This window comes from Mesorhizobium sp. M0590, assembly GCF_040320905.1.
In the GTDB taxonomy this organism is placed as follows: domain Bacteria; phylum Pseudomonadota; class Alphaproteobacteria; order Rhizobiales; family Rhizobiaceae; genus Mesorhizobium.
In genome coordinates, this window is the sequence record NZ_JAMYQN010000009.1 from 112177 (window position 1) to 168318 (window position 56142).

Here is a 56142-nt window from a genome sequence, read left to right on the forward strand (position 1 = left end):
ATGCGACCACTCCGTATTCCCGGGTGCGTTCGTTGTACATCCTGTGCGGCTCGCGCTTGAATGCGCCCTCGCAAAAGGCTGCCGAGGATATGGCGATGAAATCCTGCCAGGTCACCCGCGACCGTTACAGGGTCACGACCGGGGGAGCTTGCGAAATCGCGGCCTCAAAGTAGGCAGGCCTCGCTTGCCTACCCTTTGACCGCCAGACTACAAAGCAGGGCATTGCCGCAGTTCGCGTGACGAGAATTCGCGCCGTTGGCGGCAGCTCTGCCTGTGGAGGCCCGATGTTCGCCAAGATCCTGATCGCCAACCGTGGCGAGATCGCCTGCCGGGTGATCCGCACGGCACGCAGGATGGGTGTGCGCAGCGTCGCCGTCTATTCCGACGCCGACGATCGCGCCTTGCATGTCGAAATGGCCGACGAAGCGGTGCATATCGGCGCCTCTCCCGCCAACGAAAGCTATCTGCGCGGCGACAAGATCATTGCGGCGGCCTTGGCCACAGGTGCCGAGGCCATCCATCCGGGCTACGGCTTTCTTTCGGAAAACCCCGAATTCGTCGACCAGGTCGCGGCGGCTGGGCTGATCTTCATTGGCCCGTCGGCGGCCTCGATCCGCGCCATGGGACTGAAGGACGCGGCCAAGCGGCTGATGGAAAAGGCCGGCGTGCCTGTCGTTCCGGGCTACCATGGCGAAGCGCAGGAGATCGTGTTGCTCGCCTCCAAGGCGCGCGAGATAGGCTACCCCGTACTGATCAAGGCGCGCGCCGGCGGCGGCGGCAAAGGCATGCGGCGCGTCGAGCATCCCGATGATTTTTCGGAAGCACTGTCGGGCGCGCGGCGCGAGGCGAAAGCCGCGTTCGGTGACGACCGCGTCTTGGTGGAAAAATATGTCGACAAGCCGCGCCACATCGAAGTGCAGGTGTTTGGTGACAATTTCGGCAACGCCGTGCATCTTCACGAACGCGACTGCTCGGCACAGCGCCGCCACCAGAAGGTGATCGAGGAGGCGCCTGCCCCGGGCATGACGCCGGCACTGCGCAAGGCGATGACCGAGGCGGCGGTGAAAGCCGCCAAGGCAATCCACTATTCCGGCGCCGGCACGATCGAGTTCATCGTCGATGCCTCGCAAGGGCTGAAGGCCGACCGTTTCTGGTTCATGGAAATGAACACCCGCCTGCAGGTCGAGCACCCCGTCACCGAAATGGTCACCGGCATCGACCTGGTCGAGTGGCAGTTGCGGGTAGCCTCCGGCGAAAAACTGCCGAAGACGCAGAGCGAGATCGCGCTCTCCGGCCACGCCTTCGAGGCGCGCATCTATGCCGAGGACGCGGCAAGAGGGTTTTTGCCGGCGACCGGCACCTTGCACCATTTGAAATTTCCGCAGCCGGCACCGGAGGGTGCGACCATGCGCATCGAAACCGGTGTGCGCGCCGGCGATGCGATTTCGCCGTTTTACGACCCGATGATCGCCAAGCTGATCATCCACGGCAAGGACAGACGGGCAGCGCTCACAGCGCTTGGCGCGGCGCTGTCGCAGACAGAAATCGCCGGCTCGACGGTCAACACTGCCTTCCTTGCCGCCCTAGTCGCTGATGCAGATTTTGCGGCGGGCGATGTCGATACCGGCCTGATCGCTAGGCATCTGCAGGCGTTGACGGCGGTTCCGCCGCCGAGCGGTGAGACGATTGCCGCCGCGGCACTTGCCGCGTCCGGTGCGGGCGACTTGCCGTCCTCGGACGATCCCTGGTCGTCACTGGCCGGCTATGCGCATTTCCACACTGTAGCGCGGCGCATGCTGCTGAAGTTTGGCGAGCAGGAGATCGTCACGCGCGTGTCGGTGCGGCCGGACGGACGGTTCGAGGTGGCGCTGGATGCGCCCTATGACAGCGTCAATTCGCATGATCTTCGCGCCGCGCCTCGCCTCGCCCGCTGGCCGGGCCACGTCACGGTCTTCGATGGTGCAATAGGCTACGGTTTTGCCGTGCCGGATCCGCTGGCGCGAGCCGACGAAGCCGCCGCCGCTTCCGGCAGCCTGCGCGCGCCAATGCCCGGCCTAGTCAAATTGGTGCGTGCAGCCAGAGGCGAGTCCGTGATCAAGGGCCAGCCGCTGCTGATCCTGGAGGCGATGAAGATGGAGCACACCATTGCCGCGCCCCATGACGGGGTTATCGCCGAGATTGCTGCCGAAGGCGCGCAGGTAACCGACGGCACCGTGCTGGTTCGCTTTGCCGAGGAACCTCAGTTGACTGCTGTTTCCCTATCCACGAAGTGATCTCGAACGCGTGACAAAGGCGTCGCCAAAAACAACATGGCCGGGTTTGACCCCGGCCATGTTCAATTACAGCAGCGCGTCTTGCGGCGCCGCGGCCATCACGGCTGGATCGGCGCGTATTTGCCGTCGTGCCACTGGTTGATGTCGTAGCTGGCGTTTTTGAGGTCGCCCTTCTCGTCGAAGGTGACCGAGCCGACAACCGTGCTGATCGGCTGGCCGTTCTTTAACGCTTCAGCGACTTTTGCCGGATCGTCGCTGCCGGCGCGTTTGATGCCTTCGGCGAAGGCCTGGATCACCGCATAGGAAAACAGCGTGAAGCCCTCCGGCACGAAGCCGCCGGCCTTGATCTTGGCGATGGCTTCCTTGGCTTCGGGCTTCGCCTGCGGGTCCGATGGGAAGACGAACATGGTGCCTTCGCCGGCCGGACCGGCAACCTGCCAGAATTCCGGGGAAGCGATCGAGTCCGGCATGATCAACTGGAACTTGAGGTTCTGCTCCGCCGACTGGCGCAGGATCAGGCCGGCTTCGGGGTGATAGCCGCCGAAATAGACGACGTCGGCTTTCAGCTCCTTGAGCTTGGTAACAAGCGCGGAATAGTCCTTCTCGCCGGCGTTGATGCCCTCGTAGAGGATCTCTTTGAGACCGTTCTGGTTCATCGTTGCCTTGACGGCATCGGCCACGCCCTGCCCATAGGCGCTCTTGTCGTGCATGATGACGACGTTCTTGCCGGCATATTTCTTGGCGATCCATGGACCGATGAAAGCGCCCTGCGCATCGTCGCGCGTATAGAGGCGCATGATCGTCGGCCAGCCGGCCTTCGCCGCTGCGTCGGTTAGTACCGGGTTCGAGGAAGCCGGACTCATCATCAGCGCACCGGCTTCGGCGTAGACGGCGGAGGCCGGGATGCTGGAGCCCGAGCAGGCGTGGCCATCGATGAACTTGACACCATTGGCGATGATGCGGTTGGCGACCGAAACCGCCTGCTTCGGATCGCACTGGTCGTCCTCGATGTCGAGCTTGATCTGGCGGCCGTCGACGCCGCCCGCCGCGTTGATCGCGTCGGCGGCGGCTTGCGCGCCCTGCTTGAACTGATCGCCGATGGTGGCAAGCTGACCGGTCATCGGTCCGACCACCGAAAAGGTGATGTCGTCGGCGAAGGCTACCGGCGCGGTCATCATTAGGCCAAATATGGCGGCGCTCAAAATACTGAATTTCTTCATGGTGACACAACTCCTCCACTCTCGCGCGACCATCCCGGCCGCGCCTCTTCCAGAGTGGCGGGAGAATTTCACCCTTCACCGGGGCTGTCTAGACGCATCGTCGGCACTCGATTGGGCCTGCAACACGCAGTCCCAAAGACAAAGCCGCGCCAGCCTTGTTCCGGCCGGTCGCGGCTTTTGCCATGAGCTTCCCATCGGCGCCAGGACCCGCTCGCCTTCCCTGTCTATTGCACAGCTTGCCGCCGTGTTCTTGATCTTGTTGGCTCAGCCGTCTTGCGCGGCCTTGATTTTTCGGGCCCGGCCCTCTGCGCGGCCTTGACCCGAAGCATCCCTGTTGTGAGGTCAGTACCCTTGTGAAGTCGATGCCGGCGAATTCAGTGCATCGTCATCCATTCGCGAGCTTCGCGCAGCGCCTTGGCGATCTCGACCTTCGACATGGCGGCAGACAATTCGGAGCGCAGTTCAGCGGCGCGGGCCGAACCCTTGATCGCGGCGATGTTGAACCATTTGTGGGCGGCGACGACATCGGTCTCGCAATCGCGGCCAGTCGCATACATCATGCCCAACTCGAAGAGAATATCGGCCTGGGCAGTTGCCCCCATGGCGCCGAAGCCGGCTTCAAGCATTTCAAAACGTGCCATTTCAAATCCCCTGTTCTGGCTCCCGAGAGCTGTCTCCGTCTGTCCCTCGGTGTCCTTGATTACCGTCGGGGGCGGCCGCTCTTTCGATGCTTTCGAGAATGCCCCGGAGGCTTGAATCCGTCGTTAAATGGCGTGCTTAATTTGAGGAAAACAAAGCTAAAACAAGAGGTAAACGCGAAAATTCGTTAAGGATACAAAGCCAGCAATCGCGCCGGTTTGCACAAGATTTGAAGAAAACTTGCGAGGCGCGGATCAAGACTCCGCTAACCACAGAAGACAAAGACGTGTGCGGCCCGTTTCATTTTTCGCCGGCGCGGCCGTTCGGGAGCGGGCAAAAACCCGCAACCCTTCCGTCGCGGCACCGCTTTTGTTTTTCCGGGAGCTGGACTAGCTTACGTTTGCGTAAGGGGCAGACACCCGGGACGGAGCCCGATTGGACTTACCTGAGGGAGGAAAGACATGTTTCGACAAGTGAGCCTGGCCCTCGCGGCCGCAATAATGATGACCGGCGCGGCATGGGCCGATCCGATCGAAGGCAATTGGAAAACGCAAGCCGGATCGACTGCCGCCATTTCGGGTGGCGGCGGGGCATTTTCGATTACGCTCAAATCCGGCAAATTTGCCGGCAAGAACATCGGTTCACTGAAGGTTGCCGGCGACAACAAATATGCCGGCACCATAACCGACCCGGAAACCGACAAGACCTATTCGGGCAAAGCATCGCTTTCCGGCAGTTCGCTCAAGATGAGCGGCTGCGTGCTCGGCGGGCTGATCTGCAAGAGCCAGACCTGGCATAAGCTCTGATCGTGCCATTCCTGCCAGGGGTGAGCGGGGCCAGTCGGCCCCGTTTTCATGTTATCGGTCTCGCAGCCGCGGCGTCGCCATAGGTCGCTGCTTTCAAGGCGGCACGCCCAGAGATCATCAACCATTTTGAACCCCAGATGAACGGAGCCATCAGAGCCGGTTCAGCCGGGGCAAGGCATTGTCATGCGTATTGAAGGAGACACCGCGCAATGCTTGCCCGCCGCTTCACCATCGTCTGCCTGCTGATGAGCCTGTTCGGCATGTTGTTCGCCGTCCTTGTCGCCGAAGCCGGCCGGCCGTCCCGCTCCTGGGACGTCGCCAGTTCCTGCCGACTCGGTTGCTTGAACCATCTTCACCACTGAAACGACAAAGAGCTGAACCTTTAGAGAAAAGCAAAACGCCGATGAACCGCCTCGCCGCCAACACCCTCAAGACGCTTCGGCTGCTGCCGCGCGCGGCGCGCATCCTGACTGTTCTTTCGGTCCCGGTACTGGCCGTGCCGACGATGCGCACCAATGCTGGCTCGACGATCGAGGCGCCTGCGTTGAGGAAGTCAGGCCTCGGCTTTGTGCTGCTGGTTAGCCTGCAGCGCGGTTAGCAGACCGAAAAACGCCGACAGCGCGTATTGAGGCCGCCTTACCCCCTCCCAACCGCGCGTCCAACTCTCTATATTGAGTCATGGAAAAGCGAATCTATCCCCAAGCCATTGAATCGGTCGTCACGCCGGAGCCGTTTGGCCGACAGAGCTTCAACGATGCCAAGAAGGCGGTCGCGGCCCTGCAGGTGCTTTACGACCGCAACACCAAGTTCCTGCGCGATTCATTTGCCGCGCTCGCCGCGGGCGGCGACAACAACAAACGCTACCGGGCCTTCTATCCGGAGATCGGCGTCACCACGAGTTCGTTCACCCAAATCGACTCAAGGCAGGCCTATGGCCACATGCCGACGCCGGGGCATTTCTCAACCACCGTCACCCAGCCTGCTCTTTTCGAAAGCTACCTCACCGAACAGCTTCGGCTGATCATGCGCAACCACGGCGTTCCGGTCACGGTTTCGGAATCGACCACTCCCATCCCGCTGCATTTCGCTTTTCTCGAAGGCACGCATGTCGACGGCGCCGCTGCGGAGCGCATCAAACGGCCGATCCGTGACCTGTTCGACGTGCCGGATCTCGACGGCACCGACGACCAGATCGCCAACGGTACCTTTGAAGTGGGATTGGGCGAGGCACGGCCGCTGGCGCCGTTCACCGCACAACGGATCGACTATTCGCTGCATCGGATGTCGCACTATACGGCGACCAGTCCCCAGCATTTCCAGAACTTCGTGCTGTTCACCAACTACCAGTTCTACATCGACGAATTCGTCGCCCGTGCACGCGAATTGATGGCCAATGGCGGTAACGGATATGTAGAGTTCGTCGAGCCGGGCAATATCGTGACCAAAGTGGGCGACAGCGCGCCTGGTGAGGGTGCTGCGCCCCCTCGCCTGCCGCAGATGCCGGCCTATCATTTGAAGAAGCCGAACCATGGCGGCATCACCATGGTCAATATCGGCGTTGGCCCTTCCAATGCCAAGACCATCACCGACCATATTGCGGTGCTCCGGCCGCATGCCTGGGTGATGCTCGGCCATTGCGCCGGCCTGCGCAACACGCAGGCGCTGGGCGATTATGTGCTGGCACACGCTTATGTTCGGGAAGACCATGTCCTCGACGACGATCTTCCGGTCTGGGTGCCGATCCCGCCGCTGGCTGAAATCCAAGTGGCGCTGCAGGAAGCGGTCGCCGAGGTCACCGGGCTTTCCGGCTACGACCTCAAGCGCATCATGCGCACCGGCACCGTCGCCACCATCGACAACCGCAACTGGGAGCTGCGCGACCAGCGCGGGCCGGTGCAGCGGCTGTCGCAGTCGCGGGCGATCGCTCTCGACATGGAATCGGCGACGATCGCCGCCAACGGCTTCCGCTTCAGGGTGCCCTATGGCACGCTGCTTTGCGTATCCGACAAGCCGCTGCATGGCGAATTGAAGTTGCCGGGCATGGCGACCGAGTTCTACAAGCGGCAAGTAGCGCAGCATCTGACCATCGGCATCAGGGCGATGGAGAAGCTGGCTGAAATGCCGATGGAGCGGCTGCATTCGCGCAAACTCAGGAGCTTTTCGGAAACTGCCTTCCAGTAAATGCCGAATCGCATGTGTCGGTCCAGGTCAGGACATTTCGTCATCTTGATTGAGCCGCACTTCTGCCGATAGACAAAGCGATGGCACGTGTTTGGGACATGACGGTTGCGCTGGCATTCGTCGCAATGCTTGCACTCTCGGCCGCGCTGGTGGCCGGGTTCTTCGGATCGCTGCATCCGGCCCTCGATTCCTTTGCTCATTTCCGCGTCCATTTTTCGGTGCTGATGGCGCTTTGCGCGCTGCCGCTGCTCGCCACCTCGTTTCGCCTGCAGGCCGCGGTCGCATTGCTGTTTGCGATAGCCTCCTTTGCCACCACGCCGAATGCCTTGCCGCTTTCGCGGCTATGGCAGGTGCAGGCCGCCTACGAAGCCAAACCCGGTGACGAGCCAGTCTACCGCCTGCTGCAGATGAACCTCAGGTTCAACAATCCAACGCCTGAGAAGGTGCTGTCGCTGATCGGCCGGACCCAGCCTGATGTTATCACCCTCGACGAGGTGTCCGAAACGTGGAAGGCAAAGCTTGGGCTGCTATCCGGCGGCTATCCCTACCGGATCCTCTGCCCATATCCCAATGGCGTGTTCGGCGTTGCGCTGCTGTCCAGACGACCGTTTGGCATAGGCACGGAGCCGCACTGCGACAGCCGCGGCGCGATGGCGATCGCCACGGTCGATTTCGGCGGAACCGACGTCGATGTCGCCGCCATCCACCTCACCTGGCCATGGCCGCACAACCAATCACGGCAGATTGGAGGGTTGTCTGACGAAATCGCCTCGCTTGGCGAGACGTCGATCCTGGCAGGCGACTGCAACGCAGCGCCATGGAGCGCCGCCGTCCGGCGCGTCGCATCGCTTGGCAAGCTGACTGTAATGCCGTCGGTCGGGCCGACCTGGCTCTACAGAAGGCTGCCGGATTTCCTGCGCTTCGCCGGACTGCCGATCGACCAGGTCTTCAGCAAGGGCGCCATTGTTATCCATTCGGCGTCGACCCTTGAGGACACCGGCTCAGACCATCTGCCGGTGCTGGTGGAGTTTTCGCTTCGGTCGGATGAACAAAAGCCGCTCGACGAGCACCAGACGGCGACCGCGCTTGCGGCGCTGCCTGGCGGGACGCGAAGCTGAAAATCCGCAGTCCAATCTCGACCTGGCTTATTACTGGCCCACAAAAGCGCGGATGAGGTGCTCGACAGGGCCGCCGTCGCGATGCTCGTGCGCATCGAAGGCGATCTGCTTTGCCTCGTATTCGGCATAGATGGCATTGATCCGGCGCTTTGCCTCGCGACGTGCCTCGAAACAGTGCGGGTCATCACCGACTGTCAGCCCTCGAACCGACTTTTCGGTGGCCCGCATCATCTGTCTGGCGATGCGGCCATGGGTCTCTTCATGGGCGCGAACGCCAGCGAAGAACCGCTTCCAGCGCTTCTGCAGCGCAGGCGACGTGGCTGAGACTAGTTTGGGATAGGTATAGAAGAGATTGAGCGTCCCGTTGGCCTGGCGCAGGCGGCAGACGCCGTTTTCCCGTTGGGCGTCGAAGGTCCAATCATCGACGCTGTAGCCGGTCTGCGCGATGGCGTGGGTCATGAAGCCGTGCTTCGGCCCACTGCGATCCATGGCCTCGATCAGGGCCGCGCCGGTGGTTCCGGCAATGTTGTAAGTTCGTGTCTTGACCAGCACCTTAGTGCCGGCCAAGGCTGCAGGGGCGCACAATGCCCCGATCGCCACAACGCTCGTCAGAACTGCCAGGCGCATTTTTCCTTCCTCCCTGTCGCCGCAGAAAGGAAACACAGGCAGGCGGTTTATTCAACAATCCTACGGTTGCGCTGCTCCTCATCTTGTTTAGTCCGGAGCAAACCTTGTGACTTACATGTTCTGGTAGACCGGGCCCTCGCCGCCCTGTGGCGGCACCCAATTTATGTTCTGGTTCGGGTCCTTGATATCGCAAGTCTTGCAGTGCACGCAGTTCTGCGCGTTGATGACGAAACGCACATCCTTGGCCGCAGGATCGGCGGCGGCATTGCCATCCTTGTCGACCCATTCGTAGACGCTGGCCGGGCAGTAACGCGTCGAGGGTCCCGCATAGACGTCATGCTCAGAGCGCTTCTGCAGGTCCATGTCGGCGACGAGCAGATGCACCGGCTCGTTCTCCTCGTGGTTGGTGTTGGACAGGAACACCGACGACAGCCGGTCGAAGGTCAGCACCCCGTCCGGCTTCGGGTAGGCGATCTTCTGGTGCGCGGCGGCCGGTTCCAGCGTCGCATAGTCGGCCCTGCCGTGCTTCATCGTGCCGAAGGGCGAGAAGCCGAACAGCGTGTTCAGCCACATGTCGAGGCCGCCAAGGCCGACGCCGACAATGGTGCCGAAGCGCGACCATAGCGGCTTGACGTTGCGCACTTTCTTCAGGTCCTTGCCGATATCGGTGGCGCGCCAGGCGGCCTCGTAGGAGGCCAACTCGTCATTGGTGCGGCCGGCGGCTATCGCATCACAGACATGCTCGGCCGCCAGCATTCCGGAGAGCACGGCATTGTGCGAGCCCTTGATGCGCGGCACGTTGACGAAGCCGGCCGCGCAGCCGATCAGCGCACCGCCGGGGAAGGACAGTTTCGGCACCGACTGCCAGCCGCCTTCGGTGATGGCGCGGGCACCATAGCCCAGCCGCTTGGCACCCTCGAAGGTGCCGCGGATCGCCGGATGTGTCTTGAAGCGCTGGAACTCGTCAAAGGGCGACAGATAGGGGTTCTTGTAGTTCAGGTGAACGACGAAGCCGACTGCCACCTGGTTGTCCTCGAGATGGTAGAGGAAGGAGCCGCCGCCGGTCTTCAAATCGAGCGGCCAGCCGAAGGAATGCTGGACAAGGCCCGGCCGGTGGTTTTCCGGTTTGATCTGCCAGAGTTCCTTGAGGCCGATGCCGTATTTTCCGGGCTCGCGGCCGTCGGAAAGGTGGTGTTTGGCGATCAGTTGCTTGGCCAGCGAGCCACGCGCGCCCTCGCCGATCAAGACATATTTGCCCATCAGCGCCATGCCCGGCGCAAAGCCCGGACCGTGCGTGCCGTCCTTCTCGACGCCCATGTCGCCGGTGACGACGCCGGTGACCGCACCGGCCTCGTTGTAGAGCAGGCCGACCGCGGCAAAGCCCGGATAGATCTCGACGCCCAGCGCCTCGGCCTTGGTCGCCAGCCAGCGGCAGACATTGCCGAGCGAGACGATATAGTTGCCGTGATTGTTCATCAGCGGCGGCATCAGGATATTGGGCAGACGGAACGAACCGGCGGGGCCGAGAACCAGGAAATGGTCATCGGTGACCGGTGTCCTGAAGGGATGACCCTCCTCTTCGCGCCAGCCGGGCAGCAGCCGGTCGATGCCGATCGGATCGACGACGGCGCCGGACAGGATGTGCGCGCCGACTTCGCCGCCCTTTTCCAGCACGACGACGGAAAGCTCGGGATTGACCTGCTTGAGACGGATCGCGGCGGCGAGGCCGGCCGGGCCGGCGCCGACGATGACCACGTCGAATTCCATGCTTTCGCGTTCGATATCGCTCATCGATCCCTCACTGGCTCGCTATTCCCGGCATCTTGCTGGCTCACGCGCTGCATAGCGCATCAAATAGCGACGGGAAACCGGCGCGGACGTGACAATACCGATTTCGTCAAAAAGTCGCGTCCTGCCGCACAGATTCGCGGTGACGAGCATCAATCTTCAATCCTATTCCGTTTGCACAGATATGTCGCACTGATGTTTTTAATTGTTCGACGGCTTGCTTATCGGCCATACTTCCCGCCATGCGCATATTCGGGCCGGCTGGCTTTTCATCGACGCGCTTTTTTTTCACGCCCGGCCGGTTTTGCCGTGCGGCGCTCTTGGCGCTTCTGCCACTGACGGCCCTCGATGCCCGTGCCGAGCAGCAACTGGTCTGGGCGACCGGCGCCTATTCCTTTTCCGACGAGCGCGGCGGTTTCCGCATCACCGGGGCTTCCGGCATCGGCACGAAAGAGGATCCGCTGGTCATCACCGAAGAGCTGAATTCAGCGACGCCGGTAACGCTGGCCATTCGCACGACAAGGCCGATCCAGCCGTTCGGCAAGGCGGGAGACTTCGCCAATGGTCTGATGTATATGCGCATCGACGTGCTCAACAATAGCGGCCAAGCCTGGGTCGAGTTCCAGTTCGAACTCCAGGAGATCCTCGACCAGCCGAGCGTGTTCGGCGACGGCCTGTCGTTCGACCAGCGCAACAAAACGCCCGAAAATATCTGGTCGAGCAGCTACGCCGATTTCGACCGCAATTTCGAACCGTATGACCGCCTGCTGTTCAAGAACGGCAAGATCGACCCGCTGAAGACCGCCAGCTTCTATTTCCTGATCACCGACTACACGCCGCGCTGGACGTTCTATCTCGTGCAGGATCCGCGCATACCGTCGAGCTGAACTTGCAAATTCAAGCTCCGCGGCCGAATGTGAAACCATGACTGCCGCCCCCCACACTAGCCGAGCCGATCTCGCCGAGCTGCTGGCCTTCTACGCCAGCGCCGGCGTCGACGAGGCACTTGAAGAACAGCCGGTAAACAGGTTTGCAGAAGCCAGGCCGCCCGAGCGGGTGCCTGCGGCGGCCGCTCTGCCGGCCGGTGAAAATGCATCGCCTCATCGCTCGACGAGCGTGTCGCGCGGCGAAATGGGCGAGAGACCGAATACGGCACCGGCAGTGCGAACGTCCCCGGCCATGTCAACGGTGCCCGACGAGGCGCAGGCGGCATTGGCGCGGCAACTGGCGAGATCGGCGGCAAACCTCGACGAGCTTCGCCAGCACATGGCGGCATTCAACGGCTGCAATCTTAAATTCACCGCCAAGAACCTGGTGTTCGCCGACGGCAATCCGACTGCCGCGGTGATGCTGGTCGGCGAAGCACCGGGCCGCGACGAGGACATAGAGGGCTTGCCGTTCGTCGGCCGCTCGGGCCGGCTGCTCGACCGCATGCTGGCCGCGATCGGTCTTGACCGGACATCTGCCTACATCGCCAACGTGATTCCCTGGCGGCCGCCGGGCAACCGCACGCCGACGCCGCACGAGACCGAGATCTGCCGGCCGTTCATCGAGCGGCAGATCGAACTGGTCAATCCGAAGGTGCTGGTCAATCTCGGCGGCCCGTCGGCAAAGACCCTGCTCAACACCTCCGAAGGCATATTGCGGCTGCGCGGCAACTGGCGCGTCCACACGACCCCGTCTGGCGTCGCCATTCCCGCCATGCCGACCCTGCATCCGGCCTATTTGTTGAGAACGCCGGCGCACAAGAAGCTGGCGTGGCGGGATTTCCTCGAAGTGAAGGCGAAGTTGCGGGCACTTGGGTAACGGTGCAGAACGCGTCTTCCGTCCTCCCCTTGCGAGGAAGGAAGGGCGGCACCATGACCTCGCAGGTAATTGAAATGCGCCCACTGCCGGCCTAGTCATCTCGTTATGACAGCAGCCCAGATTTCCGCCGGCAGTCTCATTCGCGAATGGCGTACACGCCGGCGCATGAGCCAGCTCGACCTCGCCATGGAGGCCGAGATCTCGCAGCGGCATCTGAGTTTCGTTGAAAGCGGCCGCGCCGCACCCTCGCGTGACATGGTGCTGCATCTGGCGGAGCAGCTTTCGATCCCGCTCAGGCAGCGCAACCAGCTGCTGCTGGCCGCCGGCTTTGCCCCGAGCTTCAGCGAACGACCACTTGACGATGCCTCGATGGCACCGGCGATGGCGGCGGTCGAGACCGTGCTCAAGGCGCACGAGCCGTTCCCGGCGCTTGCCGTCGACCGGCATTGGAACCTGGTGTCGGCGAACGCCGCCATCGGCCCGTTCCTCGCCAATGTCGCCGACGCCTCACTGCTGAAGCCGCCGGTCAACGTTTTGCGCCTCAGCCTGCATCCCGGCGGCATCGCGCCGCGCATCGTCAACCTTGCGGAATGGCGGACGCATCTTCTGGAGCGGCTGAAGCGGCAGAACGACGCTGCCGCCGATCCGGTTCTGGTCGAGCTCGAGCGCGAGCTTCGGGCCTATCCGTCCGGCCTTAAAAGCAGCCGGCCGGCGCCGGTCGAGCCGAACGCGATTGTCCATCCGCTCAAGCTTGCCCATGGCGACGCGGTGCTGTCGTTCATCAGCACCATCACCGTGTTCGGCACGCCGCTCGACGTGACGCTGGCGGAGCTGGCGATCGAATCTTTTTTCCCCGCCGACGAGCAGACGCGGGCGGTGCTGATGCGGCTGGCGAAAGAGCGGACCGACGCAGCGGGCTGATCACCCTTCCGGCGCGACGGCCTTGCGGGTGCGGGTGCGTTCGAGACCCAGCTGGCGCTCGCGCCAGATGATGAAAATCCCCGCCGCAACCACGATCATGCCGCCGACCAGCATGTTGATCGTGGCGATATCGCCAAAGACCAGATAGCCGACGACGACGCCGAGGATCATCGAAGTGTATTCGAACGGTGCCACGACGGAAGCCTCGGCATGGCGATAGGCCGAGGTCATCAGAATCTGGCCAAGCCCGCCGCAAAAACCCGCGGCAATCAGAAGCCCCGCCTGTGCTGGCGTCAGCGCCTGCCAGCCGAATGGCAGCGAAAGCAGCGCCATGACGCTCGCGGTTACCGAAAACCACAGCACGATGGTCGCCGTCCGCTCGCTCTGGACGAGGTTGCGAACCAGGAGCATGGCGATGGCCGAGATCGCCGCGGCTATCAGGGCGGCGATGACGCCAAGCACCTCCTGATCGCCAAGGGCAGCGCCCGAACTGAGCAGCGTCAGTTCCGGCCACGAGATGATCAGCACCCCGACCAGGCCGACGGCAACCGCACTCCAGCGATAGATGCGGATGGCTTCGCCGAGGAAGATCGAACTGAACACCACGACCAGCAGCGGCTGCGCGTAGTTCAGTGTGATCGCCTCCGGCAGCGGCAGCCGCGTCAGCGCGAAGAAGCCGAGCCCCATGGCACAGACACCGACGACGCCGCGCGCAATGTGGTTGAGCGGGCGCTTTGTCGAAAAGGCGGTTCCGAGTTTTCCCTGGAAGGCGAGGAAGGCGATGATCGGAAAAATGGCAAAGAAGGAGCGGAAGAAGACGATCTGGCCCGCCGGGACGGTGCCTGCCGCCTTGATGCAGGACGACATGCCGACGAAGACCGCCACCGATACGATCTTGAGCAAGATCCCGGTCAGCGTGCTGTGCTCGCCGGCAAGGTCGCCAACTGCAAGCACTGGCAAATCCGGTCTGGCTGTCACGCCCCTTTTGCTTCCTCGATCGCCGCCCAGATGCACGCCGGCGTTGCCGGCATGTCGATATGCCTGATGCCGTAGGTGCGGTAGTGCGCGTCGGTCACCGCATTGAGCGCGGCAGGCATCGACCCGATCGTACCCGCCTCCCGCGCGCCCTTGATGAAGGCCACATCCTCGCGACGCAACACAGAGGCGCTCGTTCCGAATTTCGGCGTGACGACGGTCATGGAAGCCTCGCGATGATGCTTGGGAAATGATCGCCTGAAATAGACGTCGCTGCAGTTTTGTCGAGGGAGCGTTTCGTGTAAAGAGCGCAGACTTCAAATTATTTGGACCAGCGGACCCGCCCGCCGCACCCGATCGACAGGAAAAATCAAGGAATGCGCACAGATACCGGCCAGGTCTTCAAGCTCGAAGACTATCGCCCCAGTGATTATCTCATTCCGGAAACCAGCCTGACTTTCCGCCTTTCGCCTGAAGCAACGCATGTGACCGCCGTGCTGACGGTCGAACGCCGCGACGGGATTGCGGCGTCGGTGCCACTGGTGCTGGATGGCGACGGGCTGACGCTCCGCGGCATCGCCATCGACGGCCAGGAGCCGAGCCCTGCGGATTTTCTCGTCACGCCCGATCAACTGACAATCATCAGCCCCCCTGCGACAAGGCGCTTCCAGCTGAGAATTGAAACCGTGTTGGCGCCGGCGCAGAACGAAGCGCTGATGGGCCTCTATCGCTCGAGCGACGTCTATTGCACGCAATGCGAGGCCGAAGGCTTTCGCCGCATCATTTATTTCCTCGACCGTCCCGACATCCTGTCGGTCTATACGGTGCGTATCGAAGCTGAGCGCAATGAGGCGCCGCTGCTTTTGTCCAACGGCAACCCGGCCGGCAGCGGCGAGCTTGCCGGCGGCTGGCACTATGCGGTCTGGCACGACCCCTTCCCCAAGCCGTCCTATTTGTTTGCGCTGGTGGCGGGCGACCTCGGCAAGATCTCGGACAGTTTTGTCACCCTGTCTGGCCGCAGGGTCGAGCTCGGAATCTATGTCGAACCGGGCAAGGAGAGGCTCGCCGGCTACGCCATGGACGCTTTGAAACGGTCGATGAAATGGGACGAGGAGGCATTCGGCCGCGAATACGACCTCGATGTCTTCAACATCGTCGCCGTGTCCGACTTCAATATGGGCGCAATGGAGAACAAGGGTCTCAACATCTTCAACGACAAATATGTGCTGGCCGACCAGGAAACCGCGACCGACGCCGATTTCGCCAATATCGAGGCCATCATTGCCCATGAGTATTTCCACAATTGGACAGGTAACAGAATCACTTGCCGCGACTGGTTCCAGCTTTGCCTGAAGGAAGGCCTGACGGTTTTCCGCGACCACGAATTCTCCGCCGATCAGCGCTCGCGCGCCGTCAAGCGCATCGCCGAGGTTCGTACGCTGCGCGCCCATCAGTTTCCCGAGGACCAAGGGCCGCTGGCGCATCCGGTCCGGCCTCGCCGCTACCGCGAGATCAACAATTTCTACACGGCGACGGTCTACGAAAAAGGCTCGGAAGTCGTGCGCATGATCCATACCATCCTCGGCGCCGAGACGTTCCGCGCCGGCATGGACCTCTACTTCGAACGTCACGACGGCCAGGCGGCGACGATCGAAGACTTCATCAAAGTGTTCGAAGACGTCTCGGGTCGCGACCTGTCGCAGTTTTCGCTGTGGTATCATCAGGCCGGTACGCCGAACCTGACCGTCAGTTCGGCGTATAATCCGGCAGCGCGGGAATTCACGCTCGAAATCGAGCAGTCGGTGCCGCCAACGCCGTCGGAAAGCCGCAAGCGGCTGATGCACATTCCGCTTGCCTTCGGCCTGGTTGGCGCCGGTGGCGAGGCGATAGCCCACAGCGGCGCCGAAGGGGCGAACGTCGAGGACGGTGTCATCCATATCCGCAAACGCCGCCATGTCGTCAGGTTTTCCGGGATTGGCGAGCGTCCAGCCATGTCGCTCAACCGCGGCTTTTCGGCGCCGGTGACACTTTCGGTCGAGCAGCGGCCCGACGACCAGTTTTTTCTGGCTGGGCACGACAGCGACGCCTTCTCGCGCTGGCAGTCGTTCAACACGCTTTTGACCGATGCGCTGATTGCAGCCTTCCGCCAGATCCTGGACCACAGGCAACCCGAGTTCAGCGCCCGGCTGACCGGGCTTGCCGGCAAAATAGCCGGCGACGAAGCGCTCGAACCCGCCTATCGGGCACTGGCGCTGGCGCTGCCCGGCGAGGCCGATATCGCCCGCGACATCGGCAAGAACATCGACCCCGACGCCATTTTCGCGGCGCGCGAGGCGCTGGCGGTTGCGATCGCCGAGGCCAACCGCGAGATATTCTCCAAACTTTACGATCGGCTCGCCGACACTGGTCCGTTCAGCCCGGACGCGGCCAGTGCCGGGCGGCGGGCGCTGCGCAATGTCCTGCTGGACTATCTCTCCTTGCTGCCGGGAGGTGCGGAACTCGCTGCCGGGCACTTCCAATCGGCGACCAACATGACCGACCGGGCCGCGGCGTTGACCGTGCTTGCGCACCGTCACCATGGCTCACCGGAGGCGACCAAGGCGCTGGCGGATTTCGAGGCGAAATATGCAACCGATCCGCTGGTCATGGACAAATGGTTCCAGATCCAGGCCAGCGTGCCCGGCCCGCAAACCGTCGACGCGGTGCGCGCCTTGACAGGCCACCCTGCGTTCTCGATGGCCAACCCGAACCGGGTACGGGCACTCATCGGCACGTTTTCCAGCGCCAACCAGACCGGCTTCCATCGCACCGACGGCCAAGGCTACCGGCTTTTCGTCGAAACGGTGCTGCAGGTCGAAAAACGCAACCCGCAGGTGGCCGCCAGGCTGGCGACGGCGCTCAGGTCGTGGCGCTCGCTCGAACCGGTGCGGCAGGCCAAGGCAAGGGAGGCGTTGCTTTCGATCGCCAATACCGAGAAGCTGTCGGCCGATTTGCGAGACATCGTCGAGCGCACCCTGGCGTAAGCGACCTCCGTTGTCCCCTTGTGGGAAAAAGGGAAGACCCCCCGAAAACCCAGTTATTTTAGTCGATTTTTAATCTTTTTTCGCCGCGCCTCTGGACAAGGCGAATCACCTTTGATTCTTTAGTGACGATTCGGAAGTGCGGCGTTGCCGGATCGTCAAGCGGGACAGAAAATCGGGGAGTGCCATTTATGGCGAAGGCGGACGCGTGGGGCGCGCCCGGTGGGACGGCTTTTGGGCGGCGCGAGGCGCGAAGCGACGGTCTCGCGGGCAATACGCGGCTCATCGCCGAACCTGCCTACCGACGGCTGCTGGCAGCCGAGCCGCTGTTGCGGCGATCGATACCGGCCCTCATTATCATGTTTCTGTTGATCATCGCAGTACTGCGCTTTCTGTCACTGATGAACGAGCGCGACGAGATCGAGCGCGACGCCAAGGCGATCCTTGCGCTGGCCGCCGGCCAACTGGCCAGTTCGATCGCTGCCGATGCGACCATGGGTTCCACGCCCGGCGCGATCCAGGACCTGCTGGAGAGCACCGGTCGTCAGGGCGCGATGGGCCGAAGCCACGTACTGGCGATCACCGATAGCGCCTTCAAGATCATTGCCGTATCGCCGCAGTCGATGCACTGGGAGGGCCGGTCGCTCGATGGCGTCGTACAGGGCGGGCAGCCGCTGTTCATGTTCGGCGACCGCGCCGGGGTGATGGAGGTCAGCATCGGCGGACAGGACTGGTACGCGGCAGTGAGCCTGGCGAACGGCCGAAAGGGTGCCGCGGCAGCGTTCGTGCCGCGGGAGACAGTTTTTGACGCCTGGCGCAAAACGGTGTCACTCAATGTCACGCTGTTCGTGCTGACGGCCGGTGTGCTGATCATCATCCTCTACGCCTATTTCGGCCAGGCGGCGCGCGCCCAGGCCGCCGATCGCATCTATCTCGAAGCCCACCAGCGCATCGACATGGCGCTGGTACGCGGCCGCTGCGGCCTGTGGGATTGGGACATGGTGCGCGGCAAGATGTACTGGTCGCGCTCGATGTACGACATGCTGGGCTACGAGCCTTGTGACACGATGCTGTCGTTCGGCGAAGTCGATGAAATCATTCATCCCGAGGACGGCGATTTGTTCGAACTCGCCAACAGGATCGTCGCACGCGAGATCGACCATATCGATCAGGTGTTCCGGATGCGCCATGCCGACGGGCAATGGGTTTGGATGCGCGCAAGAGCACACGTTATCGACCCGGAAGCGCCGGAGATCCAGCTGATCGGCATCGCCGTCGACGTCACCGAGCAGCGGCATCTGGCGCTGCGCTCCGAAGCGGCGGACCTGCGCCTGAGGACAGCCATCGAAAACATCAACGAATCTTTCGTGCTGTGGGATTCGTCCGAGCGCCTGATCATGTGCAATTCCAAATACCAGCAGGACAACGGCCTGTTGGATCGCGACGTGATGCCGGGCGCTCCGCGCGCCGTTCTGGAGGAACGCATGCTGGCCTTCGCCTCGGAGCGGCGGCTTGCCAACACCAACGGACCGCAGGGAGGCGTGACCTTCGAGCGCCAGCTTGCCGACGGCCGCTGGCTGCAGGTGAACGAGTTGCGGACAAGGGACGGCGGTACCGTCTCTGTCGGCTCCGACATCACCCAGATCAAGCTGCACCAGGAGAAGCTGGTCGACAGCGAGCGCCGGCTGATGGCGACAATCCATGACCTCAGCCTTGCCCGCCGCGCGGAAGAAGAACGGGCTCGTGAGCTCGTCGAACTCAATCGCAAATACATGAAGGAAACCGAGCGCGCCGAAGCGGCAAACCGGGCCAAATCCGAATTCCTGGCCAACATGTCGCACGAGTTGCGGACCCCGCTCAACGCGATCATCGGCTTCTCGGAACTGATGGAACGGCGGCTGTTCGGGCCGCTCGGTTCGCCGCGCTACGAAGAGTATGCCACCGACATCAACGGCAGCGGCAAATATCTTCTCGGTGTGATCAATGACATCCTCGACATGTCGAAGATCGAGGCCGGCCAGTTCGCCCTGGATCAGGAAGAAATCGATCTCTGCCCGCTCATCAGGGAGACTGTTCGCGTCGTTTCTCTGCAGGCGGCGGAAAAGTCGATCACCGTCGAAACCCGCATCGCCGATTCGCTGACGCTGTTCGCCGACCGCAGGGCGATCAAGCAGATCCTCATCAACCTTCTGTCCAATGCGGTGAAGTTCACCGGGCAAGGCGGCCACATCTCGGTCAGAGCCCGCAGCATTTCCGCCGCGCTGATCCTGACGATCGAGGACAATGGCTGCGGCATCCCGAAGGCGGCGCTGAGCAAGCTCGGGCGGCCATTCGAACAGGTGCAAAACCAGTTCTCCAAGAGCCATGCCGGCTCCGGCCTCGGCCTCGCCATCTCGCGCTCGCTGGCCGAGCTTCAGGGCGGCGCGTTGAAGATCCGCTCGACCGAAAGCGTCGGCACGATCGTCTCGGTACGCATCCCGATCAAGAAAGCCGCGCAGGCGGTCAGGGCCGCTGCCTGAATGACAAAATAAGTCTCCGGCGGCTCGCACCGCCGGAGCGTTATCAATTCTCACTGCATGCCGTCAGTGCCATCATTGCCCTCGCCGTCCCATTGGCGGTGACCGCCGGGACCCTTCGGCAGTTCGTTCTTCTCGATTTTCCCGTCATTGTCACGGTCGAGCATGGCGAAGACCTTCTTCTGGCGGGTTGTGATGTCATCGGCGGTCAGCGTGCCGTCGCCCTTGGTGTCGTAACGGGCGATGATGCGCCTGGCCATCTGCTCGAAGCGTGCTTTCTCCAGCGCGTCGGCGAGCTGTGCCACGGTCAGCTTGCCGCCATTGTCGGCGACCATCTTCTTCAGCCGCGCGTTCATGGCGTCGGAGAACTGGTCGAAGGTGATGGTGCCGTCATTGTCCTTTATGACCTTGCCGAGGCGCATCATCATTCCGTCGCGCGGCCCGGCCCCGGAGTGCTCGTCTGCATAGGCAGCGGTGCCGACGGCGCCGGCCAGGGCTGCGAAAACGAGTGCAAGTCTGGTTGTCTTTCTCATGGTCTTCTCCTGTTGCATCGTCACCCCCGATGCTAGAGCGGCGGACCTTCAATCCCCCGCTCTATCTCTTTGATTGAACATCGGAACCTCCCAAAGCAGGTCGCAATTTTGGGCCCGATGCTCTCGCCCGTACGGCTGGTTGCCGTCACGGTTGTTTCGCACGAAGCAGAAGGTCGAAATCCTTTCTGACCTTCTGCGACGTCTCCCCGACATGCGCTTCAAGCACCCCGAAATCCGGCAGGTCGGTGACGGCCAGAAGCAGATCCGAAAGCCCTGGCGGAACGTCGTCGCGTTCGAACGCGCCGGTGAGGCAAAGCCGTATCATCTGGGTCAGCGCCAGATAGAGCGAATAGGCATCCACCAGTTCCTGCCTGACCTGGGCGCTGGCGAAATCCGGCGCCAGGCGCGACAGGACCTCAGCCGTGCCGGTGGCCCTGCGGCCGGCTTCGATCTTTCCGGTGATCAGCGCAATCTGGGCAATGAATTCGAGATCGATGAGGCCGCCCGGGATCAGCTTGATGTCCCAGGGATCGCGCGGCGGCTTCTCCTTGTCGACCATGGCGCGCATCTCGGATGCCTCGGCCATCACCTTGGCTGGATCGCGCGGCAGAGCGAGCACTGCGGCAACCTCTCCCTCGACCTCGCGGCAGAGCTTGGCATCGCCGCCGATCGTGCGGGCGCGCGCCAGCGCCATGTGCTCCCATGTCCAGGCGTCCTGGCGCTGATATTTCTTGAAGGCGTCGACATGGGTGGCCACCGGCCCCTTGTTGCCGGACGGCCGCAGGCGAAGGTCGAGCTCGTAGAGCACGCCCTCGGCGGTCGGCGCGGAAACGGCGGCGATCAGCCGCTGTGTCAGCCGGCTGTAGTAATGCGAGGGGGCAAGCGGCTTGTCGCCGTCGGACTCCTCCGCATCGGCGTCGTGATCGTAGAGCAGGATGAGGTCGACGTCGGAGCCCGCCGTCAGTTCGCGGCTGCCGAGCTTGCCCATGCCGAGCAGCGCGACCCGGCCGCCGGCAATATAGCCATGACGCAAAGCGAATTCCGCCATCACCGCCTGCAATGCCGCCTCGATGGTCAGGTCGGCGAGATCGGAAAAAGCGCGGCCGGCGCGCGGCGGGTCGATCGACCCGGCAAGCAGCCTGACGCCGATCAGGAATTTTTGCTCCGAAGCAAAGATGCGCAGCCGGTCGAGCACGTCTTCATAGGCTCTGTCGCCTTCGAGGAAGGCGGCAAGGCGCGCCGACAGATAGGCGCGGTTTGGCAGTTCGCTCAGCAGCGCCGGATCGAGCAGCCCATCGAAGACATGCGGCCGGCGCGTGATGATGGCGGCCAGCCGCGGTGCCGCGCCCATGATAGTCGCCATCAGCTTCAGCAAAGCCGGATTCGACTGCAGCAGCGAAAACAGCTGGATGCCGGCAGGCAGGCCGGCAAGGAATTCGTCGAAGCGGATCACTGCCTCGTCCGCCCGCCGCGTCTGGCCGAAGGCTTGCAGCAGCGCCGGCGTCAGTTCGGTCAGCCGCTCGCGCGCTTCCGCCGACCTGGTGACGCGGTAGCGGCCGAAGTGCCAGCCGCGGATAACCCGGCAGATGTCGCTCGGCCGCTGGAAGCCGAGCCGCTGCAAGGTCTGCAAGGTATCGGGATCGTCGACGTCGCCGGTAAAGACCAGATTGCCGATGCCGGCCGAAAGCTCCGGCGCGGTTTCGAACAGCGCTGCATAGTGGCGCTCGACCTGGTGCAGCGCCGCGCGGAACGTTTCGGCAAAGCCTGCCGCATCGGCAAAGCCCAGCATGCGGGCGACGCGCTCCAGCCCCTCTTCGTCCTCCGGCAGGATATGCGTCTGCTGGTCGGCAACCATCTGGATGGCATGTTCGACGCGGCGCAGGAACCAGTATTGCCTGGTGAGCGCATCGCGCGCGTCGACGGTGATCCAGCCGCGCGCGGCGAGCTCGCCGAGCATCGGCACGGTCTCGCGGCCGCGCAGTTCGGGAAAGCGGCCGCCGGCGATGAGTTGCTGGGTCTGGACGAAGAACTCGATCTCGCGGATGCCGCCGCGGCCGAGCTTGACGTTGTGGCCTTTGACCGCGACCTCGCCATGGCCCTTGTGGGCGTGGATCTGGCGCTTGATCGAATGGACGTCGGCAATCGCCGCGTAGTCCATGTATTTGCGCCAGATATAGGGCTGCAGTTCCTTCAGGAACACGGCGCCGGCAGCAACATCGCCGGCCACCGGGCGCGCCTTGATCATGGCGGCGCGCTCCCAGTTCTGGCCGCGCGCCTCATAGTAGCGCAGCGCCGCCTCGACCGGGATCGCCAGCGGCGTCGAGCCGGGGTCGGGACGAAGCCTGAGATCGGTGCGGAAGACATAACCATGCTCGCTGCGGTCCTGGAGAATGCGGACCAGCCGGCGGGTCAGGCGCGAAAACAGCTCGGTTGCATCGAGCGGATCGACGACAGCTGGCGCATCGGGGTCGAAGAAGACGACGAGGTCGATGTCGGAGGAAAAGTTCAACTCATGCGCGCCGAGCTTGCCCATGCCGAGCAGGATCCAGCCCGAGCGTCGCGCCGGATTTTTGGCATCCGGCAATCGGAGCTTGCCTTGCTCATGCGCGTCGCGGAGCAGGAAATCGACGGCCGCACGCGTGCAGGCGTCGGCAAGGTCGCTCAGTCGCCGCACCGTCAGGGAGGTCTCGGCTTCGCCGGCGAGATCGGCCAAGGCGATCAGGAAATGCGCCTCCGCCTTACATTGGCGCAGCTCCATCATCAGGCTGCTTTCGGAGACGGCCTGTACGCGTGCTGCCTTGTCGACCGCGGCGCCGATCGATGACAGCCGCGCCTCGACGCTCCCGTCGAAAAGCGCATCGAGTATCCGCGGCCGGCGGCGCGCGGTATCGCGCAGGAACGGCGACAGGTCGAACACGGCGGCGAGGAAATCCTGGACGACCCCCTTGCCTGCCAAGAATTTCGCCAGTCGCGGCAGTTCTTTTTGCCGCGCGGCGTCGGCGATCTCCGACAATTCCTGCCTGGCGCGGCTTGCATCCAGCGGAACGAGCTTTATCGCCGGCTTCAACAGCCAGTCCGTTTCGAGGCGTCGCACTGCCATCCTCGCCACCATCAGCGATCCTCCCGCCCGGGAAAACTCATGACGACCGACAATCCGGGATTGCCGGGCAGAAGCTCAAGCCGTCCATTGTGGAACGTCACGATCGCCTTGGCGAGGCTCAAGCCAAGGCCGGAACCCGGTTGCGAGCGGCTCTTTTCCAGCCGCACGAAACGCTCGGTCACCCTGGCGCGGTCGACATCATCGGGAATGCCCTGGCCGTTGTCGGAGACGGCGAGTCTGATCTCGCTACCGACACGCTCCAGCGTCACGCGAACCGTAGGCCTGGAGGTCGAGTCGGTCGAATATTTGATCGCGTTGTCGACGATGTTGGACAGCGCCTGGCCAATCAGCTCGCGATTGCCGTTGACGGCGAAGGAACCTTGCACCGAAGTTTCGAGCGTCACGCCCGCCTCCTCCGCTACCGGCTCGTAGAGTTCGACGACGTCGTGCACGGCAGCGGCCAGATCAACCCTGGTGGTGCTTTCCGAGGAATAGCCGGCTTCCAGTCGCGAGATCATCAGGATGGCGTTGAAGGTCTTTATCAGCTGATCGGATTCGGCGATCGTTCCTTCCAGCGCCTGCCGGTAGTCGCTGGTGTTGTGCTTGCCGGAAAGCGTCGCCTCGGCGCGATTGCGCAGCCTGGTCAGCGGCGTCTTCAGGTCGTGGGCGATATTGTCGGAGACCTGCTTCAGGCCCTCGTTCAGCGTGGCGATCCTGGCCAGCATGGAATTGAGGTTTTCCGACAGCCGGTCGAACTCGTCGCCGGCGCCGGTGACCGGCAGCCGGCCGGAAAGATCGCCGCCCATGATACGGCGGCTCGCCTCCGACACGCTGTCGATGCGCTTCAGCGCCGCGCGCCCGACGAAGAACCAGATCAGCAGCCCGCCGACGCCCATCATGCCGAGCGCCAGCATCAAGGCGCGGCGAATGACGGCGCGGAAGCGCTCCGGCTCGCCGAGGTCGCGGCCGACCAGCATGATCATCTGGTTGGGCAGGCGCAGCACCAGGGCAATGGCGTTGTGGCCTTTCTCGCCTTCGGCCTGGACTTCGCTCTGGGCGGGCTCGTTCGGGTCGGAGACCGGGTTGCGCTGCCGCTCGAGCTCGCCCTCGCCGAAGCGGCGGTATGAGAACGGTTCGGTGGTCCAGCCCTCGGCCTCGATCACCCCCGGCTCCAGGCTCTGCACGTTGCCGGTCAGGATCTGGCCGTTGGCATCGGCGATCAGATAGAGATTGGCGCCGGGCTGGCGGGAGCGCTGCTCGACGACACGGACCAGCAGCGGCAAGCCGCCGCGCTGATAGGCGCGGGCGAGGCCGAGCACCTCCTCGTTGATCGTGTCCTGGGTCTGGCCGGTCAGCATGCGCGCCGACAGCGAGGTCATGTAGAACACGAGCAGCACCGCGCAGATGGCGAACAGCAGGAGGTAGAGCGCCGAAAGCCGCGCTGCCGTCGTCTTCATGATGGCCGGCACGGAAAGAGTCATGGGGTTCTAGCCGCTTTTCAGCATGTAGCCGGCGCCGCGAACCGTGTGCAGGATCGGCTTGTCGAAGCCCTTCTCGATCTTGCCCCGCAGCCGCGAGATATGAACGTCGATGACGTTGGTCTGCGGATCGAAATGGTAGTCCCAGACATTCTCGAGCAGCATGGTGCGCGTCACCACCTGGCCGGCATGGCGCATCAGATATTCGAGCAGGCGGAACTCGCGCGGCTGCAGCGTTATCTCGCGCCCGGCGCGGCGCACCGAGTGCGACAGCCGGTCGAGTTCGAGATCACCCACCCGGTAGACGGTTTCGGCTTCCCTGGCGCTAGCGCGGCGGTTCAGCACCTCGACGCGGGCGAGCAGTTCGGAAAAGGCGTAGGGTTTGGTCAGATAGTCGTCGCCGCCGGCGCGCAGACCGGTGACCCGGTCGTCGACTTCGCCGAGCGCCGACAGGATCAACACGGGCGTCGTATTGCCTCTGGACCTGAGCCCGGCAATGACCGACAGGCCGTCGCGGCGCGGCATCATGCGGTCAATGACCATGACGTCATAGTCGCCGGAATCGGCGAGCGCGAAGCCGGTTTCGCCGTCGCCGGCGACATGGGCGGTATGGCCGGCCTCGGCGAACGCCTTCTGCAGGTAGTCGGCTGCCTCGCGATCGTCTTCTATGACGAGAATCTTCATAGAACCGTTATACGCGATTTCGCTGGAAGATTGAGTGGCCGGCATATGCATCGTGGCCTTCTCCATGGCGTATCGCGAACAAAGTGATTCAGGGATACGCGGTAAGTCTTTGTTTTAGCATGTCGTAGCCTAAAACTGCTTCACGCCTTGAGCGGCATGTTCGAGCGGCAGCGGGCGATGGGAAGCCCGCTGCCGCTGGGGCGGAACACGATGACTGACTAGCGTATTCAGGCCCTTGCTTTCCCGTGCGGCGGCTCGGGGGTGTTGAAAACCGCCGCACCGGAAAAGTCGACCACTAGAGCGCCGCGCGTCCTCTTGGACGCGCAAAGGACGCTCTAGCACCTTGAATCGGCGCATGAGCCTTTCCGAAAACGGAATACGTGTTCGGGGTCATGCGCTCAGCCCTTGGCGACAGGCAGTGCGACGAAGCGGTTGCTGTCGTCGCGGGTGATCTGCATCAGCACCGCCTTGCGGCCGGACTTCACCGCGTCGGCCATCGCCTTGTCGACGTCGCCGGTGCCGTTCACTTCCGCCGAATTGACGGAGGTGATGACGTCGCCGGGCTGGATGCCGCGATCGGCGGCATCGCTGTCGGGGTCGACATCGGTCACCACAAGGCCCTTGCCATCGTCAGACTTGGTGACGGTCAGGCCGAGATCGGCGAGCGTGTCGGTCTTCGGCGCGGGGGCAGGCTGCTGGTCGGCCGAGGCCTGCTTGTCGCTCGACGGCAGCTTGCCGAGATCGACCTTAACCGCCTCGCTCTTGCCGTTGCGCCACACCGTGACATCGACAGATTTGCCGGGCGGGTAAGCACCGATCAGACGGGCGAGTTCCTTCGGCGAAGCAACGTCCTTGCCGTCCACCTGGGTGATCACCTCACCGGCGGTGATGCCGGCCTTCTTGCCGGGACCGTTGTCCTGCGCGCTGGCAACGAGCGCGCCCTTGCCGGACCCAAGGCCAAGCGACTCGGCGATTTCGGGCGTGACCGGCTGGATTTCGACGCCGAGCCAGCCGCGCTGGACTGTACCGTTCTTCATCAGATCCTGCACGACCTGCTTGGCGGTCGAAGCGGGAATGTCGAAGGCAATGCCGACGCTGCCGCCCGAGGGCGAGAAGATCGCGGTGTTGATGCCGACGACCTGGCCGTTGAGGTTGAAGGTCGGGCCGCCCGAATTGCCGCGATTCACCGAGGCGTCGATCTGGATGAAGTCGTCATAGGGGCCGGCGCCGATATCGCGGCCGCGGGCCGAAACGATGCCTGCGGTAACCGTGCCGCCGAGGCCGAACGGATTGCCGACAGCCACCACCCAGTCGCCGACGCGAACCTTGGAATCATCGGCGAAGTCGACATAGGTGAACTTGCTGCCGTCATCGACCTTGAGCACGGCAAGATCGGTGCGCGGATCGGTGCCGATCAGCTTGGCGTCGAGTTCCTTGCCGTCATTGGTCACCACGGTGAAGGCGGTGCCCTCCTCGACGACATGGTTGTTGGTGACGAGATAGCCGTCATCGGAGATGAAGAAACCGGACCCTTGCGCCACCGGCCGCGGCTGGTCGTTGTTGCGGTCACGGTGTCCAAAACGGCGCATTCCGTTCGGGCCCTGATCGCCGCCTTGATCGCCAAAGCCGCGGAATTCGCGGAAGAACCGGCGCAGCTGCGGGTTGTCGGGAAGATTGCCTAAGCCGTCCTCGTCGTCCATCTGGCCGGAACCGTCATCGGCCGTCGACTGGATCTTGGCCTTGACGCGCACGCTGACGACCGCCGGCGAAACGCGCTCGACCACATCGGCGAAGCTCGGGACCTGCGGTGCCTCGACACGCACGGCGTCGGCCAGCACCGGGGCTGTCCCGGTGGCAACAGCACCAAAGCCGATCGCGCCGGCAATGGCCAGGGATGCGGCTGCGGCCAGAAGGCGTTTGCGGGTGCGTAGATATGAATTGGGGGCAACATTCATGGTTCTCGTATCCTCTTTTCAAGGGACGCCCCTTGATTGGCATCCTCGACAAAGGAAATAGAGGGCCGCACATTACGGCGCCATTTCCGGTACATGAAACTTTCGTAATGTATCGATCAATCGCGGCGGAGCATCTTGTCCAGCGCCGCCTGTTCCTCGGCAGTTAATGCAGCGGTCACCGTCGAACGGCGCGAACGGGCGGCCAGCAGGATGAATGTCCCGCCAACGAGCAGCAGAAGAACTGGCGTCCCCCAGAGCAAAACATTGCGCAGATTGAAGCGTGGCTTCAGCAGCACGAATTCGCCGTAGCGCGAAACGACATAGTCCATCACCTGCCGGTCGGTATCGCCGGCGACCAGGCGCTGGCGCACAAGGATGCGCAGGTCGCGGGCGAGGTCGGCATCGGACTCGTCGATCGACTGGTTCTGGCAGACCATGCAGCGCAGGCCTTCCGACAAAGCGCGCGCCCTCGCCTCGAGTGCCGGGTCGGCGAGCACCTCGTCGGGCTTGACCGCCTGCGCGGCGCCGGCGAACAACAGCGCCAGCAGCAGGACCAGCGAGGCCAGCGTGACCCTTTTCATTGCGGGCTCGCCGATGGCACGCCGGCCGCAGCCTTGCGGCGCGACGGTGCGCCGACGCGCAGGCGGCGGTCGAGCAGCGACATCGCCGCGCCCGCCATCATCACCAGTCCGCCGCCCCAGATCAGCGTCACCAGCGGCTTCCACCACAGACGAACGACCACAGAGCCATCGCTGCCCTCGTCGCCAAGCGAAAGATAGAGCTGGCTGAAGCCGATCGTCCTGATGCCGGATTCGGTTGTGGTCATCTGGCGCACCGGATATGAGCGCTTGGCCGAGGTGATCTCGCCTGCGACGCTGCCGTCGGCGCCTAGCAGGGCGAAGCGGCCGCGATCCTCACTGTAGTTAGGCCCCTGGGCCGGATAGAGCCCCTCGAAGCGCAGCTTGTGGCCGGACAGTTCGACGGTCTCGCCGGCATGCATCGCCAAGATTTTTTCGGTGCCGAAGCAAAGCGTGCCGACAATGCCGAGCGTTGTCAGCCCGAGGCCGAGATGCGCAAGCGCTGTGCCGAAGACCGAGCGCGGCAGGCCGGCGAAGCGCCTGAGCATGGTGGCGGGCACGACGGTGCCGAAGCCGGATTTGACGGCGAGATCGGTGAGCGCGCCGCAGATCAGCCAGAAGGCAAGGCCGACACCGAGTGCCGCCAACACCGAAGCGCCATCGATGAACAGGGCCGTCACCAGCACGGCGAGCAGCGCCGCCGCGAAAGCCGCCATCAGGCGCTGGGCGACGGCGAAAATGTCGCCGCGCTTCCAGGCGAGGAGCGGCCCGAACGGCACGACGACCAGCAACGGCACCATCAGCGGGCCGAATGTCAGGTTGAAGAACGGCGCGCCGACCGAAATCTTGTCGGCAGACAGGGCTTCGACGACGAGCGGGTAGAGCGTGCCGACCAGCACGGTGGCGGTGGCGGTGGTCAGGAACAGATTGTTCAGGACCAGCGCGCCTTCGCGCGAGATCGGGTGAAACAGGCCGCCGGCCGTCAGCCGGGAGGCGCGCAAGGCAAACAGCGCCAGCGAGCCGCCGATGAACAGCGTCAGGATGCAGAGGATGAACACGCCACGCGTCGGATCGGTGGCGAATGCGTGCACCGAGGTCAGCACGCCGGAACGCACCAGGAAGGTGCCGAGCAGCGACAGTGAGAAGGTCAGGATCGCCAGAAGCAGCGTCCAGATCTTCAGCGCCGAGCGCTTTTCCATGACGATCGCCGAATGCAGCAGCGCCGTGCCCGCCAGCCACGGCATGAAGGATGCGTTCTCGACCGGATCCCAGAACCAGAAGCCGCCCCAGCCGAGCTCGTAATAGGCCCAGTAGGAGCCCATGGCGATGCCGCCGGTGAGGAACATCCAGGCAACCAATGTCCACGGCCTTACCCAGCGCGCCCACGAAGCGTCAATGCGGCCCTCGATGAGGGCAGCGACAGAGAAGGAAAAGCAGATCGAGAAACCGACATAGCCGAGATAAAGCAGCGGCGGATGGATGGCGAGGCCGAGGTCCTGCAGGATCGGGTTGAGATCGCGGCCCTCGATAGGCGCCGGATTGAGCCTGACGAACGGGTTCGACGTCGTCAGGATGAACAGGAAGAAAGTGGCGCCGATCGCTCCCTGCACGGCAAGCACATTGGCCCGGAGCGTCGCCGGAAGATTGCCGCCGAAGACGGCGACGAGCGCGCCGAAGAACGTCAGGATCAGCACCCAGAGCAGCATCGAACCTTCGTGATTGCCCCAGGTTCCGGTGATCTTGTAGATCAGCGGCTGCAGCGAATGCGAGTTCTCCCAGACGCTCTCAACCGAGAAGTCGGAGCCGGCGTAGGCGGTTGTCAGCGCCACGAAAGACAGCGCCGTCAAGGCAAAGCCGGTCAGCGCGGCCGGTGCGCCGACGGCCATCATCTTGTGGTTGCCGGTGCGCGCACCGAACAACGGCACCATCGTCTGCACCAGGGCCAGCGCAAACGCCAGGATCAGGGCGAAATGTCCGGTTTCAACCATTGTCACCGCACCCGCTAGTCACTCTTGCTCTCCTGCCATACGCCCTTGGCCTTGAGGCCGTCGGCCACTTCCTTGGGCATATAGGTCTCGTCATGCTTGGCCAGCACGCTGTCGGCGACAAAGATTCCGTCAGGGCCAAACGAGCCTTCGGTGATCACGCCCTGTCCTTCCCGGAAGAGGTCGGGAAGAATGCCGGTATAGGTGACCTTGACGTCCTTCTGGTTGTCGGTCACCGAAAAGGCGACGGTGGCGCCTTGGCTACGCTCGACCGTACCTTTTTCGACGAGACCGCCGAGCCTGATGCGCTGGCCCGGCTGAAGGCTGGCGGTGGCCAGATCGGCCGGCATGTAGAAATAGGAGGCCTTCTGGCCAAGCGCATAGAAGGTCAGCCCTGTGGCAACACCGAGAAACCCCAACCCCGCTGCGATCACCGACAGTCGTTTCTGCTTGCGCGTCATCGTCTACTCCGTCGCCGTCACGCCAAGCGAGGCGGCAAAGGCGGTGAATTTCCTGGCCTGGTCGCTGTCCGCGCCAAAGACGGCGATACCGCGATTGAGCGCGTCACGCGCCTGATCGGTCTTGCCCAGTACGGCATAGGAACGAACGAGCTGCATCCACCCTTCCTCGTCGCGCGGATTTTGCCGAAGCCTTTCGTCGAGGCCGGCAACCATGGTGCTGATCATGGCTTGCCGGTCCTGCGGCGACATCGAGGAGGCAGCATCGATATCCTCGGCGGTCGGCCCTTTCGCGGGCGCCTCCGAAGCGACGCTGCGGGCGGCGGATTCGGCCAGCGCCTGCTCGACGGCGCCGCGCCACCGCGAGCCCTGCGGCAAGGCGGCAAGCATCTTTTGCCAGGTCGCCGTGGCTTCAGCTATGCGGCCTTCCTGTGCCATGCCCATGGCGAGATAGAACGAGGCCTTCGGATTGGCCGGATCGAGCTTCAACGCCGCCTCGAAAGCCGCCTGCGCTTCGGCGGAGACAATGCCGCCGGCCGCATTGGCGATCGCCTCGCCAAGACCCGCCTGGCGGGCGGCGCTGTCGCCGTCGAGGCGGATGGCGTTGCGATAGGCGGTCACCGCATCGGCGTATCGCTGCATGCGCAGATAGACCGGCGCCAGCACGTCCCAGCCGCGGCCATCGGATGGGTTGGCCGCCAGGTGCGCCTCGGCGCGGGCTATCAGCTCGTCGACCGAGCTGTCGGCGGGGTTCTTGGCCAGGCGTTCGCTGAGCGGCTGCGACGGCAGGTCGGGTGAGCCGAGCTGGCCATAGAGGCCCCAGCTGACCAGCGGAACCAGCAGCACGGCCGCGGTCGCCACCAGCCTTGTCGACCGCGACGGCTGCGTCGCCGTGTCGTCGGCGTGGCCGGCATTGCTCAGGCGAAGGATGCGGCGGGCGATTTCGGCGCGTGCCTCTTCGGCCTCCATTGGCTGGATCAGGCCACGCGCCATATCGCGGTCAAGCTCGGCCAGCTGGTCGCGATAGACTTCAAGATCGTGATCGCCGGCAGCGGACGCGTTCTTCGATCCGCCGGCCAAGGGCAGCAGCACCGCCAGGCTTGCGCCCAGCGTAAGGATTGCGGCTATGACCCAGAACAGCATGGCTCTTCCAATAGAACGAGACCCTTGCCCTGCCAACACAAGCGTGCTGCGACGCTTTGGCGGGGCCGCTCCGATCGATAATGCATGTCGCGCAAAAGTGTGCAGCGGTTTTGCGATAACGACCATGCATCAAAACAAGAACCTAAAGCGCGTCGCATGAGGCCGGTCGAACGCGACGCGCTTTAGTGCCGGACCGGAATCGGCGGATCGACGGCCGGCCAGCTACGTCAGCGGCGTCCAGCTGCCGTCGGCATTGCGGCAGGCGGTTCCGCGCGCGGTGGCGCCGGCGGTGCCGGTAAACACCGTATGGGTGTATTGCCGGCAGTCCTGCGAGCCGACGCGATAGGGCTGGGCGGCGACCACTTCGCCGCGATGGGCCGAACCGTCGCTCTTCCAAGCCACTTTCTGGCCGCTCGCCGTGTATTCAAGCGCCTTGTATTCCGCCTCGAGCGCGCTGCGCTTCTCGGTCTCGCTCAGGCCGGCGCCGATAGAGCCGCCGACGAGGCCGCCGCCCATGGCGGAGATGATCGTCGTCGCCACCTTGGCGCCGCTGGGGGGCGTCGCGGCCGGCGTCACCGTAACGGCCGGGCCCTTGCCGAGCGTTGTGCAGCCGGAGACGGCGAGCAGGGCGGAAACGAGCGCGACGCGAATCTTCATGCCAATACCGGCTTTCTTGAGCTGGACCGCCGCGCTGTCAGCAGCTGGCGCGGCCATAATGTCGATGTTTGTCGGAAATTTGGCCGCAGCCGGCCACCTGGAAAAGCAATCTGGAAAAGCATTACTGAAGGCTCCGCAATCGAACCATCGCCTTCAATCCACCCATGACGGATCGTTCCAGCGCCAGAGAGCCTCCATACTCGTTGACAAGGTCGGCGACAATGGCAAGTCCGAGCCCGCTGCCCGGTTTTGTCTCGTCGAGACGCCGGCCGCGCTGCAACACCTCGCGCGCCTTGTCGTCGGGAATGCCGGGGCCGTCATCCTCGATGCTGATCTCGAACAGGCTGGCTGCGCCTTCCGTGCCAGCGCCACCCTTGCTGGAGATTGGCTTGACCGAAACGGCGACCGCGCTCCTTGCCCATTTCATCGCATTGTCGAGCAGATTGCCGAGCAGCTCCTCCAGGTCCTCGCGTTCGCCGGCAAAGACGATGTCGGTGGCCGGCAGTGAGAGCGACAGCGCCGTCTGCGGGTTGAGCTTCTGCAGCACCCGAACCATGCGCTGGACCAGCGGCGCCACCGGCGTACGGTAGACGAGGCTGTCGCGCTGCGCGGCGACGCGGGCACGTTGCAGATAATGGTCCACTTGCTTTTGCATGGAAGCGGCCTGCTCGGCGATCAGCTGGCCCTTGGCGCCACCCAGCGCCCGTCCCTCGTTGAGCAGCACGGCAAGCGGCGTCTTCAGCGAGTGAGCCAAGTTGCCGACCTGCGTGCGCGACCGCTCGACGATACGCCTGTTGTTCTCGATCAGCGCATTGGTCTCGTTGGCGAGCGGCTCGATCTCGGCCGGGAAACGGCCGTCTAGGCGCTGCGCGGTTCCTTCGCGCACCATGGCAAGCGCATTCCTGACCCGGCGCAGCGGCTGCAGGCCGAGCAGGATGGCAATCGCATTGATGGCGATCATGCCGACGCCGAACAGCGACAGATAGGTCAAAAGGCGCCGCTGGAAGGTGGCGATTTCCTGCTCGAGCTCGGTCTGGTTGCCCATGACGCGGAAGCGCGCGGCGCGGTTTTTCGCATCGAGCACGAACTCGCTCTCGAACACCTCCAACTGCTCGCCTTCGATGCCGTCCGCTGAATAGCTGCGCTGGAAGCTGGCATTGAAGGGCACGTCGGCAACGCTTGGCGACGGGATCGCCTTGGTCATCGACGATGAATGGAGATCGCCGTGCACGCCTTCCGACGCAGGCTCGACCGACCAGTACCAGCCGGAATTCGGTTCCGAGAACCTCAAATCACCAAGGTCGGGGGCGCCGGTCAATTGGCCGCTTTCGGAAACGCCGACCGAGCCGATCAGGTTGAACAGATGCGCCGAAAGCAGGCTGTCGAAACCGCGCTCGCTGGCCTGGCGATAGAGCGTGGTGATCAAGGTGAAGATGACGACCAGAGTGAGGATCGCCCAGACCGTGGAAAAGGCGATGACGCGAAACGCCACCGAACGCGGCCATGACCGCAGCGACGGCGTGTTCGAGACGGCGGGTTTTGTAGGCAGCGGTTCCGCGTTACGCCTCCGGCTTACGCATGCGGTAGCCCATGCCGCGAACAGTTTCGATCATGTCGATGCCCATCTTCTTGCGAAGCCGTCCGACAAAGACCTCGATCGTGTTGGAATCGCGGTCGAAATCCTGGTCGTAGAGATGCTCGACCAGCTCGGTCCGGGACACCACCTCGCCCATGTGGTGCATCAAATAGGCAAGCAAGCGGAATTCGTGCGAGGTCAGCTTCAGCGGCACGCCGTCGACGTCGGCCTTGGAGGCCTTGGTGTCGAGGCGGAGCGGCCCGCAGGTCAGTTCGGACGAAGCGTGCCCGGCAGCACGCCGGATCAAGGCCCGCACCCTGGCCAGGATTTCCTCGATGTGGAAGGGTTTGGTGACGTAGTCGTCGGCGCCGGCGTCGATGCCGGCAACCTTGTCGCTCCAGCGGTCGCGTGCCGTCAGGATCAGCACCGGCATCTTGCGGCCGCCGCGCCGCCAGCGTTCGACCACGCTGATGCCGTCCATCTGCGGCAGGCCGATATCGAGCACCGCGGCATCGTAGGGCTCGGTGTCGCCGAGAAAAAGCCCTTCCTCGCCGTCGAAAGCGCGGTCGACGACATAGCCGGCATCGACCAGCGCATCGCCGATCTGCCGGTTGAGATCCTTGTCATCTTCGACGACGAGTACGCGCATGCGGAAGGCCTGTTGAAGCTGTTCAGATATAGGCCGATTCCGGCAGACTGGGAAACGGCACGGTTCAGTTCAGCGGAACGACGATCTCCGAGCGACGAGGACGCTGCCCGTCCTTGCCCGGAACGAGCACGACGATGACGCAGACCGGCTGGCCGCCGCGTGTCGACTGCGAGGCCTTGGCCAAGGTGCCGCCATTCTGCTCGGCCACCTGCTGGCCGATCGCGTAGCAGTCGGAGGCGGCCAGGACGACCGGCTGCGGCTGCTCGGGCACGACAACGGGGATCGCCATCGCTTGCGACGCAAGCAGACCGGCGGCTGCGAGCGCCAGTGCCGCGGTCCGGAAGTGGGAGCGAAGGGTTTTCATGGTCAGCGTTCTAACGCGCCGGTGCTGAACGTGATATGAACGGTGAACGCTCGAATGCATGCCCGCCACACCCCTGAAGCGCGAGATTACCGGATTGCCATTTCGCCGCCCGGCTCCGCGAAATCGCCAATGTTTAACCTAGCCCTCCAATCCTTCGCCGACAACCGGCATCATCTGGCGGGCAGGACCATTTGGGAGGACGAAGCATCCGGCCCAAGGCAACCGATGGCAGTTCAGGCGAACCGAACCTGAAACAAAAAACCCGCCTCTGCGGCGGGTCGCTGGCGCCATCAGCACCATAGGGGAATTAGTAGCATAGCTGCCGGCACAAAGCAAGAACAAAATTGCCCGATTTGCAAAAAGTGCCCGGTGGTCAGCCCTCGTCCTTGATCACGGCGCGGAAGCGCAGCAGCCCGTGATGGGCCGAAAGGTCCTCGTCGTAGCGGGCTTCGGCGAATTCGAGCTTGAGGTAGGCGCGGCGATGTTCGCCGAGCGAGAGAGCCGTATCGCGCAGGCGGGTGCTAACAAGGTCCATGATGTCATTGGTTTCCTTGCTGGCCTCTGATTTCGACCAGACATGCAACGTCAGCAACTGTTCTGCGTCGTTCTCCATCCCCGTTGCCCCATCGTAGACGCTGGTGCGGCCGAAGGTCATGTGGGGGAACGCAACATTTTCCGGCGCATGGTCGAACAATCTTGCATCGCCCAGTGCCGCCGACAGGTGGGGATCGCCGTTCACTGCCTCGAATATGGCCCTCTGCAATTCGACGGCCGGCGCGGTCATCGTCTTTCCCTTCGCCCGTCGCGTCGACCTCCCGGCTGCGTAGCTGCGTTGCATGAAGGCATCCCGGCAAAGCGCGAATCAGCGCGTCTCATGCGGATTATGAACCTTCATGATCTCGGCAATAAGCCCTGCTCCTGGGATGCGCGACGCCGCGGCAGACGAAGCGGATGCGTTTGCTTCCTAGCTGCGGCTGGGATTGTGAAATGTCAGGCTCATGATTTCGCCTGCGTCGATGCGGATACGGCCTGCTTGAGTGCCCGCGACGCCCGCTTCTTCTTCGGCGCGACCGGATTCAGAGCCGCCGCCGCGCGGTCCGCCTCTTCCTTGGCCAGTCGCAATTCCCTCAGCCTTGCCGTCTTGATGGTCCTGGCCTTCGCCTCCGAGAGATATTCGGCAGTTGCTTTGTTCCGCTCCGCCGTCTTCTTTTGATTTTCCATGAAGCGAGCCTCAGATTTTCCCATGATGTTCTGATTGCCTTGGGCCATCGGTAAAATCTCCTTGCAGCTAAAGTCGAAAACGTGAATTTCACTGTAAGATAGGTGTTTCACAGCGGAAATTCAATTCTCAGGCATTTGGCATGACCCAACTGTGGTGAGAGACCTGGCAGAAATAATACCTGTTAATATTATCGCGGATCGCAAGATTCTCTGGCGCTCCCGCAAATCGAGTATCCAGCGAGTCTTCCGAGAGGACCAACGCCGGACGATACGGTGCGACCCGCAAAGAGCGGGACAAGCGTCCCGTGTGACGACTGCCAATCCTCGGCACCTCGCGCAAGCGGCTGCACCATGCCCCTACTGGGTTTCGCCGCTGATCACCTCGGCATGGTCCTTGATGATGGTAGAAACGAAGCGGATGACGGCGCGCACCGGCGCCTCCGCCCCGATTTCACGGCGATAGACAAGCGACACCGGATGACTGCCGAGAATGTCGGGGGCAAGGCGCACCATCCGCGGTTCAGCTTCGGCCAACATGCAGGGCATTACCGCCAGACCGGCGCCACTCAGAGCCGCCGCCAACATTTCCGTCATTTCGGCAACGCGAAGGACAATTGTCGCGCCGGCGCCGTGCGCCTCAACCCATTTGGCGCCGGGGACGCCGGCAAGGCTTGCGTGAAATCCAATGATCTCGTGTCCGGCCAACTGGCGAGGGTCGATGGGCATTGGGTGACGGTCGAGATAGCGCTGGGACGCATAGATCGACCAGCCCGCAACACAAAGCTTCTGCGCGATCAAATCGTCTGCGGCGACGGTGCCGATCCTGACCGCTAGGTCGGCCTCGCCGTGCTGCAGGTCCACGGGCCTGCTGCCGCTCGTCAGTTCAAGATTGATATCGGGGTGGGTCTTATGGAACCCGGCCATACGCTCGGCAAAAAGGGGGCTGAAGCCCGACGGCAGTGCCAGCCGAACGCTATTCTTGCCCGAACGCACAAGCGCCGTCAGTGCTTGCATGGTACGTTCAAGGTCATCACCGAGCGGCAGCAATGTCTGGCCAAGCGGCGTGATCTCGATGCCTTGCCGCGTTCGCACGACAAGCGAAACCCCGAGTGCCGCCTCAAGAGCAGCAAGGCGCCGGCTGATCGTCGTGTGACGCACGCCGAGCACGCGCGCTGCTCCCGACAACGTTCCCGCGCGGGCGGCAGCGAGAAAGTAGCGCAAATCGTTCCAGTCCGGTTCGCCGGTCTTGGTCACGAACCTAGTCTAGATCAATTCCTCGCCGCGCACCTGTGCAGTTTTGCACAAGCATGCGCGGAAATTGCAAATCGCCTGAATTTGACGTCCGCGCGAGAATAGGCCTGATCCAATTCAGGGAAGCGATCGATGGATATCGAAGGTTTGCGAACGATGGTGGCGCGGCACGCGACGTCGGCCAATGCGTTGGTGGCGCTCGGTTTGGCGATGGAGGCGCGTATTTCCGGCACGCCACTCGAGGGCAGTGTGGCCCGGCGCACAGGGGCCGTGCTTGCCGAACTCGGCGCCTCCGACGTCGTGGCAAGTGCTGGCGTCATCGAACTTACGCCGGTGCTGGCCAGCATCCGGGTCGACCTGCTTTCAGGTGGCAAGCTGCTGTCGCGCTCCTCCGAAAGCGTCGAGGCCCTGGAAGCCCGTTTACGCCAGGCCTTCGGCGACGTTTCATCTGGCTTCCCGGCGTTGCTGAAGCGGCTGATCGCGCCACAACTGGCCGGTTTGCCGGAGAGGCTCGCCGCACCGGGCGCAGCCTTCCTGGATATCGGCGTCGGCGTCGGCGCCCTGTCGGTGTCGATGCTGCGGCAATGGCCCGGCCTGAAGGCGGTCGGTGTCGATCCCTTGCCTGAAGCCATCGCGCAGGCCGCTGCCAACGTCAGGGCAGCCGGGCTCGAACATCGCATCGAACTGCACACCGGGCTGGGCCAGGATATCGCGGACACGGACGCGTTCGACCTTGTTTTCGTACCAAGCGCCTTCATCCCCGAGCCGGATGTCAGGGCCATCGTCAAGCGCAGCCACGCCGCGTTGCGGCCCGGCGGCTGGCTGCTGCTGGCAATGGTCAATCCTGGACCGGATGCACTGGGAGACGCCCTCGCCCGCTTCCGCACCACAATGTGGGGCGGCACGGTCTTTGAAAAGGGCGCAGCCCAGGACCTGGTCGATCAGAGCGGCTATGCCGACAGCCGGTTGCTGCCCGGCCCGACCGGGGCGCCTGTCGCCTTCGTCGCCGGGCGTAAGCGGGGCTAACGGTTTCCAGGAGCGGACGATGAAACTGCTGATCTTCGGCGCTTCCGGTGCGACGGGTCGACTGCTTGTCTCGGCGGCGTTGGCGAAGGGCCATGCGGTGACCGCCTTCGTCCGCACGCCGGGCAAGCTTGCCATCAGCCACGAAAATCTCAAGGTGATCGTCGGAAACGTCGCCGATCGGCAGGCAGTCGAACGCGCCGTTGTTAGGTATGATGCGGTTTTCAGCTGTCTTGGGGTGGGCGTGCCGCTGAAACGCGATCCGGCCGTCGTTGCCGGCATCGGCTTCATCGTCGCGGCGATGCAGCAGGCCGGCCCCGAACGGCTCATCTATCTTTCATTCCTTGGCGTTCGCGACGGCCGGCGGCAACTAGGCCTCCTGTTGGGCAACATCATCGTGCCATTGGTGCTGCGCCATGAGGTGACGGACCATGAGGTGAAGGAAAGCCTGGTCGTTCAATCCAGTCTCGGCTGGACCATCGTGCGGCCGCCCAAGCTGAGCAATGGGGCGGCAACGGGTGAATTCCGCCATGGCAATGGCATCCGGGCGGCATCGCTGCTGCCGACACTGGCGCGGGCCGACGTAGCGGCCTTCATGCTCGCCCAGATCAACGACACCACCTACTCGCGCAGGACAGTCAGCATCCTGCGCTGACGCCGCACGGGAGCCGTCTTCCCCTCGACAAACCTCCCGCTTATCTTCATCGCCCTTATCTTCATCGTCCTTGTAGGCAGCGCCAAAATGGACGAATAGTCATAGCGGCGCGCCGCCGTGAAATTGCCGGTATGCGGTTTCTCAGTTGGCGGCATCGCCGCAGCCGGATCCTGGAATGGCCAGTCCTTTGGAACCACGCAAGAGAAGAGGTCCGATCGCCGCAAGGCTGCTGGCGGTGGATGCATGGATCGATTCCTCGGTCTACGAAATCGGCTTCAGGGCGCGCCAGTTCTGGGAAGCGGCGACCATCTTCTCGCGGCGTTTCCGCGTCGGCGGCTGGCGCCGTGGCCTGATCGAACTGTTGAGTGAAGGCTTTACGCTCGGTGCCGGCGGCATCGTCGTGCTTTTGGCGCTGGCCTTGCCGGCCTTCCAGATAACCGCCGGCGACTGGCGCACGCAAGGCGACTTCGCCGTCACCTTCCTCGACCGCTACGGCAACGAGATCGGCCAGCGCGGCATCATCCAGCGCGATTCGGTGCCGGTCGACGAGATGCCCGACCATGTCATCAAGGCGGTGCTGGCGACCGAAGACCGCCGTTTCTTCGACCATTACGGCATCGATGTGCTCGGCCTGTCGCGCGCCATATTCGAGAATGTGCGGGCAAATTCCGTCGTCCAGGGTGGCTCGAGCATCACCCAGCAGCTGGCCAAGAACCTGTTCCTGACCAATGAGCGGACGTTCGAGCGCAAGATCAAGGAAGCGTTCCTGTCGCTGTGGCTCGAAGCCAATCTGTCGAAGAAGGAAATCCTGCAGCTTTACCTCGACCGCGCCTATATGGGCGGCGGCACCTTCGGCATCGAGGCGGCAGCCGATTTCTATTTCGGCAAGAGCGTCAAGGACCTGAACCTTGCCGAGGCGGCGATGCTGGCCGGCCTGTTCAAGGCGCCGACCAAATATGCGCCGCACATAAACCTGCCCGCCGCCCGGGCGCGGGCCAACGTGGTGCTGTCCAATCTGGTCGATTCCGGCTTCATGACCGAAGGCCAGGTGCTGCAGGCAAGGCTGCACCCGGCCGAAATCGTCGACCGCGGCGAGCAGAAGAGCCCCGACTATTACCTCGACTGGGCCTTCGACGAGGTCAAGAAGATCGCCGCCAAAGGTGGCCCGCACTCGCTTGTCGCCCACACCACCTTCGATGCCAACATCCAGAAGGCGGCCGAAGAATCGATGGAGTTCCACCTCCGCCAGTTCGGCAAGGAATACAACGTCACCGAGGGCGCCATCGTCGTCATCGAGACCAATGGCGCGGTCAGGGCGATCGTCGGCGGCCGCGACTACGGCGCCAGCCAGTTCAACCGCGCCACCAAAGCGCTTCGCCAGACCGGCTCCTCGTTCAAGCCCTATGTCTATGCGACGGCGATGGAGCATGGCTTCACGCCGGATTCGGTGGTTTCCGGCGGACCCATCTCCTGGGGCAGCTGGTCGCCCCACAATTACAATGGCGGGTCGGCCGGCAACGTCACGCTGATCACGGCGATGGCCAAATCGATCAACACGGTGCCGGTGCGGCTGGCCAAGGATTATCTCGGCATCAAGCCGATCAAGGCGATGGCCGAGGCGATGGGCGTCGAGTCGCCGCTTGAATCGCACAAGACCATGGTGCTCGGCACGTCGGGCATGACCGTGATGGACCAGGCAACGGGTTACAGCGTGTTTGCCCAGAACGGCTTTGCCGGAACCCGGCACGGCGTCAGCCAACTCTTCACCCGTACCGGCGAGGTGGTCTACGACTTCGCCAAGGATGCGCCGCCGCCGCACCGGGTGCTATCGGAGCAGGCGCTCAAATACATGAACACCATGCTGGCGGCGGTGCCGGTGATCGGCACTGCCCGGCGCGCAGCCCTTCCAAACATCGTCGTCGCCGGCAAGACCGGCACGACCCAGTCCTACCGCGATGCCTGGTTTGTCGGCTTTACCGGCAACTACACGGCCGCCGTCTGGCTCGGTAATGACGACTTCACCGCGACCAACAAGATGACCGGCGGCACGCTGCCGGCCATGGTGTGGCAGCGCCTGATGCTCTATGCGCACCAGAATATCGACCTCAGACCGATCCCCGGCCTCGATCACCCCTTCGTCGATGCCGAAATCGCTGCCAAGGCCGAGGAAGCGGAGAAGAAGAGCGCCGAACAGGCAGCAGCCGATGCCGCCGCCGAGCGTCCGCCGGTGCTGTCCAGCCGGACCACCCAGACCCTGAAGGAACTCACGAAGCTGTTCCAGGCGGCACCCGTGCTCGACGCGCCCGCTGCGCCGGAGACCCTGTCGGCGCTCTGAGCGGTCAATTCCACAGGGCCGCTTGCCACAAGGCCCTGCGCCGCGATATCCCCGAGCGGCAATCTTTCAGTCCCGGCCTTCGGTTCCCTGCCTCCTCATGCTCAAGAACGCCTTCCTGACACTGCTTTCGCTTGCCATAGCCGTCGTCGGCGGTGGCGGCAGCGTCTGGTATGCACTGAAGCTGCAGGATGGCGTCGGCGCCATCAGGATCGGCCAATGGACCGCCTTCCCCGATATCGGCACGCCGACGGCAGATCCCTATTCGAAGGCCCGCGTGGCTCGCGAAGGCGTGCTGGCGCTCGGACAGGCGGAAGGACTGTCCTTCATCGCCGAGCGCGATTCCGGCGGCGAACAGCTCAAGCGGCAATGTGCCTACAAGATTGCGGGCGGCTTTCCCACCGCCCGGTTCTGGACGCTTTATGCCGCCGACCAGTCGCTTGGCGTGGTCGAGACCGGCAAGCCGAGGCCGGCTGCGCTGCAGTCCTATCAAGTGCTGCGCCAGGCCGACAATTCGGTGGTCATTTCCGTCGGCAGCCGCCCTGTGCCCGGCAACTGGCTGCTGACCAGCGGCGCCGGCAAGATGTACTTGGTGCTTACGTTCTACGACACGCCGATCGCCAGCAGCACCGGTCTCTCGGACGTCACGCTGCCGCAGATCCAGAAGGTCGGCTGCAATGCGTAGCCTGCTGCATGCCGTGCTGCTCGGCCTGCTCGGCGCCGGCATCGTGCACATCATCGTGCTGCTGCTCGTCCCCGAGTTTTCCGAACGCGACGCCTGGTCGCGATTGGCCATGGCTTCGGATCTCTACAAGATGACCAGGCTCGACGCGGAAGCCGGCGGCGCGCCGGTGGTGAAATCGGTCGATCCGCTGTTTTATGCGGCGGCATGCCGCTTCGATCTTGCCGAGGGGATGATGCGGGTCAAGGCACCGGGAAAGGTGCCGTTCTGGTCGATATCGGTCTACGACCGCGGCGGCCACAACATCTACTCGTTCAACGACCACAGCGCGACCGCAGGCGTGCTCGACACCGTTGTGCTGACGCCGGCCCAGATGATCGAGGTCCGCAAGGATCTTCCCGAGGAACTGCAAGGGGCCATCTTCGTCGAGGCGCCGATAGAGGAAGGCGTATTCGTCGTCCGTTCGTTCGTGCCCGACGACAGCTGGAAGCCGATCGTCTCGCGGTTTCTCGAACAGAGTTCCTGCGAACTGCAGGATTTTTAAGCCGGTTCCGATGCTCAGTGATGCGGTACCGGCAATGTTCCCGAAGGTCCCGGCTTGTCGGGGCCGGCCGGCCGCGTTTCGCCCGTCAGCGGCCGCTGCTCGTAGCGCACCCCGGGAAAGATGATCACTGCCGCCGGCGCGGCTTGTTGTGCTCGATTGGTTGCCGCCGTTCGCGGCACGAAAGACAGTACCATGCCCATGGTTCGCGTATTCCTCTCGGTTGCCCCGGAGCACAACGCAACGCCTCCATAGTCGATTAAGAAGGTAGTAGGTTAACGGAGCGCTAACGGATCGCCGCTAAATTGATCTTTGTTCTTGGGAAACGCGAAACCGGTACAGCCCGGCAGAGCGCTGTCCAGATCGTGTCGAGTGTCGGGCGTATCCTTCGTGTCAGCTTCGGATTTCAGGCAAATCGCAGCAGGAGCTGAATCGGGAAAGGCCGAAAGGCTGTTTCGCGCCGCGGTATCGGCGTTCTGCTCGCTCACCCGCCCTTCGCGCCGGGAAATCGCGCAGCTCGAAGACCTGACGCTGCCGCTTTTCGAGAATGTCTCGGTCGAATCGCGCCGCTACGTCGCGGCAGCCCTTTCCGAATGCGAATATGCACCTGCCGCGCTGGTGCGGCGGCTTTGCCAGGAGCGGGTCGACATCGCCGCTCCGCTGCTGATCCGCTCGCGCGCCCTCAGCGACGTCGACCTGATCGCGCTGATCGGGCGTCACGGCCTGCCGCATGCCCGTGCCATTGCCCGCCGCAAGGATCTCAATCAAACGATCGCGGATCTCATCAAAGTGCTCGAAAGGCCGACGCTGGTGCGGTCGCAGCAGCAGCCGGAAACAACCGCCAAAGCCGCGTCCGAAAACGCCGAAGTGGTTGCGGGCGAGGTCAACAGGCAAGAGGCTTCCGATGCCGCTGAAACTGTACGCCGCAGGCTGCGATCCATGATGCGCGCCGAGAGCGGCGCCGCCATCAGTCCGTTCGTCGAGCCACAAACCTATGTCAAGCTGCGCGAGACCGCGCTGACCGGCAATGCGGCATTCTTCCAGACAGCGCTCGCCGATGCGCTCGAAGTCGATTTTTCAACGGCGCGGACGCTCACCGCGAGCCACAATTACACACCGCTGCTGGCCGCCTTGCGCGCGCTCGACCTTAGTGAAGACAAGGCGTTCCTGATCACGGCGGCCATCTATCCGACCGAGTTTCCGCACCCGCAGGCGATCCGCATCTTCCTCGACCGCTACCGCCTGCTGCACCGCGACGCGGCGTTGGACAGGCTCCGCGGCTGGAAGGCCGACACCGTATCGAAAATTGTTCGCAAGCCTGGGCGCGTCGCCGCAAATGCCGACCTGCGCAAGCCGAACAGCGCCGATATAGCCGCCACCCCAAAGGCGCGTCGCATCTGAAGGCTTGCCGTTACGACGCCTTGACCGAGATAAGCTCCTCGACGGGAATGGCGCCCGCCTCGATCTCGACCACCCAGATATCCGGATCGAATCTCTTCTCGCGCTCCAGCCGCGCGTCGAAGATGGCGGCATCGTCGCCTTCGCCAAGCAGGCTGAAAAAACGGTCGTCCGGCCTGGCTGAATCGTAACTCGTCTGCGGCGCCGGCCCGAACAGCGCTATCTCCCCCAGCCTGCCCCGCGCCAGCACGAAAACCGCGCCGGCTTCCGTCGCGCCGCGCTTGACCACGGCGGCAAAGCCGCCGGCGCTGAAAACCCGGCGCAACAGCGCCGACACCCACAGATCGGTGGTTACCCGCATGGAGAATTCCTGGACATGCGGCGGTCCTTACAGCATTGGCCGGAAAACCGTAACCGGTCTTTGCCGAGCGACCGGCGAGCGGCCGTCACGACCCTTAGTTGGTCAGGCCGATCTCGCGCATCTTGACGTAGACGATCTCGTCTGGCTCGCCGGTCTCCGGCAAGCCGAACAGCGCCTGGAATTCCTTGATCGCGGCCTTGGTGCGCGCGCCTACGACGCCATCCAATTGAATGTCGTCATTGCCGAACGCTTTCAGTCCGGCCTGGATCTTGACGATGCGGGGATCCGGCGCCACCGCATTTGCCGGTGCGGACGCTGGAATGGCGGCTGGAACAGCGACCGTTTCGACCGGCCGCGGCACGGGATGCGGAACCACGGCTGCGGTCGTCGGCGTGGCACCCAGTTGATCCAGCAGGACGCTGTCGATCTCGCCGGAGGCATTCAATCCGACCTTCTGCTGATAGGCCTGGATGGCCTTGCGCGTATTCGGTCCGGGAATCCCGTCCACGGTGCCGGAATAGAAATCGAGATCCTTCAAAATGCCCTGGACCTGTTCGACGACCGGGTCGCTCTTGATCGGCGCAGCGGCCGGACGCACGATATTGATGGTGGTTTCGGGCTCGTCGCTGTCCGCCCGGGGAAAGCGCTCGATACTCCTGGTGGCGAAAAACGCGCCGGCATGCGGAAATGGCTGGTACCAAAGCGCGTTCGCCGAGACGTAGAACAGCGTCACCAGGAATGCGGTGGAGCCGCCGACCACAACAGGATTGCGCGAGATCAGGCTGCCCAGAGCCATAGCTCCGTGCTCGAAGGCATTGCCGCGGCGTTTGACCGCCTTAGGCTGTTTTGCGGAGCGACCCATTGCTCTCCCCCTTGCCACCGTCCGCTCTGGCTTTGGCCGCGGACATCGGCACCACGCCGGCCTTCTCCGCCGAGCGGCCCGTCGGGCCGCTCACGGGAAGGCTGATCGTCACCGTAGTGCCCTCGCCCGGCATGCTTTCGATCGACATGGTGCCCTCGTGCAGCGCCACCAGCCCCTTCACCAGCGAGAGCCCGAGGCCTGTGCCTTCGAAACGGCGGGTATAGTCGTTCTGGATCTGCATGAACGGCTTGCCGAGATTGGCGAAATCTTCCTCGGCGATGCCGATGCCAGTATCCCGGACCCAGAAATGCAGCCGCGAGCCGATGCGCTTGGCGCCGATGACGACATTGCCGCCTTCGGGCGTGAACTTGATCGCGTTAGAGACGAGATTGATCAGGATCTGCTGCACGGCGCGACGGTCGGCATTTATTTCGCCTGCGTCCGGCGCGATCTGGGCCTGCAGATCGATGGCCTTTGCCTCGGCTTGCAGGCGCATCATCGATTGGCACATCTCGACCGCTTCGCGGAAGCGGAACGGTTCCGGTTCGGTCGCGTAGGCGCCCGATTCGATCCGCGATACGTCGAGTATCGAGGTGACGACGGCGAGCAGGTGCTGGCCCGAATCCCTGACCAGCCCGACATATTCCTTCTGGCGCGGATCCTTGAAGCTGCCGAACATCTCGTGCAGCAACATGTCGGAAAAGCCGATGATGGCATTGAGCGGGGTGCGCAACTCATGGCTGACGACGGCAAGGAAGCGTCCTTTCGCCACCTCGGCGGAGGCAGCCGCCTCATTGGCGGCGGCAAGCTCCTGGCGCAGTCCGGCCAGTTCGTCGTTCTCGCGCAGAAGAAGCGTAAAGACAGTCTCCTGCCCCGGCGCGCGCATCATCTCGAGCGAGAACGGCCGGTAATTGTCGGCCGTCACGCCACTGCTCTGCGGCAGCCGTACGCGAAGGTCGAGCCGGCGCGACAGGGCGCCATCGCGCATATCGGCCAGCGCACTGAGATACGGGACGCGGTCGGACAGATGGATGCGATCGAAAAGTCCGGTGCCGAAAAGCAGCTCCGGTGGCAGCCGCAGCATAGTGCGTGCCTTAGCCGAGACGTCCAGAACCTCGCCATGCGCCGCGATTCGCAGCACGACGGCGTCGATGAGGTCTTCGAGCCGGTGGCTGCCGGCCGGATCGAACTGTGCGCTGGCGGCGCCGCGAAGCGGAGCGATACGCGGAATGAGCGTGAGTGCCCAGGCCAGTGGTACCAGCCAGTGCCATGCGGCGATTTCGGTCTGGTCGAGCGGCAAGACGGAACCGGCTAAAGGCTGCAGCAAGACTGCGACAAAGGCCGATATGGCGCCCCAGATCACGGCACGGCGCGACTGGCCGATCCACCACGCTTCAAACGGCACCGCCACCGCGAGCAAGGCAACCGGCGAGGCCACACCGCCGGCGGCAGCGATAAGGGCACCGAGGGCAACGCTGCCGACGACCAAGGCGAGTTGGCCGGCCAGGGTCATCTTGCCCGATGCAGCCACCAGCAGGGCGGCGAACCAGCAAAGGCCGAACGCCGCAAAGATGGCAGCCACGGTCACGGCCGCGCCCATGCCCGACGTGACCAGCGTCACCGCTGCACCCGCGCTGAAGAAAGGAGCCGCCAGCATGGCGCCAATGAACCGACTGTGGCGGCGACGATCGCTCTGGCCGAGCACGGACGGATGAACCATCCGTTCGCAACCGGCGGCTATCGCGCCCGGCAACTCGGCGTATCTGGCCTTGATCGCACTCAACTCAACGCACCCGGTCGTGAACGGCCCTGCTTTGCAGGCGGCTTTTGTCGATTCCGAAACTCGCATCCAGCGTTTAAGGAATGGATAAGGCTGGGCCGATGGTCCCCCGGCAGGCTGCAAATATCGGGATACCGGCGGGGAAAAACCGGGGCAATTGCCGCCATAGTAAACGGAGCGTTATCCACACCGCCCGCGCCTGCACCTACGACCGATGGCATCAAACTGTCGCCGATTAAGAAAATGATAATGAAAAACAATAGGTTGGATGGTTATCATTTGCTGAATAAAATCTGAGCCGTTCGAGGCAAATGAACTTCAAAACGCTTCGTTTCGAATCTACCTAAAATTTAAGGAAAACTGTTGCTTTCGGGACAAGCCGTCCTTTGCGCGTCTGTGTCAGTATCGCGGTACAAGGGTCGTGCGGTTCGGATGCATGACGTCATAAAGGACAGACAGATGGGCTTTCTGATAAGAGCTGCTTTCTGGTTTTCGCTGGTGCTTCTGGCGCTGCCGCTGGGTGTCGGCGCCGATGATGCGGGCCGCGAAAGCGTCGGGCCGCTCCAGGCGCTGTTTGCGGCGCGCGAAGCCGTCGGCGATATCGCCGGCATCTGCGAGCGCAAGCCGGACGTGTGCGAGACCGGCAAATCGGCAATGCACACCATCACCGCCCGGGCCAGGGAGACCGCCAAGATCGCGGCCGCCATGCTGGACGACAAGGCCGCTGAACCCGATACGGTGACGACCACCGGCAGCGTGTCCGAGGAAATCGTGTTGCCGGCGAAAGTCGATTTGCCGGCGAAAGTGCACTTGCCGGCGAAGAACTGAGACTGTTTCGGCCGAATTCATCGCTAAACCGCAAGGCTCTCGCTCTCGGCACCTGCGGCGTTTCTCCTCTTTTTCCGTGACGTGGCAGCGCCGGATGACTATATCCGGGGGAATGACGACGACGATCCAGACCATCCGCGACGACTTTTCCCTGCTCGACGAGTGGGAAGACCGCTATCGCTATGTGATTGAACTGGGTGAAGCGCTGCCGCCGTTTCCCGACGAGCAACGCATACAAGCCAACAAGGTGCCCGGCTGCGTCAGCCAGGTCTGGCTGACCACCGAGCAAGGCGGGGGTGTCGACCCCGTTATCACCTTCAAGGGCGATTCCGACGCGCATATCGTGCGCGGCCTGGTCGCCATCATGCTGGCGCTGTTTTCGGGACGGCCGGCCAGCGAAATCCAGAGGACCGACGCAGAGGCCACATTGAAGGCACTCGGACTTGACGAGCACCTGTCGCCGCAGCGCGCCAATGGTCTTCGCTCGATGGTCAAGCGCATCAAGCGTGACGCCGAGGCAGCGCTGAAGCAGACCGCCTGACCGGACGGCAATTGCCGGCGGCATGAAGAACTGGCGGCCTGAGCTTGGTCTCCCCACAATGCGAAAACGGCGCCTGTAGGCGCCGTTTGAGTATCAAACCGGAAGAGCCGCTTGTCAGCGTCCCTTGCGCTTGCGGCCGAGACCCATCTTCTTGGCGAGCTGCGAACGGGCGGCCGCGTAATTGGGCGCAACCATCGGATAGCTCGGGTCCAGGTTCCACTTTTCACGATACTGGTCGGGCGTCAGATCATAGTGGGTCATCAAGTGACGCTTGAGCGACTTGAACTTCTTGCCGTCTTCGAGACAGATGATGTAGTCGTCATGCACCGACCGCTTCGGATTTACCGCCGGCTTCTGCTTGTCGGCAGGCGGCTGCTCGGCGGCCCCGCCGACACGCCCGAGAGCGGCATGGACATCGGCGATAAGGTTCGGCAGTTCGCCGACCGGTACGGGATTGTTGCTGACATAGGCAGCCACCACGTCGGCGGTGAGCTCGATCAGCGCGTCACTGTTTCTGGAAGGTGTTTCGGTAATATCCATGGCGTTCAGGCCCCAACGAGAATTGTTTCTGTTTGCGCCCGTTTCGATAGTTGGGCATCGCGCGAACTTGTGCAGGAAAAAGCCTCCGCGATTCGCGTCGCGGCATCTTAATGGGCCGGGCCGCCAAGTAAGTCAATTCGCTTCTTTCGGTCTATTCAGCGATACAAGTCAAATCTTCCATATTCAGCTTCACTCTTTCGTGCAAAGCGTAACTTTGCCGTTTTTTCTGGTCAGACCAGCATCGACTGACGCCGCGGCAAGCAGCCATTACACAAACGGCAGCAGGTAAATAGAGTTCGATGCTTGACCCTGCCGGCGGCATTACAGCCTGGATGATCGGCGGATTCAGTAAAATCATAGGTTGCGAAGCGTTACTGTTGCTCGCGAGCCGTCGCCGGAGCGGTGCGCTGTGTCATTGAAATGGGGTAATGTATTTCCGTAGACCCAGCCATATCGGCCACTTGCCAAGCCGCGAAGGCAGTTGCATGAGATTGACCGGCACTGGCAGGGTCATCGCAGCGACGGCGAGAACCGCGGCAGTCCGAGAAGAAATATTCGTTATCCGCTCCTCCAGCCCGTCCTCTCGAGCCACCACGACAATAGATCATAGCCCTTGAACCCGCGCTGCTCGGCGTGTTCATTCGCCATTCAAGTAGCTTCCACAGCGAGACGCAATGACCAGAACCCCAGTGTTTCCGACCGCCACGCCGCCGCAGCCGGAGAAGCGGCCGATCTTCGACACGCATCACGGCATAACGCGGACGGACGATTATGGCTGGCTGAGGGCCGCCAATTGGCAAGAGATGTTCAGGGATCCGTCCCTGCTCGACGGCCAAATCCGCGCCCACCTCGAAGCCGAGAATGCTTACCAGGCGGCGCTGATGGCCGATACGGTCCAACTGCAGAAGCAGCTTTTCGCGGAAATGAAGGGACGCATCAAGGAAGACGATTCTTCCGTGCCGATGAAGGACGGACCTTACGCCTACGGCTCCTCCTTCAAGCTTGGCGGCCAGCAGCCGCGTTATTTCCGCACGGCGCGTGACGGCGGCGACAAGCAGATATTGCTCGACGGCGATGCCGAGGCCGAGGGCAAGCCCTATTTCCGCCTGGGCGGCGTCGATCATTCGGACGACCACAGCAAGCTGCTCTGGGCCTTCGACGACAAGGGTTCCGAATTCTACACGCTGCGCGTCCGCGATCTGGCCGGCGGCAACGATCTGGCGGACAGGGTCCCGGACACCGGCGGCGGCGGTGTGTGGGATGCCGGCAATGACGGTTTTTTCTACACCCGCCTCGACCCCAACCACCGTCCTTCCAAAGTGCTGTTCCATGCGCTTGGCGACGGTCCTGAAAACGACCGGCTGATCTACGAGGAGACCGATCCCGGCTTCTTCATGGATGTCGGCGGCACGCGCTCCAACGAGTGGATCATGATCGGCATCAACGACCATGAGACCTCGGAATACCGCATCATGAGCGCCGACGATCCGTTCGCAGAGCCGAAGCTGGTTGCGGCGCGCCAGACGGGCCTGCAGTACGAACTCGAGGAAGGCGGCGACATCTTCTTCATCCTCACCAATGCCGACGGCGCCAAGGACTTCAAGATCATGACGGCGCCGGCCCATGATCCGGTGCGCGCCAACTGGCAGGAACTGGTGCCGCACGAAGCGGGCCGGCTGATCCTTTCGGTGATCGGCTTCAAGGACCACATGGTCCGGCTCGAGCGCAAGGAAGGCCTGCCGCGCATCGTCGTGCGCGACCGCAAGAGCGGCGAGGAGCACCTGATCTCCTTCGACGAGGAAGCCTTCTCGCTCGGCCTGTCCGGCTCCTACGAATACGACACCGAGATCATGCGCTTTTCCTATTCGTCGATGACGACCCCGGCGCAGGTCTTCGATTACAACATGCGCACCCGCGAGCGGGTGCTGCTCAAGACCCAGGAAGTGCCGTCCGGCCACGACCCGGAGCACTACGTCACGCGCCGGCTGATGGCGCCTGCCGCCGACGGCGAACTGGTGCCGATCTCGCTCCTCCATCACCGCGACACACCGCTCGACGGGTCCGCCCCTTGCCTGCTTTACGGCTACGGATCTTACGGCATAGCCGTACCCGCCGCGTTCAACACCAATCTGTTTTCGCTGGTCGACCGCGGCTTTGTCTACGCGATAGCCCATGTTCGCGGCGGCAAGGACAAGGGCTATGGCTGGTACGACGACGGCAAGCGGGCGAACAAGATGAACACGTTCACCGATTTTGTCGCTGCCGCCCACCACCTTGTCGCCGAACGCTATACGCAGCATGACCGCATCGTTGCGCAAGGCGGTTCGGCCGGCGGCATGCTGATGGGCGCGGTCGCCAACATGGCGCCGCAATGCTTCGGCGGCATCGTCGCCGAGGTTCCCTTCGTCGACGTGCTCACCACCATGCTCGACGCCAGCTTGCCGCTGACGCCGCCGGAATGGCCGGAATGGGGCAATCCGATCGCGTCGGCGGAGGATTACCGGACCATCGCCGCCTACTCGCCCTACGACAATGTCGCCGCACTCGACTATCCGCCGATCCTGGCGCTGGCCGGCCTGACCGACCCGCGCGTCACTTATTGGGAGCCGGCCAAATGGGTGGCGCGGCTGCGCGACCGCAAGACAGGTGGGAATCCGGTGCTGTTCAAGATCAACCTGGATTCAGGCCATGCCGGCGCCTCCGGCCGGTTTTCAAGACTGGAGGAAATCGCCTTCACCTACGCCTTCGCGCTCAAGGTGACGGGCAAGGCCGAGCTTGCGGCGTGAGCATCGGCGGATGAGCGGTCATTGCCTTCCGTTCCGCGACGTGGCTTCATTGGCGGTGAGAGTTGCGGAGCCCACCAATGATCGATCTCGCCACGTTGATAGCTTATGTCGCGGTTGTGCTTGGCTTTGTCTTCATCCCGGGTCCCGCCACTCTTCTGACGGTGGCGCGGGCAACCAGTTCCGGAACCAGGGTGGGCATTGCGACCGGCGCCGGGATCGCGGCCGGCGACGTGGTTCACACCTTCATGGCGATCGTCGGCATTTCGGCGATAATTGCCACGTCGGCGGCGCTTTTCAACATCGTGAAGTACATCGGCGCAGCCTACCTCATTTATCTCGGCATTCGCGCGATCATCGAGAAAACGCCGGCCTATCCGGCCGCCGGCGCACTTGCGATCCCCGCTGCCAAAGCATTTCGGCAGGCTGTTTTGACCGAGGTTCTCAATCCCAAGACCGCGCTTTTCTTCCTCGCATTTCTTCCGCAGTTCGTGCGGCCTGAAAACGGATCGGTGATGCTTCAACTGGCGATATTGGGCATCATCTTTGTTCTGTTGGGCCTCGTCAGCACGGTGGTTTTCGCCGTGGGTGCGGGCGGCCTCGGTGCATTCCTGCGCCGAAACCCGACGGTGCTGAGATGGCAAGGCAAGGCTGTCGGCGGTATCTATTGCGCCTTAGGCATCCGGCTGGCGCTGCAACAGCGCTAGGGTCTCGACAGGCGACGAGCCGTACGAGGCTTCGGATAATGGGCAGGCACAGCTGATTTTCCGCTCGCAATTGCAAAGGCCGCGCGCTACCCAGTGCGCGGCCTTTTCACAGCCGCGCCAACACACAATCACCCAGGGATCTGCCATGTTGCTCGTCGATGTCTATCTCGACAAATCGCCCATCCAGGGCATCGGCGTCTTTGCCAAGAACCACATTGCCCGCGGCACGCTGGTCTGGAAGCTCGACCCGAAATACGACCGGCGCATCGAGGTAGCGGCCTACGAGCGGGAAACCGGGCCGGTCAGAACCTATCTCGACCGCTACGCCTATCCGGACCGGCGCGACCCGAATTACATCGTCTTCGAAGCCGACGATGCGCGCTACATGAACCATGCCGACGACCCGAATTGCGACGTCTCGCAGCCGGAGGAGACCTATGCCTTGCGCGACATTGGGCCCGGCGAGGAAATGACCTGCGACTACAATCACTTCTTCGAAACCGGCTTCGACTTTCTCGGCGACCGCTGACGCAACGGCCGTCAGCTCGACGGCTTCTTGCGCGCCGGATAGCCGTTGGGGTGCGGCGGCACGGCTTTCAGGTAGGCGGCGATCGCCGCGCGGTCCTCCGGGGTCAGCACGGCCATGTTCCGCTGCACGTCGACCATTGCGCCGCCGACCGTATCGAAATCCGGCGTGAAGCCGGTTTCGAGATAGTTGGCGATGTCGGCCTCGGACCAGTCCGCGATGCCGCCCTCGCCCGACGTGATGTTCGGCACGATGCCGCTGCCTTCGGCGGCGGCCGCACCTGCCAGCCATTGGCTCTTCCTGGTGCCGCCGGCAAGATCCCGCGGCGTGTGGCATTCGCCGCAATGGCCGGGGCCTTCGACCAGATAGCGGCCTGTCAACACCGGATCCGGTGTGCCGTCGGGAAAGGAAACGACCGGCTGGTCACTCAAATAGAGCAGCTTCCACAAGCCAAGACCGCGTCGGACGTTGAAGGGAAATGCCAGCGAATTGGCGGGCGCCTTGCCGGCGACCGCGGGTAACGTCTTCAGGAATGCATAGAGATCGGCAATGTCGGCCGGCTTCATGCGCGCGTAGGAAGCATAGGGAAATGCCGGATAGAGATGCTCGCCCGACGGCGACACGCCCTTCAGCATGGCGTTGGCAAAGTCCTCGACCGACCAGGCGCCGATGCCGTCCCTGGTATCCTGCGATATGTTCGGCGGCACGAAGGTGCCGAATGGCGTCTTGAGTTCAAGGCCGCCCGCCAGCTGAAGACGGGCGTCGCCTTGCGAGCCAGGCTTGGCATGACAGGATGTGCAGCCGCCGGCGTAGAAGATGCGCTTGCCCCTGGCGGCGTCGCCAGGACCAAGCTCAGCCAGCGTTGCGGCATCGAGCCTGACCGGAGCCGACAGGAACCAGCTGGCAATCGCGGCCGCGCCGCCCAGAACGAGGGCGGCGCCGACAAGTTTCTTCAGCAAGCGCATTGCCCGCTATCAGCCTTTTTTCACCCTGTAGTTTTGATGACAGTTGCCGCAGCCGCCGCCAATGGTGTTGAACTGCGCCTTCAACGCGTCGGCATCCGCAGGTGCTGCGGCGACCGCCGCCTTGACGTCGGCGAGGTACTTGCCTTCAGCCGTCTTGAAGCCGGCCATGTCCTGCCAGATTTTTGGGGACGCCGTCGTGTCGCTGGTGTCGCTGCCCGCCGGGAAAAGCGTGTCGACGCCGGCATGGAATTTCTCGGCATTGACCTGCAGTGCCTGCAACGCCGTCAGCACCGAAGCGGCGTCGTAGGGCGTCTCGCCCTTGACCACTTTCGACAATCCGGCGGCGATCTTGCCACGTTCCTTCATCAGGGCCTGCCGGTCGGCTACCGGGTCGGCAAATGCCGCCGAACCGGCGAAGGCGAGCATCGAGATGGCGAGGATAAGCTTTCTCATTCACTTGGCTCCATGTTGAAGGCAAATTCAGAATGCGGTCCCACCCCGATGACAAACGGCAAGGATGGCTTAAAAATTCCGACGCTTCGCCTCACGCTTGCGTGAAATTTTTGCAGCTGTCGTTCTGATGCAGAAAAAGAAAAGCCCCGGTTCTGCCGGGGCTTTCTGGAACGGATCAGGCCTTTTCGTAGAGTTCGAGCACATAGTCCCAGTTGATGAGACTGTCGACGAAGGCTTCGAGATATTTCGGCCGGGCGTTGCGATAATCGATGTAATAGGAATGTTCCCAGACATCGACGCCGAGGATCGGCGTCGCGCCATGGACGAGCGGGTTCTCGCCATTCGGCGTCTTCGAGATCGCCAGCTTGCCGTCCTTGACCGAGACCCAGGCCCAGCCCGAACCGAACTGGGTGGTGCCGGCGGCGATGAAGTCGGCCTTGAACTTGTCGTAGCCACCAAGATCGCTGTCGACCGCCTTTTGCAATGCGCCCGGCAGCTTGTTGCCACCGCCGCCCTTCTTCATCCATTTCCAGAAATGGATGTGATTGTAGTGCTGGGCGGCATTGTTGAAGAGGCCCGCATTCTTGCCGAAGGACTGTTTGACGGCCTCTTCGACCGACAAATCGCCCATGCCCGCCTCGGCGGCCAGCTTGTTGCCGTTATCGACATAGGCCTTGTGGTGCTTGTCGTGGTGATATTCCAGCGTTTCCTTGGACATGTAAGGCTGCAAAGCCTCGTAATCATAGGGCAAGGCGGGCAATTCAAAAGCCATCGGTCGTACTCCCTCGTGGAAAAATCCGGTGTCGATACCGGACTAACATAGGACTGGATTGGTCTGGAACAACTCCGGAAACGAAGCGCCGGCCGCTTTTTAGCGGGTCAGCCGGGCGAAGTCGAATGCGCCCATTCCCAATAGAGTTCGCGCGCCTTCTTGGCCACCGGTCCCGGCTGCAGATTGCGATCCTCGATACGGGTGACCGGCACGACTTTCGAGTGGTTTCCGGTCGAGAAGATTTCGTCCGCCTCCAGGAAATCGCGGATCGACAGCGTCTTTTCCGTCGTCGTGAAACCGTATTCGCCTAGCAGGGCCATGGTGCGCGCGCGGGTAATGCCGGACAGGAAGGTGCCGTTCGGCGCCGGCGTCAGGACATGGCCGTCCTTGACCAGGAAAATATTCGAGGTGCCGGTCTCGGCGACATTGCCCAGCATGTCGAGCACGAGCGCATTGTCGAAGCCGCGCATCTTGGCTTCGAGGATGGCACGGCCGTTGTTGGGATAAAGGCAGCCGGCCTTGGCGTTGGTCGGCATGGTCTCGATGGTCGGGCGCCGGAACGGCGACACCGTCACCGAAAACCCCGCCGGCGAGATCATCGGCGATTCGTAGAGGCAAAGGCAGAAACGCGTCGAGGCCGGGTCGGCCGGCACGCCCATATAGCCGCCATGCTCGGCCCAATACATCGGCCTGATATAGACCGCCGTCTTGCCGTCGAACTTCTTCAGCCCGTCCCAGGTCAGGCCGACGATCCTGTCGGTGCTCATCGTCGGTTTCAGACCGAGCGCGATCGCCGAGGCATTTACCCGCGCTGCATGGCGATCGAGATCGGGAGCGACGCCCTCGAACCAGCGAGCGCCGTCGAACACGC

54 protein-coding genes (1 of these 54 only partly in view) are annotated in these 56142 nt (G+C 63.1%); 22 read left to right on the plus strand and 32 right to left on the minus strand.

The features are described from left to right. Nucleotides 1-284 precede the first annotated feature (284 nt). Nucleotides 285-2273: an acetyl/propionyl/methylcrotonyl-CoA carboxylase subunit alpha gene (locus NKI52_RS16865; protein WP_352591960.1), complete on the plus strand. Its 1989-nt coding sequence runs from the start codon at nucleotides 285-287 to the stop codon at nucleotides 2271-2273. Nucleotides 2274-2371: 98 nt separating this feature from the next. On the opposite strand, the gene NKI52_RS16870 is transcribed toward NKI52_RS16865, so the two are convergent. Further along, nucleotides 2372-3493 (minus strand): branched-chain amino acid ABC transporter substrate-binding protein, encoded by a 1122-nt coding sequence (locus NKI52_RS16870; protein WP_023677800.1) that lies wholly within the window; start codon nucleotides 3491-3493, stop codon nucleotides 2372-2374. A 374-nt stretch (nucleotides 3494-3867) separates the two neighbouring features. After that, on the minus strand, nucleotides 3868-4134 hold the full coding sequence (locus NKI52_RS16875) for an SEL1-like repeat protein (RefSeq protein ID WP_010915070.1): 267 nt from the start codon (nucleotides 4132-4134) through the stop codon (nucleotides 3868-3870). 459 nt (nucleotides 4135-4593) lie between these two features. Here NKI52_RS16875 and NKI52_RS16880 point away from each other — a divergent pair, with 459 nt between their 5' ends. The 5 genes from NKI52_RS16880 to NKI52_RS16900 all read left to right on the plus strand — a co-directional run bounded on the left by NKI52_RS16880 (nucleotide 4594) and on the right by NKI52_RS16900 (nucleotide 8237). Then, nucleotides 4594-4938 carry a DUF2147 domain-containing protein gene (locus tag NKI52_RS16880; RefSeq protein WP_023677801.1) on the plus strand — a complete coding sequence of 115 codons (345 nt, stop codon included), beginning with the start codon at nucleotides 4594-4596 and terminating at the stop codon, nucleotides 4936-4938. A gap of 209 nt (nucleotides 4939-5147) precedes the next feature. After that, nucleotides 5148-5300, plus strand: coding sequence for a hypothetical protein (locus tag NKI52_RS16885; RefSeq protein ID WP_023677802.1), 153 nt, complete (start codon nucleotides 5148-5150; stop codon nucleotides 5298-5300). Between the two features lie 41 nt (nucleotides 5301-5341). Further along, complete coding sequence (locus NKI52_RS16890) at nucleotides 5342-5536, plus strand: hypothetical protein (RefSeq protein ID WP_352698680.1); 195 nt, start codon at nucleotides 5342-5344, stop codon at nucleotides 5534-5536. A gap of 80 nt (nucleotides 5537-5616) precedes the next feature. After that, complete coding sequence (locus tag NKI52_RS16895; protein WP_352698682.1) at nucleotides 5617-7119, plus strand: AMP nucleosidase; 1503 nt, start codon at nucleotides 5617-5619, stop codon at nucleotides 7117-7119. 80 nt (nucleotides 7120-7199) lie between these two features. Beyond that, nucleotides 7200-8237 (plus strand): endonuclease/exonuclease/phosphatase family protein, encoded by a 1038-nt coding sequence (locus NKI52_RS16900; protein ID WP_352698684.1) that lies wholly within the window; start codon nucleotides 7200-7202, stop codon nucleotides 8235-8237. Nucleotides 8238-8267: 30 nt separating this feature from the next. Here the strand turns inward: NKI52_RS16900 and NKI52_RS16905 are convergent, their stop codons facing one another. The 3 genes from NKI52_RS16905 to NKI52_RS16915 all read right to left on the minus strand — a co-directional run bounded on the left by NKI52_RS16905 (nucleotide 8268) and on the right by NKI52_RS16915 (nucleotide 10944). After that, nucleotides 8268-8864, minus strand: a complete 597-nt coding sequence (locus tag NKI52_RS16905) for a DUF922 domain-containing protein (RefSeq protein ID WP_352501795.1) — start codon at nucleotides 8862-8864, stop codon at nucleotides 8268-8270. A 111-nt stretch (nucleotides 8865-8975) separates the two neighbouring features. Then, on the minus strand, nucleotides 8976-10655 hold the full coding sequence (locus NKI52_RS16910; RefSeq protein ID WP_352698686.1) for an electron transfer flavoprotein-ubiquinone oxidoreductase: 1680 nt from the start codon (nucleotides 10653-10655) through the stop codon (nucleotides 8976-8978). A 106-nt stretch (nucleotides 10656-10761) separates the two neighbouring features. After that, nucleotides 10762-10944 carry a hypothetical protein gene (locus NKI52_RS16915; protein ID WP_198023574.1) on the minus strand — a complete coding sequence of 61 codons (183 nt, stop codon included), beginning with the start codon at nucleotides 10942-10944 and terminating at the stop codon, nucleotides 10762-10764. Here NKI52_RS16915 and NKI52_RS16920 point away from each other — a divergent pair. From NKI52_RS16920 to NKI52_RS16930, 3 genes are all read left to right on the plus strand, one after another. Next, the gene (locus NKI52_RS16920) at nucleotides 10895-11539 is read left to right on the plus strand and encodes a hypothetical protein (RefSeq protein WP_023677808.1); all 645 of its coding nucleotides are present in this window, start codon (nucleotides 10895-10897) and stop codon (nucleotides 11537-11539) included. The genes NKI52_RS16915 and NKI52_RS16920 overlap by 50 nt on opposite strands. A gap of 37 nt (nucleotides 11540-11576) precedes the next feature. Beyond that, nucleotides 11577-12458: a uracil-DNA glycosylase gene (locus NKI52_RS16925; protein ID WP_352698688.1), complete on the plus strand. Its 882-nt coding sequence runs from the start codon at nucleotides 11577-11579 to the stop codon at nucleotides 12456-12458. Nucleotides 12459-12563: 105 nt separating this feature from the next. Continuing rightward, nucleotides 12564-13379 carry a helix-turn-helix domain-containing protein gene (locus tag NKI52_RS16930; RefSeq protein WP_352471021.1) on the plus strand — a complete coding sequence of 272 codons (816 nt, stop codon included), beginning with the start codon at nucleotides 12564-12566 and terminating at the stop codon, nucleotides 13377-13379. Here NKI52_RS16930 and NKI52_RS16935 read toward each other — a convergent pair whose 3' ends face one another. Beyond that, nucleotides 13380-14357: a DMT family transporter gene (locus NKI52_RS16935; protein ID WP_502897762.1), complete on the minus strand. Its 978-nt coding sequence runs from the start codon at nucleotides 14355-14357 to the stop codon at nucleotides 13380-13382. Next, nucleotides 14354-14578 (minus strand): hypothetical protein, encoded by a 225-nt coding sequence (locus NKI52_RS16940; RefSeq protein WP_352698794.1) that lies wholly within the window; start codon nucleotides 14576-14578, stop codon nucleotides 14354-14356. Before NKI52_RS16940 ends, NKI52_RS16935 begins: the two co-directional genes overlap by 4 nt. 153 nt (nucleotides 14579-14731) lie before the next feature. Here NKI52_RS16940 and pepN point away from each other — a divergent pair, with 153 nt between their 5' ends. Both pepN and NKI52_RS16950 read left to right on the plus strand, forming a co-directional pair. Next, nucleotides 14732-17377 carry an aminopeptidase N gene (pepN, locus tag NKI52_RS16945; RefSeq protein ID WP_352698690.1) on the plus strand — a complete coding sequence of 882 codons (2646 nt, stop codon included), beginning with the start codon at nucleotides 14732-14734 and terminating at the stop codon, nucleotides 17375-17377. Nucleotides 17378-17565: 188 nt separating this feature from the next. Next, nucleotides 17566-19893: a PAS domain-containing sensor histidine kinase gene (locus tag NKI52_RS16950; RefSeq protein ID WP_352698692.1), complete on the plus strand. Its 2328-nt coding sequence runs from the start codon at nucleotides 17566-17568 to the stop codon at nucleotides 19891-19893. A gap of 50 nt (nucleotides 19894-19943) precedes the next feature. Here NKI52_RS16950 and NKI52_RS16955 read toward each other — a convergent pair whose 3' ends face one another. The 16 genes from NKI52_RS16955 to NKI52_RS17030 form a co-directional block, all read right to left on the minus strand. After that, nucleotides 19944-20423 (minus strand): EF-hand domain-containing protein, encoded by a 480-nt coding sequence (locus NKI52_RS16955; protein WP_352698694.1) that lies wholly within the window; start codon nucleotides 20421-20423, stop codon nucleotides 19944-19946. Between the two features lie 145 nt (nucleotides 20424-20568). Then, entirely contained in the window at nucleotides 20569-23535 is a 2967-nt protein-coding gene (locus NKI52_RS16960; RefSeq protein WP_352679797.1) for a bifunctional [glutamine synthetase] adenylyltransferase/[glutamine synthetase]-adenylyl-L-tyrosine phosphorylase, read from the minus strand. Next, nucleotides 23535-25004: a sensor histidine kinase gene (locus tag NKI52_RS16965; protein ID WP_352679794.1), complete on the minus strand. Its 1470-nt coding sequence runs from the start codon at nucleotides 25002-25004 to the stop codon at nucleotides 23535-23537. The genes NKI52_RS16960 and NKI52_RS16965 overlap by 1 nt, the downstream gene beginning before the upstream one ends. Before the next feature lie 6 nt (nucleotides 25005-25010). After that, nucleotides 25011-25685, minus strand: coding sequence for a response regulator transcription factor (locus NKI52_RS16970; RefSeq protein WP_352454335.1), 675 nt, complete (start codon nucleotides 25683-25685; stop codon nucleotides 25011-25013). A 398-nt stretch (nucleotides 25686-26083) separates the two neighbouring features. Further along, complete coding sequence (locus NKI52_RS16975) at nucleotides 26084-27640, minus strand: Do family serine endopeptidase (RefSeq protein ID WP_352698697.1); 1557 nt, start codon at nucleotides 27638-27640, stop codon at nucleotides 26084-26086. A 116-nt stretch (nucleotides 27641-27756) separates the two neighbouring features. Continuing rightward, nucleotides 27757-28221, minus strand: coding sequence for a cytochrome c-type biogenesis protein (locus NKI52_RS16980; protein ID WP_084641257.1), 465 nt, complete (start codon nucleotides 28219-28221; stop codon nucleotides 27757-27759). Continuing rightward, on the minus strand, nucleotides 28218-30206 hold the full coding sequence (locus tag NKI52_RS16985) for a heme lyase CcmF/NrfE family subunit (protein ID WP_352449040.1): 1989 nt from the start codon (nucleotides 30204-30206) through the stop codon (nucleotides 28218-28220). The genes NKI52_RS16980 and NKI52_RS16985 overlap by 4 nt, the downstream gene beginning before the upstream one ends. 14 nt (nucleotides 30207-30220) lie before the next feature. Continuing rightward, a complete protein-coding gene (ccmE, locus tag NKI52_RS16990; protein WP_023677821.1) occupies nucleotides 30221-30664 on the minus strand; it encodes a cytochrome c maturation protein CcmE in 444 nt (147 codons plus the stop codon). A gap of 3 nt (nucleotides 30665-30667) precedes the next feature. Then, nucleotides 30668-31804 (minus strand): c-type cytochrome biogenesis protein CcmI, encoded by a 1137-nt coding sequence (gene ccmI, locus NKI52_RS16995; protein WP_352698698.1) that lies wholly within the window; start codon nucleotides 31802-31804, stop codon nucleotides 30668-30670. A gap of 222 nt (nucleotides 31805-32026) precedes the next feature. Next, complete coding sequence (locus NKI52_RS17000) at nucleotides 32027-32461, minus strand: RT0821/Lpp0805 family surface protein (RefSeq protein ID WP_352449042.1); 435 nt, start codon at nucleotides 32459-32461, stop codon at nucleotides 32027-32029. A 121-nt stretch (nucleotides 32462-32582) separates the two neighbouring features. Then, nucleotides 32583-34010, minus strand: coding sequence for an ATP-binding protein (locus NKI52_RS17005; RefSeq protein ID WP_352698791.1), 1428 nt, complete (start codon nucleotides 34008-34010; stop codon nucleotides 32583-32585). A 10-nt stretch (nucleotides 34011-34020) separates the two neighbouring features. Further along, on the minus strand, nucleotides 34021-34686 hold the full coding sequence (locus NKI52_RS17010; RefSeq protein ID WP_352636416.1) for a response regulator transcription factor: 666 nt from the start codon (nucleotides 34684-34686) through the stop codon (nucleotides 34021-34023). Between the two features lie 64 nt (nucleotides 34687-34750). Continuing rightward, nucleotides 34751-35050 (minus strand): hypothetical protein, encoded by a 300-nt coding sequence (locus NKI52_RS17015; RefSeq protein WP_352698700.1) that lies wholly within the window; start codon nucleotides 35048-35050, stop codon nucleotides 34751-34753. 373 nt (nucleotides 35051-35423) lie between these two features. Next, nucleotides 35424-35834 carry a DUF3168 domain-containing protein gene (locus NKI52_RS17020; protein ID WP_352679781.1) on the minus strand — a complete coding sequence of 137 codons (411 nt, stop codon included), beginning with the start codon at nucleotides 35832-35834 and terminating at the stop codon, nucleotides 35424-35426. Between the two features lie 212 nt (nucleotides 35835-36046). After that, entirely contained in the window at nucleotides 36047-36319 is a 273-nt protein-coding gene (locus NKI52_RS17025) for a hypothetical protein (protein WP_023677828.1), read from the minus strand. Nucleotides 36320-36628: 309 nt separating this feature from the next. Beyond that, entirely contained in the window at nucleotides 36629-37525 is an 897-nt protein-coding gene (locus tag NKI52_RS17030) for a LysR family transcriptional regulator (RefSeq protein WP_352698702.1), read from the minus strand. A 129-nt stretch (nucleotides 37526-37654) separates the two neighbouring features. On the opposite strand from NKI52_RS17030, the gene NKI52_RS17035 reads away from it, so the two are divergent. The 5 genes from NKI52_RS17035 to NKI52_RS17055 all read left to right on the plus strand — a co-directional run bounded on the left by NKI52_RS17035 (nucleotide 37655) and on the right by NKI52_RS17055 (nucleotide 42758). Continuing rightward, nucleotides 37655-38548, plus strand: a complete 894-nt coding sequence (locus NKI52_RS17035; protein ID WP_352698704.1) for a methyltransferase domain-containing protein — start codon at nucleotides 37655-37657, stop codon at nucleotides 38546-38548. Between the two features lie 19 nt (nucleotides 38549-38567). Next, nucleotides 38568-39200 (plus strand): NAD(P)-dependent oxidoreductase, encoded by a 633-nt coding sequence (locus NKI52_RS17040; RefSeq protein ID WP_352569874.1) that lies wholly within the window; start codon nucleotides 38568-38570, stop codon nucleotides 39198-39200. Between the two features lie 175 nt (nucleotides 39201-39375). Further along, on the plus strand, nucleotides 39376-41535 hold the full coding sequence (locus NKI52_RS17045) for a transglycosylase domain-containing protein (protein ID WP_352569875.1): 2160 nt from the start codon (nucleotides 39376-39378) through the stop codon (nucleotides 41533-41535). A gap of 97 nt (nucleotides 41536-41632) precedes the next feature. Next, complete coding sequence (locus NKI52_RS17050) at nucleotides 41633-42217, plus strand: DUF1214 domain-containing protein (protein WP_352569876.1); 585 nt, start codon at nucleotides 41633-41635, stop codon at nucleotides 42215-42217. Continuing rightward, nucleotides 42210-42758, plus strand: coding sequence for a DUF1254 domain-containing protein (locus NKI52_RS17055; protein WP_352698706.1), 549 nt, complete (start codon nucleotides 42210-42212; stop codon nucleotides 42756-42758). Before NKI52_RS17050 ends, NKI52_RS17055 begins: the two co-directional genes overlap by 8 nt. A 14-nt stretch (nucleotides 42759-42772) precedes the next feature. Here the strand turns inward: NKI52_RS17055 and NKI52_RS17060 are convergent, their stop codons facing one another. Then, nucleotides 42773-42958 (minus strand): hypothetical protein, encoded by a 186-nt coding sequence (locus tag NKI52_RS17060; protein ID WP_023677835.1) that lies wholly within the window; start codon nucleotides 42956-42958, stop codon nucleotides 42773-42775. Between the two features lie 187 nt (nucleotides 42959-43145). Between NKI52_RS17060 and NKI52_RS17065 the strand changes: the two genes are divergently transcribed. Continuing rightward, nucleotides 43146-44156, plus strand: a complete 1011-nt coding sequence (locus NKI52_RS17065) for a DUF2336 domain-containing protein (protein WP_352569878.1) — start codon at nucleotides 43146-43148, stop codon at nucleotides 44154-44156. Between the two features lie 10 nt (nucleotides 44157-44166). Here NKI52_RS17065 and NKI52_RS17070 read toward each other — a convergent pair whose 3' ends face one another. The 3 genes from NKI52_RS17070 to NKI52_RS17080 form a co-directional block, all read right to left on the minus strand. Then, on the minus strand, nucleotides 44167-44514 hold the full coding sequence (locus NKI52_RS17070; RefSeq protein ID WP_352454316.1) for a DUF1491 family protein: 348 nt from the start codon (nucleotides 44512-44514) through the stop codon (nucleotides 44167-44169). 94 nt (nucleotides 44515-44608) lie between these two features. Continuing rightward, nucleotides 44609-45376 carry a peptidoglycan-binding domain-containing protein gene (locus NKI52_RS17075; protein ID WP_352566132.1) on the minus strand — a complete coding sequence of 256 codons (768 nt, stop codon included), beginning with the start codon at nucleotides 45374-45376 and terminating at the stop codon, nucleotides 44609-44611. Next, nucleotides 45351-47096: an ATP-binding protein gene (locus NKI52_RS17080; RefSeq protein WP_352566204.1), complete on the minus strand. Its 1746-nt coding sequence runs from the start codon at nucleotides 47094-47096 to the stop codon at nucleotides 45351-45353. The genes NKI52_RS17075 and NKI52_RS17080 overlap by 26 nt, the downstream gene beginning before the upstream one ends. A 519-nt stretch (nucleotides 47097-47615) precedes the next feature. Between NKI52_RS17080 and NKI52_RS17085 the strand changes: the two genes are divergently transcribed. Together NKI52_RS17085 and NKI52_RS17090 are read left to right on the plus strand one after the other, a co-directional pair. Beyond that, complete coding sequence (locus tag NKI52_RS17085) at nucleotides 47616-47984, plus strand: DUF5330 domain-containing protein (protein WP_023677842.1); 369 nt, start codon at nucleotides 47616-47618, stop codon at nucleotides 47982-47984. Between the two features lie 112 nt (nucleotides 47985-48096). Then, complete coding sequence (locus tag NKI52_RS17090) at nucleotides 48097-48525, plus strand: SufE family protein (protein ID WP_023677843.1); 429 nt, start codon at nucleotides 48097-48099, stop codon at nucleotides 48523-48525. A gap of 114 nt (nucleotides 48526-48639) precedes the next feature. On the opposite strand, the gene NKI52_RS17095 is transcribed toward NKI52_RS17090, so the two are convergent. Continuing rightward, complete coding sequence (locus NKI52_RS17095) at nucleotides 48640-49065, minus strand: Ros/MucR family transcriptional regulator (RefSeq protein WP_023677844.1); 426 nt, start codon at nucleotides 49063-49065, stop codon at nucleotides 48640-48642. A gap of 674 nt (nucleotides 49066-49739) precedes the next feature. Between NKI52_RS17095 and NKI52_RS17100 the strand changes: the two genes are divergently transcribed. The 3 genes from NKI52_RS17100 (at nucleotide 49740) to NKI52_RS17110 (ending at nucleotide 53084) form a co-directional block, all read left to right on the plus strand. Then, nucleotides 49740-51851, plus strand: a complete 2112-nt coding sequence (locus tag NKI52_RS17100) for a S9 family peptidase (RefSeq protein ID WP_352566131.1) — start codon at nucleotides 49740-49742, stop codon at nucleotides 51849-51851. Nucleotides 51852-51928: 77 nt separating this feature from the next. Further along, nucleotides 51929-52555: a LysE family translocator gene (locus NKI52_RS17105; RefSeq protein ID WP_023677846.1), complete on the plus strand. Its 627-nt coding sequence runs from the start codon at nucleotides 51929-51931 to the stop codon at nucleotides 52553-52555. A gap of 145 nt (nucleotides 52556-52700) precedes the next feature. Beyond that, complete coding sequence (locus tag NKI52_RS17110; protein WP_023677847.1) at nucleotides 52701-53084, plus strand: SET domain-containing protein; 384 nt, start codon at nucleotides 52701-52703, stop codon at nucleotides 53082-53084. A gap of 11 nt (nucleotides 53085-53095) precedes the next feature. On the opposite strand, the gene NKI52_RS17115 is transcribed toward NKI52_RS17110, so the two are convergent. From NKI52_RS17115 to NKI52_RS17130, 4 genes are all read right to left on the minus strand, one after another. After that, complete coding sequence (locus tag NKI52_RS17115; protein ID WP_352698708.1) at nucleotides 53096-54046, minus strand: cytochrome c; 951 nt, start codon at nucleotides 54044-54046, stop codon at nucleotides 53096-53098. A 9-nt stretch (nucleotides 54047-54055) separates the two neighbouring features. Then, the gene (locus tag NKI52_RS17120; RefSeq protein ID WP_352566539.1) at nucleotides 54056-54499 is read right to left on the minus strand and encodes a c-type cytochrome; all 444 of its coding nucleotides are present in this window, start codon (nucleotides 54497-54499) and stop codon (nucleotides 54056-54058) included. A 175-nt stretch (nucleotides 54500-54674) separates the two neighbouring features. Beyond that, nucleotides 54675-55271 (minus strand): superoxide dismutase, encoded by a 597-nt coding sequence (locus NKI52_RS17125; RefSeq protein WP_023677850.1) that lies wholly within the window; start codon nucleotides 55269-55271, stop codon nucleotides 54675-54677. Nucleotides 55272-55378: 107 nt separating this feature from the next. Further along, nucleotides 55379-56142 carry the 3' portion of a branched-chain amino acid aminotransferase gene (locus NKI52_RS17130; RefSeq protein ID WP_352470990.1) on the minus strand. The gene runs 115 nt beyond the window's last position, so the window shows 764 of its 879 coding nt (coding positions 116-879); its start codon lies off the right edge, out of view; the stop codon is at nucleotides 55379-55381.

Bases quoted from the DNA above. Each gene is read 5' to 3' on its own strand.
- NKI52_RS16865 (WP_352591960.1), top strand. From the start codon at position 285: ATGTTCGCCAAGATCCTGATCGCCAACCGTGGCGAGATCGCCTGCCGG.
- NKI52_RS16870 (WP_023677800.1), bottom strand. From the start codon at position 3,493: ATGAAGAAATTCAGTATTTTGAGCGCCGCCATATTTGGCCTAATGATG.
- NKI52_RS16875 (WP_010915070.1), bottom strand. From the start codon at position 4,134: ATGGCACGTTTTGAAATGCTTGAAGCCGGCTTCGGCGCCATGGGGGCA.
- NKI52_RS16880 (WP_023677801.1), top strand. From the start codon at position 4,594: ATGTTTCGACAAGTGAGCCTGGCCCTCGCGGCCGCAATAATGATGACC.
- NKI52_RS16885 (WP_023677802.1), top strand. From the start codon at position 5,148: ATGCTTGCCCGCCGCTTCACCATCGTCTGCCTGCTGATGAGCCTGTTC.
- NKI52_RS16890 (WP_352698680.1), top strand. From the start codon at position 5,342: ATGAACCGCCTCGCCGCCAACACCCTCAAGACGCTTCGGCTGCTGCCG.
- NKI52_RS16895 (WP_352698682.1), top strand. From the start codon at position 5,617: ATGGAAAAGCGAATCTATCCCCAAGCCATTGAATCGGTCGTCACGCCG.
- NKI52_RS16900 (WP_352698684.1), top strand. From the start codon at position 7,200: ATGGCACGTGTTTGGGACATGACGGTTGCGCTGGCATTCGTCGCAATG.
- NKI52_RS16905 (WP_352501795.1), bottom strand. From the start codon at position 8,864: ATGCGCCTGGCAGTTCTGACGAGCGTTGTGGCGATCGGGGCATTGTGC.
- NKI52_RS16910 (WP_352698686.1), bottom strand. From the start codon at position 10,655: ATGAGCGATATCGAACGCGAAAGCATGGAATTCGACGTGGTCATCGTC.
- NKI52_RS16920 (WP_023677808.1), top strand. From the start codon at position 10,895: ATGCGCATATTCGGGCCGGCTGGCTTTTCATCGACGCGCTTTTTTTTC.
- NKI52_RS16925 (WP_352698688.1), top strand. From the start codon at position 11,577: ATGACTGCCGCCCCCCACACTAGCCGAGCCGATCTCGCCGAGCTGCTG.
- NKI52_RS16930 (WP_352471021.1), top strand. From the start codon at position 12,564: ATGACAGCAGCCCAGATTTCCGCCGGCAGTCTCATTCGCGAATGGCGT.
- NKI52_RS16940 (WP_352698794.1), bottom strand. From the start codon at position 14,578: ATGACCGTCGTCACGCCGAAATTCGGAACGAGCGCCTCTGTGTTGCGT.
- pepN (WP_352698690.1), top strand. From the start codon at position 14,732: ATGCGCACAGATACCGGCCAGGTCTTCAAGCTCGAAGACTATCGCCCC.
- NKI52_RS16950 (WP_352698692.1), top strand. From the start codon at position 17,566: ATGGCGAAGGCGGACGCGTGGGGCGCGCCCGGTGGGACGGCTTTTGGG.
- NKI52_RS16955 (WP_352698694.1), bottom strand. From the start codon at position 20,423: ATGAGAAAGACAACCAGACTTGCACTCGTTTTCGCAGCCCTGGCCGGC.
- NKI52_RS16960 (WP_352679797.1), bottom strand. From the start codon at position 23,535: ATGGTGGCGAGGATGGCAGTGCGACGCCTCGAAACGGACTGGCTGTTG.
- NKI52_RS16965 (WP_352679794.1), bottom strand. From the start codon at position 25,004: ATGACTCTTTCCGTGCCGGCCATCATGAAGACGACGGCAGCGCGGCTT.
- NKI52_RS16970 (WP_352454335.1), bottom strand. From the start codon at position 25,685: ATGAAGATTCTCGTCATAGAAGACGATCGCGAGGCAGCCGACTACCTG.
- NKI52_RS16975 (WP_352698697.1), bottom strand. From the start codon at position 27,640: ATGAATGTTGCCCCCAATTCATATCTACGCACCCGCAAACGCCTTCTG.
- NKI52_RS16980 (WP_084641257.1), bottom strand. From the start codon at position 28,221: ATGAAAAGGGTCACGCTGGCCTCGCTGGTCCTGCTGCTGGCGCTGTTG.
- NKI52_RS16985 (WP_352449040.1), bottom strand. From the start codon at position 30,206: ATGGTTGAAACCGGACATTTCGCCCTGATCCTGGCGTTTGCGCTGGCC.
- ccmE (WP_023677821.1), bottom strand. From the start codon at position 30,664: ATGACGCGCAAGCAGAAACGACTGTCGGTGATCGCAGCGGGGTTGGGG.
- ccmI (WP_352698698.1), bottom strand. From the start codon at position 31,804: ATGCTGTTCTGGGTCATAGCCGCAATCCTTACGCTGGGCGCAAGCCTG.
- NKI52_RS17000 (WP_352449042.1), bottom strand. From the start codon at position 32,461: ATGAAGATTCGCGTCGCGCTCGTTTCCGCCCTGCTCGCCGTCTCCGGC.
- NKI52_RS17010 (WP_352636416.1), bottom strand. From the start codon at position 34,686: ATGCGCGTACTCGTCGTCGAAGATGACAAGGATCTCAACCGGCAGATC.
- NKI52_RS17015 (WP_352698700.1), bottom strand. From the start codon at position 35,050: ATGAAAACCCTTCGCTCCCACTTCCGGACCGCGGCACTGGCGCTCGCA.
- NKI52_RS17020 (WP_352679781.1), bottom strand. From the start codon at position 35,834: ATGACCGCGCCGGCCGTCGAATTGCAGAGGGCCATATTCGAGGCAGTG.
- NKI52_RS17025 (WP_023677828.1), bottom strand. From the start codon at position 36,319: ATGGCCCAAGGCAATCAGAACATCATGGGAAAATCTGAGGCTCGCTTC.
- NKI52_RS17035 (WP_352698704.1), top strand. From the start codon at position 37,655: ATGGATATCGAAGGTTTGCGAACGATGGTGGCGCGGCACGCGACGTCG.
- NKI52_RS17040 (WP_352569874.1), top strand. From the start codon at position 38,568: ATGAAACTGCTGATCTTCGGCGCTTCCGGTGCGACGGGTCGACTGCTT.
- NKI52_RS17045 (WP_352569875.1), top strand. From the start codon at position 39,376: ATGGCCAGTCCTTTGGAACCACGCAAGAGAAGAGGTCCGATCGCCGCA.
- NKI52_RS17050 (WP_352569876.1), top strand. From the start codon at position 41,633: ATGCTCAAGAACGCCTTCCTGACACTGCTTTCGCTTGCCATAGCCGTC.
- NKI52_RS17055 (WP_352698706.1), top strand. From the start codon at position 42,210: ATGCGTAGCCTGCTGCATGCCGTGCTGCTCGGCCTGCTCGGCGCCGGC.
- NKI52_RS17060 (WP_023677835.1), bottom strand. From the start codon at position 42,958: ATGGGCATGGTACTGTCTTTCGTGCCGCGAACGGCGGCAACCAATCGA.
- NKI52_RS17070 (WP_352454316.1), bottom strand. From the start codon at position 44,514: ATGCGGGTAACCACCGATCTGTGGGTGTCGGCGCTGTTGCGCCGGGTT.
- NKI52_RS17075 (WP_352566132.1), bottom strand. From the start codon at position 45,376: ATGGGTCGCTCCGCAAAACAGCCTAAGGCGGTCAAACGCCGCGGCAAT.
- NKI52_RS17080 (WP_352566204.1), bottom strand. From the start codon at position 47,096: ATGGTTCATCCGTCCGTGCTCGGCCAGAGCGATCGTCGCCGCCACAGT.
- NKI52_RS17085 (WP_023677842.1), top strand. From the start codon at position 47,616: ATGGGCTTTCTGATAAGAGCTGCTTTCTGGTTTTCGCTGGTGCTTCTG.
- NKI52_RS17090 (WP_023677843.1), top strand. From the start codon at position 48,097: ATGACGACGACGATCCAGACCATCCGCGACGACTTTTCCCTGCTCGAC.
- NKI52_RS17095 (WP_023677844.1), bottom strand. From the start codon at position 49,065: ATGGATATTACCGAAACACCTTCCAGAAACAGTGACGCGCTGATCGAG.
- NKI52_RS17100 (WP_352566131.1), top strand. From the start codon at position 49,740: ATGACCAGAACCCCAGTGTTTCCGACCGCCACGCCGCCGCAGCCGGAG.
- NKI52_RS17105 (WP_023677846.1), top strand. From the start codon at position 51,929: ATGATCGATCTCGCCACGTTGATAGCTTATGTCGCGGTTGTGCTTGGC.
- NKI52_RS17110 (WP_023677847.1), top strand. From the start codon at position 52,701: ATGTTGCTCGTCGATGTCTATCTCGACAAATCGCCCATCCAGGGCATC.
- NKI52_RS17115 (WP_352698708.1), bottom strand. From the start codon at position 54,046: ATGCGCTTGCTGAAGAAACTTGTCGGCGCCGCCCTCGTTCTGGGCGGC.
- NKI52_RS17120 (WP_352566539.1), bottom strand. From the start codon at position 54,499: ATGAGAAAGCTTATCCTCGCCATCTCGATGCTCGCCTTCGCCGGTTCG.
- NKI52_RS17125 (WP_023677850.1), bottom strand. From the start codon at position 55,271: ATGGCTTTTGAATTGCCCGCCTTGCCCTATGATTACGAGGCTTTGCAG.